This is a genomic window from Pseudomonas sp. URMO17WK12:I6 (assembly GCF_003253625.1).
Taxonomy (GTDB): Bacteria; Pseudomonadota; Gammaproteobacteria; order Pseudomonadales; family Pseudomonadaceae; genus Aquipseudomonas.
Genome location: NZ_QKYZ01000006.1, coordinates 1 through 57,671 on the forward strand (window position 1 = coordinate 1; position 57,671 = coordinate 57,671).

Below are 57,671 nucleotides of genomic sequence, written 5' to 3' on the forward strand. Positions count from 1 at the left end.
AACTTATAAAAAATATACACACATATGGAGATCACTCTTGGCATCTGCATGGAAATACCCCACCCCGGCGAGCTTCCAGATCAGAAAGCATGTCCGGCCCGGCCATTGGCTTGCCCGCAATTGGTGCGGTGCTAGCGGGCGAAAGTAAGCCATCAAAGTCAGGGTGTAAAAATGACCGACGGAAGCGAACACTTATTTATCGGAAGGCTGGCAATCCTGCCATTTGCCTTTGTTCAGTGGGGCGTTTTGCTTTGGTATCTGAGTTCATTGCGGCGATTACGTGACAATTTTCTGAAAAGATTAATAGGAGGAGCCGTATCTATTGCGACCATTTTCGCAGTGACATTCGGACAAATGGAAGCTTACACAATAATCACTTCTATGCCGCACCCAATGACTGACAACTTCTTCTTTATTGCATTCTCCATCGAGCACGCTGCGTCCATCTTCTTTATCTTCTACACTGTAATTAAAAGACGAAACCACCGAAGGAGAGGGATATACCGATAGCGGCTCACAAGATCAATCTGTAATCAGAGGCAATCTGGCGATACAAAATCTGGGAGGTGAGAGAATGAATGCACTTAAACGCGTCGCGGGAGTACTGGCCTTAGGCTTTTGGTTTTCTTCATTTTTTGCCTGGAAATACTTTGATGCTCACGGACTGAGAACACCGAATCTTCAAAGTGGAAAAACCTACCCGCTGGATACGCACGGTTCGGTTGTATACCTAACGTCCCATGAGCATTACTTTTTGTACGGTTTGATCATCGCTGGCACAGTGTTTTTCCTGCTCAGCGCTGTTTTTTATTTTGTCGGGAGCAAGTGACCATAGTTTGTTGCCAGTGGACACAATGAAGAAGCACCATGGCGCTAACCAGCAAAATTTCACTCTACGACAGTCGATGGCCCACGCTCTTCCTTAGCGCCACGGTTTATGGGGGTCAGTCTCGACATCCGCTCGCAGTGACCACGTAGAGCCTGGACCAATCGGCTAGTCAGCGTGGCAATGCCGAGCGCCCTCCCTCAGCCCTCCTCGGCAAATGCCTCCTTGATAAACGCCTCCAGCTCTTTCTCTTCAAGCAACTCAATAGAAAAATGCCCGAAGCGTTTCGGTAACCAGAGTATGCGTGTCCCACTTGGCGTCTGGAGGTTATCGCGAGACAGCGGTTTGCCGTTCTCATCTTCCGGCTGGACGCCTGCGTCGATCAATTCGTCATAGGCTACCTCGATATCCGGTGTGGAATAGCAGTGCCGGTAGATGGTGCCTTCGCCGTTGGCGTCCATCAGAGCCTTGAGATTTCCGGTAAACGGTTGCACCAGCATAAGGCGCTCCGTTCCGAACATAACGATCGCATAGCGCACGTGCAAACCGTCGCGCTGCCAATCAAGTGTCTTTGAAATTCTGGCGCTGAAGACACGGGCGTAATACTTGCACGCTTCCTCGAGGTCTTTGACGAGAACATCGACGTGGCTGAACTTTAATTTCAATGGCCTCACCTTTTTCAGACATGCGATTTGATACCGAGATCTCTCCTTATGTATCACAGTGTGTCTGATTAGCCTCTCGATACATGGCTTTTCACTTGGCCTGCGATTCGACACAGGCCAGATACGTCGCCGCGTTCAAATGCAAACAAGGTTTCAAGGGCTCAGCCAGATCCCCTGGCCAACGACTTGCAACGGAGACATCACATGAAGATGGCACTGCAGAACAAAACCGGCAAAACCCGCCACCGCCTGGTCGCCTCGTCGATCCTCGCGTTTACCCTGTTCAGCGCTCTCGGTGCGGCCCACGCACAAACGACCACCGCGGCGCAGCCAACCTCGGTCAATGCTGGCGCCACTCATGCAACACCCTCCCCGTTCGGCCCGCTCAAGCATGTCAACGCCGGCCTGCTGGACGTGGCATACGCCGAAACAGGCCCGGCTAATGGGCCAGTGGTGATTCTTCTGCACGGCTGGCCGTACGACATTCACAGCTATGACGAGGTCGCCCCGTTGCTTGCCGCGAAGGGCTATCGAGTGCTGATGCCGTATGCGCGTGGCTATGGCGATACGCATTTTCTGTCCGATAAAACCGTTCGCAATGGCCAACCGGCTGCGCTGGCCAGTGACGTCATCGACTTCATGGATGCGCTGAAGATCAAACAAGCCGTGCTCGGTGGTTACGATTGGGGCGCACGCTCGGCCGACATCGTCTCGGCGCTGTGGCCAGAACGGGTCAAGGCGCTGGTCTCGGTCAGCGGGTATCTGATCGGCAATCAGGCGGCCGGCAAGAACCCGCTGCCACCCAAGGCTGAATTGCAGTGGTGGTATCAGTTTTACTTCGCCACCGATCGCGGTCGCGCCGGGTACGAGAAAAACACCCACGACTTCGCCAAGTTGATATGGCAACTGGCTTCGCCGAAATGGGCGTTCGACGACGCCACTTTCGACCGCAGCGCCAAGGCGCTGGACAACCCCGACCATGTCGACATCACCGTATTCAACTACCGCTGGCGCCTGGGCCTGGTCCAGGGCGAGAGCCGATACGAAGCGCTGGAGCAGAAACTGGCCACGGCGCCTTCCATCAGCGTGCCGACCATCACCCTTGAAGGCGATGCCAACGGTGCGCCGCACCCGGCCCCCGAGGATTACGCCAAGCGCTTCACCGGCAAATACGAGTTCCGGCTGATCAGCGGCGGCATCGGCCACAACCTGCCGCAGGAAGATCCGCAGGCGTTCGCCAAGGCTGTGATTGATGCGGATCACCTTTGAGGTGATCTGACATCCATGCACTTGCCCCGCTGAACACCTTCACAACAACGGCTCGTTTATTTAACGAGCCGTTTTAACCAAGGCAGGCGTAACACCGTCTAATCTGAATAGAACACGACCACAAACACGCCTCCAACCTCTTGATACAGGGGAAACGGGATGATCGGCAAAACAGCACGCCAATGTTCGTCATGGATCCTCCCTTCCCTGCTCGTCATCAACCTGGCCCTGACCGCGGGCTGTGCGGGCAAAACTTCCACGGCCCGCTACTCGGCCTCAAGCACAGACTCAAGCGCAGGCTCAAGTTGCTATGCAAAAGCGCTACCCACTGCCGGCGAGGGCGGCCTGGCCTGGGGCTCCACCCTGGACAAGGCTCGCCAAAAGTCCATGGATAACTGCATACGCTATGCCGGCCAATCCGGTGGCACGCCGACGACCTGTCATGTGGTGATGGCGGAGTGCAAAAACTGATAGCAAGGTGTATCGGTGACGCAGCAGATCCAGCCGTTGCTCAAGGAGATCGAAGCGAAACTGCCGTCACTTATGCTGCAACTGCAGAACTTCTCTCGCATGTGGATGGTGGTGCTGACCGCGCTGCCGGGCTTGATCGGTGTTGTGATGGGTAGCATTGCGATCTTGACCGACCGCTCTGCTACCCATCGAACGCCTGCGTTCAGTATGCAAAACTGAACACTCATCCTCTTCTCAATAGTGTCAGGCGGCACCAGGGACATTCGTTCCCATGCCCGCCGGCAGGAACGGTCGAATTTCATCGATTTCCGCAGCGCTGAGGCGCAACTCCAGGGCTGCAATCAGCCCGTCTACTTGCGCACGATGGCGGGCTCCGACAATGGCGCCCGTCACGACCGGTTTGCGAAGTACCCAGGCGATGGCGACCGCCGCAGCGCTCACCCCGTGCCTTTCTCCAATACGTGCCATGACGTCAACCAATGCCAGGTTCGCACTCAAACGGGGCTCCTGGAAATCAGCACTTCGAGCCTTGCGCCAATCGTCTTCGGGCAGTTGCGAGATGCGTTCGCGCGTCATGCTGCCGGAAAGCAGCCCTGATTGAAGCGTGGAATAGGCAAGGACACCCATCCCGGCCTGCTCGCAGAATGGCAAAACGTCCTGCTCAATGTCCCGCATCAAGGCCGAGTACGGCGGCTGGAGCGAAACGATCTCCGTCACCGCCTGCGCCCGCTTGAGTTGAGCGACATCGAAATTCGATACACCGATCGCGCGAATCTTTCCTTGATCGCGCGCGGCAGCCAAAGCCGAAAGCGCCATTTCAATGCCTTCACTGCTGGCATCAGCAGGAAAAGCAGGCCAGTGGATCTGATAAAGATCGATGGTCTCGACTTGAAGCCGGCGCAAGCTTGCGTCGATCTCGGCGAGCAAGGATTGAGGGGCCAGCGAATGCGAAATCTTCTTCGTGACCGGGTCCCAGACCAAACTGCCTTTGGTGAACACCAAAGGACGCCGTGACGCCGGCACCCGCCGCAGCAATTGCCCCACCAATTGCTCTGCATGGCCCAAGCCATAAACCGCAGCGGTGTCAATCCAGTTCACGCCGCGTTCGACGGCATATTCAAGTGCGCCCAGGCTGTCCTTGTCATCCTGCGCTCCCCAACTGTACTCCCAGCCGGTGCCGGCGATTGCCCAGGTTCCCAGGCCAATCGGTGAAATCAGAAAATCCGATGATCCAAGACGATTGTTTTGCATAGCCACCTCTCCACGAATGATGGAGGAAGTATCCGGCAGAGGTCTCATGACGATAAGATAGGTAATCGTATTTGAACTACTGAACAAAACTCATGAGTCATCTCCCCGATCTCTCTGAACTCGACGCCTTTGCCGCCGTCGCTCGCCATCGCAGCTTTCGCAAGGCCGCCGACGAACGTGGCGTTTCGGCTTCCGCGTTGAGTCACGCAATGCGAGCGCTGGAAGCACGTTTGGGCATCAGACTGCTGAACCGAACCACTCGTAGCGTGACCCCGACCGAGGCCGGCCAGCAGCTATTGGCGACGCTGGTCCCGAGCCTGCACCAGGTTAACGATGCATTGGCGCAATTGACCTCGATGCAGGAAGTGCCCACTGGCAAACTTCGCCTCAACGTGGCGCGTCCGGCGGCTCGCATCGTGTTTGCGAAAGTGCTGGCGCCCTTCGTGGCCAGGTATCCACGTATTCAGTTGGACCTGATCACCGATGATGGATTGACCGATATCGTCAATGAGGGATTTGACGCTGGAGTCCGCTTTGGTGAAAGCCTGGCCGGTGACATGATCGCAGTCCCTGTCGGCGCACCTCAATCGTTCGTGACCGTTGCCGCGGATGCTTATCTGGCCGCGAAGGGAACCGCGCACGTCCCCCGCGACTTGCTCGACCATGCGTGCATTGCCAGGCGTTTTCCCAGTGGCAAACTTTACGCCTGGGAGTATCAAGCCGACGGTCAACCGATACGGTTGTCCGTCACCGGCCCGCTGATTCTGGAAGACGATGCGCTGATGATCCAGGCAGCGAAAGACGGCGCTGGTATTGCCTATGTCTACGAGGAGCTGGTGCGCGACGATCTCCGGAACGGGCATCTCAGAGAAATACTCCAGGAGTGGAAAGCACCGCCCAGCCGGTTCTTTCTTTACTACTCAAGCCGGCGGCATGTGCCACCCGCCTTGAAAGCGCTCATCGAATTTATCAGTGCTCGCGAGGCTGCGTAGCCGTCGTAAAATCGGCACTTGAATCCCACGATTTTTTCAACAAACGGAGTCACCTACATGGAAGTCATCAATCAGTTGCAGCCCGCAGAGTGTGCAGGCATGGAAGATATCCGACGCGAAATCGACGCCCTGGACCAGGCCGTTATCAAACTGTTGGGCAAGCGTTTTCACTACGTGCTGGCCGCCTCGAAGTTCAAGACCTCGGTGACTTCGGTGCGCGCTCCGGAGCGTTTCAAGGCCATGCTGGCAACACGACGCGAATGGGCCGAAGCCGAGGGCCTGAGCCCGGATGCCATCGAGAAGATGTACAGCGACCTGGTGAACCACTTCATTGCCGAAGAGATGAAACACTGGGCGGCTCATCGATCCGAAACCTGACGCTAGTGTCCTGACTGTCCGCCAAGGTCTATTTTGGTCAGCGATGACAGGCTGCGATAGGCCTGGAGCGGACTTGCGCTCGACTCACAGAAATCGCTGATGGCAAAGGAACTGCTATCGGCTGATTCTGTTGAAACACAGGCCAATTACACTGACGAACACATTCTTTAAACATCAACTCCTATTAATACGTCATTTACCCTTTCACAAAAACTTATTACCCTACTGCATCACGACAATATTCAGGCGTCATTTAAGTGACCACCACAACCACCATTCTTCAGAGAAACAGACCCTTAACAGCGCCGACGCGACCGTTACAACCCATGAATAATTCATACGCACTGACGAACGGAGTAAAAATATAAAATAGCCATACAAATCAACAATATAAAACCTCAACAACACTTAAATAAAAACCTCATAAAATCATTAAAAACCATAAGTGACCGACCACGAATATAAAAGTTTCAAACTTTATAATTAAATAAAAACCCACACATAACGCTTTAAAATATTCACCTTTGATGCTAATAATCCGGCAGCTTCCGGGTTTCCAGGCGACGTCCCCTCTCACATGAAGTGAACATCAGCGCTCACGCTGACTATCCCGGCCTTTACTAAACTCAAATAACGCTAGCGTGGCTCAAGTTTCAATATAACTTGGGGCAGCTTTTGTGTTGCGCACTAGAACTGCGCGAGGAAGGCATCATCGTCCGCCATCATTCAAGGCTTAACGTCCTTTCGATCTTCGGTACCCGTCCTGAAGCCATCAAGATGGCGCCTTTAGTCAAAGCCCTCGCTGCGGAACCTGGCATTCATTCGCAGATATGCATCACCGGCCAACATCAAAGCATGCTTAAACAGGTGCTGGACCTGTTCAACCTCAAGGCCGATTACACCCTCGATGTGATGACGCCGCGCCAGACGCTCAATTCGCTGACTGCGGCGCTTTACGAAGCGATTGATCCGGTGCTGGAAGTGGCCCAGCCGGATCGGGTGCTGGTACATGGCGATACCACCTCGGCCATGGTGGCCGCGATGGCTGCGTTCCATCGACGCATTCCGGTCGGCCATGTGGAAGCCGGCCTGCGCACCGGTGACATCTACAGCCCGTGGCCGGAAGAAATGAATCGTCGCTGCATCGACCTGGGTGCGGACATGCTGTTTGCGCCGACCCACGAGTCGCAAAAAAACCTGCTCGACGAGCGTTTGCAGGGGCGCTCTTTCGTGACCGGCAACACGGTGATCGACGCTTTGCAGATGACCGCGCAGCGCATCGAACAGGACGCTGACCTGCGTGCAGGCCTGGATGAGCAATTCTCGTTCCTGCAACCCGGCCGCAAGGTATTGCTGGTCACCGGGCATCGTCGGGAAAACTTCGGCGAAGGCTTCCTCGACATCTGCAAGGCCCTGAGCCATTTGGCCCGGCGTGCCGACATCCAGATCGTCTATCCGGTGCACTTGAACCCCAATGTCATGGGCCCGGTCACCGAGCAGTTGGGCGACCTGCCCAATGTGCACCTGATCAAGCCACTGGACTACCTGGCTTTCGTGCGACTGATGCAACGGGCACACGTGATCCTCACCGACTCCGGTGGCGTGCAGGAAGAAGCCCCCTCACTGGGTAAACCCGTGCTGGTCATGCGTGACGTTACCGAGCGCCCCGAAGCGGTCGCGGCGGGCACTGTGCGCCTGGTCGGGACCTCGCCGGACTCGATCATCGCGGGTGTCAACGCGTTGTTCGATGACGAGTTGCTGTGGCGTCGATGCTCCCAGGCGGCCAACCCATACGGCGATGGCTGCGCCAGTGCGCGCATCGTCGACGCGCTGATGGGTCGTCCGGTCGATGAGTTCGTCGTCGCTCGGCAGTCATTGCCCAAGTTCCTGCATTACCCGACAGCGGTGCCTGTGCCCGAGGAAAATTACCCGGCTTTCACCTCTCTCTAAACCGAACCGCTCCTCCCCTTATCAGCTCGAGATCTACCTGAATGAAGCCTTCCGTTGCCATCCATACGGGGGCGCTCAGCGCCCTTGCCTGTGGCGTGAGCCTGCTCGCGCTCATGCCGACCTTCGCCTTGGCCGCGGACAGCCCGCTCACCCAGGCGATCAACCGACTCAACGCCGACACTCGGCAGGAGCGTGAGATCCGCTTGAGCGATCTGGGGATCGACGCCCCCATCATCCTGGGTTCCACCGATGCCCGGCGCGAATTGTATTTACCCGTGCCGGCGGGCGTACCACTGACCGATGCCACGCTGAATTTCGACGCCAGCTACCTCAACGGCGAAGGCGGCCGCAACACGTTGCTGCTGTCGCTGGACGGTTATCCGGTGCGCGCCGAAGGGCTCAGCGAAGCTCAAGGTGACGCCAGCGCCACGCTGGGCGTGGACAAGACCGCGCGTGACAGCGGTTCGGTGCGCCTGGGTATTGCCTGGTCGTCGATCGTGTCCCGCGTGTTGTGCGAAGACGAACGCGCCATCGGCAACGTATTGCGTATCGAACCGGACACCCGCCTCAACTACAGCTACGACGCCAGCCAGTTACAGGACGTTGGTGCGGCCTGGACGGCACTGCCCGGCAAACCGGGGATCATGGTCGCGCCGGGCATCTTATCCGCCGAAAGCTACGACGCCGCCTGGCGTCTGGGCGTGGCACTGGAACGGATCGGCAAGCACAGCCACATCCTGCCCTATCCTGCCGTACAGGACAGCGTTGACCTGACTGGCCTGCGTATCCCGGCCGAGCTGCAAACTATTCCAGCGTTCGCCAGCCTCAGCGGCAAAGGCCCGCACGTCCTGGAGAACCCGGCGCAAATCGGCGCGCTGCTGATGTTGGGGCAAACCCCGAACGTCCAGGCGGATCTGGCCATCAACGACCCGCAACTGCTCAAGGCCGTCAATGAGTCTCTGGATGCGCTGCAAAGTCAGATTCAAGGTCTCGACGCCACCGCAGCCAGCGCCTTCTTGCAATGGCGTGTACGGCATATCAATGCAGGCCTGGCCGCCACCGGCACGGACAATGTGCGCCTGGCATTGCTGGGGACACGCCCGGTGCTGACGATCGCACCGCAAGCGACCGGCAAGGCCTTGGCCTTGTTCAGCTCCGCCTGGAACACACTGGCACGCAGCCGCCAATTGACCGTCAGCGAAGCACAGTTGCCATTGAGCGCCGACGGCCGTATGGCCTTGTCGCGCCTGGGCGGCAAAACCGGCGCGATCGACGTGCTGGCCAAATCCGACTGGAGCACCTCGTTCCCTCTGGGCAGCGTGGCCTACGACGGACGTCTGCCGGTGAAGGCGGTGATCGATGTGTCCGCCGCACCCGGCGCCTCGGACACCGCGCCGGTGGCCTCGCTGTTTCTCAACGATTATCTGATTGGCGCACAACAGCTCGTGGCCAACGGAGAAAAGCAACGCATTGAAGCGCGGATCCCACGTTACGCCGTGGGCTCGACCAACGTGCTGCGTGTGTCGTTCCAGCGCCAGCCGGTCAGTGATCGCTGCCTCGAAACGCCACAAGCCTTCCCGGTCTCGGTGCTACCGACCAGCCATATCGTGTTGGAAAAGACTGCGCTGGATGATGACTTTTCCGGCATGGCTGCACGCTTTGCCGTGAACGCGCAGATCCTCGTGCCGCAGGCCTACCTCGAACACCCGGCAAGCAGTTTGCCGCAGGTGATTTCGGTGGCTGATGCCGCCGGTGTTTCGCCGCTGCGTGCGCAATTGAAGGTCAGCGCCGACCCGAAAGTCTCAGTCACGCCAGACAAAGCCTTCCTGGCCTTCGAGTTGCCGATCAAGGACAGTAAAGAGTCGGTGCAGGTCGACGAGCAGGGCCGTCTGCGTATCAATCACAAGGATCAGGTGTTGCTCGACGTGCATCCCCTCAACCACCTGGCTTCGTTGCAAGCCGTGGAAAGCGGCGGCCAGCACGGTCTGGTCTATCGCACACTGGGCACCGACGCCCCCCGCTTCGCCAGGCAGGTTCTGCTGAGTCGCGGCGACGTCGCCATCCTCGGTGACAACGGTACGCTGACCACCTTCGACACCCAGGACCCCAGTGGCAGCCAATTGATCGACCACGAAGAACCCAAGGGGCTGGACGCCTGGCGCACACCGTCGCTGTTGTGGCTGATTCCCGGTGGCATCCTGTTGGTCCTCATCCTGTTGCTGGCCGGCCGTAACGCCCGTCGCAATCGCCAGTAACGGTAACCCTCGATGACGTCGCTTTATTGGCCCTATTGGCTGGCCCACTACTACAGCTTCCTGGAGACCTCGACCATCGTGGTCGCGGTGCTGATTCTGATTTCCAGCCTGGACGATCTGTTCATTGACCTGTGGTACTGGTCTCGTCGCCTGTTCCGCAAATTTACCGTGGGTCGCAAGTACCGGCCGCTGACCGCCGAGCAACTGATGGCCCGGGATGAACAACCGCTGGCAATCATGGTTCCGGCCTGGCTGGAATACGACGTCATCGCGCCGATGATCGAGAACATGGTGTCGACCCTGGACTACCAGAACTATGTGGTCTTTGTCGGCACCTACATCAACGACCAACGCACCATCGATGAAGTGGAGCGCATGCGTCGGCGCTACAAGCAGCTGCATCGCGTGGAAGTCCCGCATGCCGGACCGACCTGCAAGGCCGACTGCCTGAACTGGGTGATCCAGGCGATTTTCCTGCACGAGAAAACCCACGGCATGACCTTCGCCGGCGTCGTGCTGCACGACAGCGAAGACGTGCTGCACCCGCTGGAATTGCGCCTGTTCAACTACTTGCTGCCGCGCAAGGACATGATCCAGTTGCCCGTGGTTTCGCTGGAGCGCAACTGGTACGAATGGGTGGCCGGCACCTACATGGACGAATTCGCCGAATGGCATGGCAAGGATCTGGTGGTGCGAGAAAGCATGACCGATACCGTGCCATCTGCCGGGGTCGGCACCTGTTTTTCACATCGTGCCTTGCAAGTGTTGGCCGGGGAAACCCAGAACCAGCCATTCAACACCGACAGCCTCACCGAGGACTACGACGTCGGCGCACGCCTGGCCAAGGTCGGTATGAATGCGATCTTCGTGCGCTTCCCGGTGCAGTTTCGCGTGCTGCGCAAATCATGGTTTCGCAAGCCTTACGAATCGACCCTGAAGATGCCGTTGTGCGTGCGCGAATTCTTTCCCGACACCTTCCGCACCGCGTTCCGCCAGAAGGCCCGCTGGACATTGGGCATCGGGCTGCAAGGCTGGGAACAAATGGGCTGGAGCGGCTCGCTGGCCAACCGTTATCTACTGTTTCGCGACCGCAAAGGCGTAGTGACGGCGTTCGTCAGCATCATCGCCTACGTGATTCTGGTGCAGTTGCTGGGCCTGATTGTTTTGCGCCAGAGCGGACTGTGGGACGTGAGTTTCCCGACGCCGTTTGAAACCAACGGCTTTATCCAATACCTGCTGCTGGCCAACGGTATCGCGCTGGCCTGGCGCATCGCGCATCGCTGCTATTTCACCACCGTGCTGTACGGCTGGCAGCATGGTTTGCTGTCGATCCCGCGCATGGTGGTGGGCAACTTCGTCAACTTCATGGCCGCGTCACGGGCCTGGCGCATGTTCCTGGTTGGCAAGGCGCTGAACCGCAAACTGGTGTGGGACAAGACCATGCACGACTTCCCGTCCACCGACCTGGTCGCTGCCGCACCGCGCAAACTGGGCAGCGTGTTGCTGTCCTGGCAGGCGATCAACGAAACCGACCTGCAAAATGCTCTCGTCGAACAGAAAACCCGGCACATGCCATTGGGGCGGATTTTGCTCAGCAACGGCTGGCTGGACGACGAAACGCTCGCGGAAGCCATCGCCTTTCAGAACGACTTGCCGCGGGTGTTCGATGTGGCCGCTAAGGCGCGGGATTCGAACCAGACGCTGGACGATGAATTCGCCCTGCGCTGGCGCGTGGTGCCGCTTGGCTTGAATGCCGACGGCCGTGCGCAAGTCGCCGTGGCCAGCCCACTGCCGGCCGAAGGCCTGCAACAGGTCAGCGACGAACTGGGCAGCGAACCGGTGCAGCTGATTGCCCGGGAGAGCGAAATCGTCGCGCAATTGCGTCAACTGAACGTGCGCGAAGGCCAATCCGTGCCGGATGCCCGAGCGCCATTGCTGGGCGACCTGTTGATCGAAATGGGCCTGCTGGATCGCGATGTGTTCAGCCGCGCGATGTTGCAGTACCGCCCGCAGCATCATGGCCGCATTGGCGACTATCTGGTCGACAGCGGCGTGCTGCCTCGCACCACCATCGAAAAAGCCGTGGCACGTCAGCACAGCCACTACCCTGCGGAGCTTCCTGCATGAATCGCCCCTTACTGACCCTCATGGCCACGGGGCTGAGCCTGATACCTGCGTTTGCTCATGCCCAGACGCTGCCATTGCCATTGACCGGTCCGGCCTATGTCACCGCCAACGAGGCGTACAGCGCTTACGAGCGCAAAGACTATGACCTGGCCATCGCCAAGGCTCGCGAAGCGCTACGTCAGCGCGCCGACATCCAGCGTTTGAACACGCTGATTGTGCTGGCTCAACGCGACAAGGACCTGCGCGATCATCCCAGGCGCTACCCGCAATCACGTCAGGCTCCGGGCTTCAGTGCTGCTGCCCAGGCCTTCAAGGCCTATGACCGCGATGACTTCGGCGCTGCGGCCCAGGCCGCACGCAAGGCCATTGCTCAGGCGCCCAAACGCATGGACTATCGACTGCTGCTGATCGAGTCCCTGCAGCGCCAACCGCATCTGCAGGAAGCGGATCAAGCCACCACCCAGGCGCTTGCGATGTTCCCGGACGACGCCGCATTGCTGACGCGTCGCGCAGCGATTCGTCGTCAACTGGCGGTGCCGCTGGCGGTTCAGGGCTATCGCGCCCTGCAGCAAGGCCATGTGCCGCTGGCCGTGGATCAGGCCAGAAAAGCCGTCGCCTGGGCCCCGGAAATCGGCGCCAACCAGCAACTGCTGATCAGCGCCCTGCTCGCCGCCAACGATTACCCTGGGGCCGAGCAAGCCGCGTCCGCTGCATTGGCACAGGATGACGGGGAAATCGCACCGTGGATTCTGCGCAGCTACGCCCTTGATCGGCAGGGTAAGACTCAAGCCGCTCAAACTGACCTGAAGCAGGCCCTCGCCATCGATGGCCTGCCGCAAGCGCAAGTCCGCAACATTCGCTTCTTCGCCGCCGACGCCGCACTGGCCCATGGCGAGCCTCAGCAGGCGCTCGATGATTTGCAGCCACTGTTCGACGATGAAGGTGGCGAAATAGCCCGCCGACGCAGCGCCGCACGAGTGGCGCTGTGGCAGAAAAACAATGGAGGTCTGAACACTGCCGCTCACGTCCCTGCTCCAGCCCTGAACTGTCAGGAAACGGCCTTCGGCCTGGTGTGTGATATCTGGCCTGGCAACCAACGCGACGACGGAACCGACCTCGCCGCCCAGGCCTATGCGGCCCTGGCCCGCAAGGACTTCGAAACGGCGGTTGCCCAAGCGAACCAAGCCGTCGGCCGCGCGCCGCACAACCCGGCGTATCGACGCCTGTTGGTCGGAGCCCTGACCGACCAGAAGCATGTGCCCGAAGCCATCGCGGCGGCCAGCGATGGCCTCAAGGTCAATGGCGATGACGCCCGGCTGCTGAGCCAGCGCGGCTTCTTGCGTCAACAATCGGGGGACGATACCGGGGCACGCCAGGATTTTACCCAGGCCTTGGCCCTGGGCAGCTTGCCGGCTTACGAAGAGGCCAGTCTGTATGCCGCCATCGGCCAGAGAAGAACTGCGCGCGAACGGCTGCAACAGGCGCGGGACACCGGCGAACTGGAAGCGATGAGCGACCTGCAGATCGCCTACTTGTCGGTCCAGGCAGGCGACGATGACCGCGCCAGTGAATCGTTTCGCAAGGCCGATGCTGGCAGCCGACTCTCACCGACGGCAACGCAGGATGCCGCCTACAACGCCATGCGGGTCAATGACGATGAGCAAGCCGTCACCTATTTCAAGCGAGTCATCGACGCAAAAAATGCCGGTGAACTCGACATGTCCCCGCAGCAGCTCTTCGACACCCGTCGCGCGGTGGCCGATGTGTCGCGTACCTGGGGCTTGATCAGCACTACCAGTTATCGCGGCAACAGTTCCAGCAGCGGTCTGAGTTCAGCGCCGAGCAGCGGCAGTAACAGCAACGACAGCCTGCAAAACAGCACCGAACTGTCCTGGCGCCCGTTGGGCTATCGCAATGCACGCTTTGTCGAACTCTACGGCCGCGTCACCGACACGCTATGGAGCAAGAACAGCGATTCGGCTAGCGGTATCGATGCCCTGCAAGGCGCTGTTGGTGTGCGGGTCAAGCCGTTCACGGCGCTGAACGTGATGGCCGCCATTGAGCGCACGTTCCCCTTGGGGTCGTCAGACGTCAACGGTGACTGGCTGGTGCGCCTGGGCTATAGCTCAAGTATCGGGACCGATTTGCGGGTCGATACCTCCAGCTGGTGGACCTCGCAGTTGTTCGCTGAAGGCGGTCATTACATCAATGACTCGCGTGACTATTTCAACAGCGAATGGCAGGTCGGCCGCAGTTACGCCATCGGCGGCGCAGGTTCACACTGGGTGAGCTTCCCCCATGTCGTAGCCGCATTCGACTATGACTCAAAGATGAACAGCGAGACCGATACCGACGGCAGCACGAGCTCATCATCCGGTAAGGCCGCAGGCATCGGCGTCGGCAACAACGTCCGTTACTGGTTCCGCGAAGATGCCTACAACGCCCCACGCTCCTATGTGGATTTTTCTCTGCAGTACCGCGTGAAGGTGCTGGGCGATGACCGCGCTCAAGGCGTGTTCGCTCGCCTGACCTATTCCTATTGAGGACTGGTATGAACGTTCGAGTTTATTTGTGCCTGGGGTTTAACCTGCCCTCGACGTGGGCATATCCCCCGCCCCTGAAAAAGGCAGCCCTGTGAAAATCTTTGGCTATACCGCCAGTCGCGCGACCGTTGTCGCCCTGTTGCTTATCGCTACCCTCGGCGCAGGTTCCGGCATGCTCTACGTGACACACACCAAGGCTCTTGACCCGGGGATTGTCGGCATCGTCTGGCAGCCGGACAACAAGACCGTCGGCATCAACGGCCACTGGGAAAAACTCGGCGCCCATGAGCTGCTGGTGCAATGGACCGTCGTCGACGATCAGGCATTCGTTCCCGGTAGCGGCCTGCCCACCGTGCCGGTGTTGCCTGACTGGCCCCGTATCGCCAAGGCGCCCTGGGCGCAGGATGTCATTCTCGGGCTGGCCGGTTACTTCAGCGAGAACCGCTCACGGGACAACATCGAGCAACTGGCCGCTGTCTCGGAACGCATCGCCAAATTGCCTACGCCGCTACACGTCACCGGCTGGTATTTCCCGGCCGAAGTCGACCCCAGCTGGACCCGCGCCAAAGAATTGCCCGCCCTGCTGGCCAAGCTGCCGCGACCGTTATGGATCAGTGTTTACGACGGCGCCAACATCGGCCCCGCCGCCACCGCCGATTGGCTCAAGCAATGGCTGCCGGATGACATCGGCGTGTTCTTCCAGGATGGCGTCGGCGTCTACGCCCGCACCGCACCGGTGGCCCGAACCTACGCCGACGCCATGCGCCAGCGCCTGGGCAAGGACCGTGTGCGAATCATCGTCGAAGCCTTTCGCCCCAACTTCGGCGGCGGATTCCGCTCCGCGACCGCGGCCGAACTCAAACCGCAACTCGCGGCCTATGACGGTTATCCGCTCTACCTGTTCGACGGACCGCACTACGTGACGCCTGAGTTGCTGGAGCAACTGGTGCGGTGAATCGCAAAGCAGCCATTTATAACGTCGTGGCTAACCGACGCCTAAAAGATATGAAGCCGACTGAACCCCCCCCGGTTGAGCCGCAGCGAAGCAGGTAGTCTGGAATCGTAATCAGGTAGGTGCCGAATTAGTCCCTGCATTCGGGATCGCCGACTCCCGAGATCGAACCGCATACAATGCCGTAAAGATATCGCGGATATATTTCGGGCGTTCGGAGGCGGGAATTACCGGAAGAAAATCCAGCATGTCGATAATTGATTCATAGGCAAAACGCATTTCACGGTGATAACGCCAACGGGCACCGAATCCGAGGGCTCGCTCCATTGCGACGAACAACCCGGCGAGCGCAGAACACAAAGGTGCCACCCAAGTAAAGTTTGTAGCGGGTAACAGCGTCGCCAGTGTCGTCAACAGCAACACCAGGATAGTGCCGCCGTTAAACATGATCGGATCGGCCAAGACATCATGCAACTTGGCCGCGTCTGTCAATCGCACCTTCAACTGTTGAATCATTTCCGGGGGCAAGTCCGTTACACCGCTTACATCGGGCGCGACGGGCGCTTCAAAATTGGCGTCATCTGGCATACGAAACTCTCCTGAAGGAAGAGATCAATCCGCCCAACGGCAAACTTCTAGGCATGAGGAATACAACTGACGAGCGAGTATAGATCATGGCATGCCGAATGCAGCTGAGTGAGTCTCCATCGGCTCCGGATCTTCTCATGCTGATTGTCTGCGCCAAGTGCCGGGTGACGTGCCGAACTGGCGTTTGAATGCGCCGGCACAGAGTCGGGTAACGCCGCCCGTAGCAGGATATCGTCAAGTGGCCGATCCAAGCGATGTGGCGCGTGCGGTACTTGCAGCCAGCACTTGGTCGGTGCTGGCCTGAAAAAGCTGTGGGCTGTGAAGGCAACAAACGGTGGCCGCAACGGTCCAACGCGCGGTTGAACACCAGGTGCGAGCTACCAGAAGCATCACCTGCCGACCGCCACTACCTCTGGGAGAACCAATTGTCAGCTGTCTTTTTACGTCAAGCTTTCCGGCTATCGGCACTGCTCTTTTCCGTTGGCACTTCGTTTTCTGTTTACGCCTGCCCAGCAGGGCAGTACGAAGCCTGCGTGGTCACTTGTTTTTGTGCTCCAGGCTCCAAAGAGGAAATGGGGCCGATCTTTGAAAGCATGAACAAAATGGCTTCCACTGGATTACAGAGTTGGATTGTGCAATCGCGCAACACCGCGGCAAATGGCGATATTCAGACAATCCCGCTGAACATCCGAGCCCAGCTCGAACCCTACTATGACATTCAAGTGCTTGATTCGGCTCGCTACAAGGTAGGCGATGATGAGGAGCTGAACGCCGCAAACACCATGTTGCAGAATCCCGATGTCACTGCGGTCACCCTGATAGACATCATCGTCTTTCGCAGTGCCGATGATGCCCTTAACAATGTCGCGCTGTGGGCCCATGAATTGAAGCACGTGCAGCAGTACCAGCAATGGGGAGTTCGGGAGTTTTCCACTCGCTATACCCGTGATTACACAGCCGTCGAGGCGCCTGCTTACGAGATTCAAGCCAAGGTAGCCAGAGCGCTGAGAGCCAGCGTGGCCCAGTCAGAACCTCCTCGACATCCTTGAGTTCAAAGGGCCAGGCAATCCTGCCGTCTGCTGCTCTCCATCACAGACCCCGAGAGTCTCGACGCTGGACCAAAAACAGCCGGTGGACGAAGCGATAGTTAATGAGTAGCTATGCTTAGTCTGTTGTGCAAACTGATTGTGCAGACGGGAATTGCAGACACCCGTGTCGATCGCCGCCCCATTGGTCCTCCATAGGCAGCCGCGAAATATGACGTCCTTGGTCTCATCGATCATCGAGTTACTCACGGCGCACCCGCATATCGTGTATCTGGCCGTGTTTCTCCTGGCACTTTCCGAGTCAATCCCGATCATCGGTGTCGTCGTTCCCGGCACCGCCGTGATTCTTGCGCTCAGCACCCTGGTGCCGAGCGGCGTGTTATTGCTCTGGCCGTTGCTGATCGCCGCCACGTCAGGCGCCATTGCGGGGGATGGTCTTTCGTTCTGGCTCGGGCACCGATACCGCCGCGAGATTCTTGGCCTCTGGCCACTGAACCGGCATCCTGAGCTGATTCAGCGCAGCGAAGCCTTTTTCAACCGTCATCGCGATAAAAGTATCTTTTTCGCGCGCTTCACACCGGGCGTCCGCGCCTTCGTTCCGCTCCTCGCCGGCACGCTGGGAATGGCGGTCAGTCGGTTCTATGCCGTCAATGTCGTGTCGGCGCTCGCCTGGGCTCCGTCGCATATCCTGCCCGGCGTGCTCGTCGGCGCGACGTTCAGCATTCTCGGTGCAGCTGCAAAGCCGCTCGCGATCCTGCTGACCGTTCTAGTCGCGGTGGGCTGGGTGGTCCTGCATATCGTGCGCTGGGCGCTGCATCGCGGCATCCCCTACTTCATCGTCGCAGTGCAGCGGTTGCGGGGCTGGACCGGCGCCCACGACACCTGGCTGAGCCGCAGCTTCACTCACTTCCTCGATCCTTCACGGCCCGAAGCACGGGCTCTCGCACTGTCGACGGTCCTGCTCGTCGGTGCCGCGTGGCTTTTCTTCGGTGTCCTTGAGGACATCATCAACGGTGACCCGTTGCTGCTTGCAGATAGCGCGATATACCGCGCGCTCCAGGATCTTCGCACTGCACCGGGCGATGCGGTGATGATCGCCATCACGGAACTCGGCGACACCAAGGTCGTGCTGGCGGTCACGATTGTTGTCTTGCTGTGGCTCATGTGGAAACGCGCCTGGCGTACGGCTGCCTATTGGCTGATTGCAATCGCCGGCGCTTCGGGGCTCACCATAGTCATCAAGGTAGCGCTGTATCGAGCTCTCCCTGCGGAACCTCTCTATTCCGGGTGGAGTGCCTTTTCCTTCCCCAGCGGCCACAGCACGATCAATGTCGTGCTATACGGTTTTCTCGCCTTCCTTATCGCGCGTGATACCCGCCCGGCACGGCGCCTCGTGGTCGCTCCTGGCGCAGCCACCCTGATATTTCTGATTGCATTCTCGCACCTCTACCTCGGGGCACATTGGCTTTCCGACGTGCTCGGGGGGCTGGCATTCGGATCCGCTTGGCTGGCGCTACTCAGCCTCTTCTACCTGCGGCGGCAGGCCGAGCACATTGGCTCAGCGGGGCTGCTCGCCCTCGGATGTGTGACACTTCTGCTCGCCGGCGGCTTCAATATCTATCGTAACCATACGACGGACAGCAGTCGTTATTCCGTCAAGGTGGGAACGTTGACCTTAGCTGCCACCGATTGGTGGACGTCGGATTGGCAGCAACTGCCGGTGCGGCGTATCGACCTCACTGGCGAGACGAATGAGCCACTGACGTTTCAGTGGGCCGGTGGTCTGCCGGAGTTGCAAGATGTCCTGCAGCGCAACGGATGGCGCACCTCAGCGGCATGGACACTGTTGAATTCCCTGAACTGGTTTACCGTCCAGGCTGACCCTGCCGATCTTCCGGTCATCCCTCTTTTCGCCAGTGGTCGCCTTCCCAGTCTGACGCTCATTCGAACGTATAACGATGATGGATCTGCCGGTTCGCGCCTGGTGCTTCGATTGTGGATCGTCGATATCGAGCTCACAAACGGGCGAACTATGCCGCTGTGGATTGGCTCGGTTGTCGAGGAGCGTTTCTATCATCCCCTGGCCCTCGTCACGTTAACGTCAACACAACCCGATGCGAATACACCGCGCAGAATGCTAGCGGCCGTTCTTGAGGGTGGGCGGCTCGTTTCCCGGACCGAAGGAATGGCGGATGCGTATTGGGATGGGCAGGTCCTGTTAGCTCGCACGGTGAAAAACAAAAATGAATGACCGTTCAGGGTCGTTTGCCGCCCTACTTCTGAAGGAGCGCTTCCCCATGGCCTGAATCAGGAATAAAGTAGCAAGACCTACATAAATCGTAGAAAACGCTACATGAAAAATTGGCTAGCTTTGATATTAGGTCTGCCGACCGCCAATGCCACCGAACGCATGCGTGCCTGGCGCGCACTAAAAGCCTCCGGAGCGGCGGTCTTACGCGATGGCGCCTACCTTTTACCGGATACCGCTGCCTGTCGAGAAGCGCTAACGTCTGTCGAGCGCGACATCCTGGCCATCAATGGCACCGCCTACGTCCTGCCTGTCGTTGATCCTGACGGTGAACGCTTTATTGAGCTGTTCGACCGTAGCGATGATTACAGCAAGCTAGGCGCCGAGATCGAAGCATGCCGGGCACAGCTCAATGCCGAGAATGCGCTGGTCACCACCAAGCAAATTCGCAAACTGCGTAAAGCCTACGATCAGCTGACCAGCATCGACTACTTTTCAGGCAAGCCGAAGCAGCAGGTCGACTTGGCGTTGCAGGAGCTTGAGACAGCGGTCAGCAGAGCGCTGTCTGCGGATGAGCCGCATAGCCACGACCAGCCAATCACGGCGCTGAGCCTTGGCGATTATCAATGTCGTGTCTGGGCAACGCGTAAACGCCCATGGATCGACCGCCTGGCTTGCGCCTGGTTGATTCGACGCTTCATTGATCCGCAAGCTCAGATCCTTTGGCTGAACACTCCACAGGAGTGCCCAGCCGATGCATTGGGTTTCGACTTCGATGACGCAACTTTCAGTCATGTCGGCAATCGCGTGACCTTTGAAACCCTGCAAGCCAGCTTTGAACTTCAAGAGCCGGGCCTGAGCCGCATCGCCGCACTGGTGCATTACCTCGATATCGGTGGCATTCAGCCGGTGGAGGCTGCCGGCATCGAACGGGTGCTGGCAGGGCTACGCGAAACCATTGCCCATGACGACCACTTGTTGGCTGCTGCCAGCGCCATCTTTGACGGCCTGCTCGCCGAGTTCGTGAAAGAGGAACATCCCAATGATTAAGGCTTCCCCATCAGCTGTAGAAGAGGATCTGTCGAGGCCTGAACCGATCAGTTTGCGTGAGGCGTTCTGGTTCTGGCTGAAGTTGGGATTCATTAGCTTTGGCGGGCCCGCAGGACAGATCTCGATCATGCACCAGGAGTTGGTAGAGCGGCGGCGTTGGATTTCCGAGCGGCGGTTTCTGCATGCCCTCAACTATTGCATGCTGTTGCCAGGGCCGGAGGCTCAGCAGCTAGCAACCTATATCGGTTGGTTGATGCATCGAACCTGGGGTGGGGTGATCGCCGGGGGGCTGTTTGTGTTGCCCTCACTGTTCATCCTGATCGCGCTGTCCTGGATGTATATCGCCTTCGGCGAAGTCCCGGTGGTGGCCGGGCTTTTCTATGGCATCAAGCCCGCCGTGACGGCCATCGTCGTGCAGGCGGCCCATCGAATCGGCTCGCGCGCGCTGAAGAACAACTGGCTGTGGGCTATGGCGGCGGCGTCATTTACCGCGATCTTCGCGTTCAATGTGCCGTTCCCGCTGATCGTGCTGGGAGCCGCGTTAATCGGTTATGCAGGAGGCCGCCTGGCGCCCGAGAAATTCAGGACCGGGGGCCATAGCGCCGCCAAAAAGTCCTTCGGCCCAGCATTGATCGATGACGACACCCCGTCCCCTGAGCATGCCCGGTTCAGCTGGTTGAAACTGGCGCTGCTGGCACTCATCGGCGCAGCGTTGTGGGCGTTGCCGATGGGGGTCTTGACCGTGCTCTTTGGCTGGGAAGGCACCTTGACTCAGATGGGCTGGTTCTTTACCAAGGCCGCATTGCTGACCTTTGGCGGCGCCTATGCAGTGCTTCCCTACGTCTACCAAGGCGCGGTCGGTCATTATGGCTGGCTGACACCGACACAAATGATCGACGGATTGGCGCTGGGGGAAACCACACCGGGGCCGCTGATCATGGTGGTGGCTTTCGTCGGCTTTGTCGGCGCCTATGTCTCGCAGGTGTTCGGCGCCGATCAGGTGTTTCTGGCCGGAGCCGTCGCGGCCACGCTGGTGACCTGGTTCACCTTCCTGCCTTCGTTCCTGTTCATCCTCGCAGGTGGCCCGCTGGTGGAGTCGACTCACAATGAACTCAAGTTCACCGCACCGCTTACCGGGATTACTGCCGCTGTGGTTGGGGTGATTCTCAATCTGGCGTGTTTCTTCGGCTATCACGTTCTTTGGCCCAAAGGGTTCAGCGGCAACCTGGACTGGCCTTCCGCGCTGATCGCGATTGCGGCGGCGATTGCCTTGTTCCGCTTCAAGCGCGGCGTGATTCAAGTATTGATGGCCTGCGCACTCGTTGGTTTGACTGTGCACTTACTGCGCTAGAGCGCGCAATGATCAACTATTTTCTGGCGGGCACCGGGCCTGCCAGATTACCCAGCCTACTGAGTTAGGCAGGAGGTGTTCCATGAGGTGGATTACCCGTGAACGACCCAAAATTGATCGCATTGCCTGTCCCTGGCTGATCACCCGTTTTATCGACCCTGAGGCCGAGTTCTTGTACGTGCCCAGCAGAGAGGTTTTGCCGGTGGCCGCAGAGAAAGACGCAACGCCTTATGACATTCCGGGTGTTGAGCTTACCCACGAAGGAGAGCTGTGCAGCTTTGATGCGTTTCTGAAGAAGTACCACCTCAGTGATCCTGCCTTGCAGCAGTTGGCCAAAATCGTGCGCGGAGCAGATACCTCCCGCCTGGATCTGACACCGCAATCGGCTGGGCTCTATGCGATTTCGCTGGGACTATCGCATAGTTATGCCGATGACCACGAAATGCTGGCACATGGTTTGATCCTGTATGACGCCCTGTATGCCTGGTGCAAGGAATGTCAGGGCGAGTCGCATAATTGGCCTCCTCAGATGTGAGAGGCGTCCACACGGCGGTCCAGCCCGGAACTGGGCTCATGATCAGTGAAACACTGCTCATTCTGATCTGCGCATTGCTGAGACTTGGGCGAGGCGGTTGAACCCGCCTTGTCCGAGCAGAAGAAGACCTCATGAACATACGAGACAATCGACGTTTCACTCTGCCAGTCTTCGCGATCCTGCTGACTGCGCTAGCCGTCATGGACTTCGCAAGCCTTCGCTACTGTCAGGCCGCCGACGAGTTGCCGGCTAACGACCTGCCTCTGAAGCACGTCGCCGACATTCCATTGCCCGGTGGCGCCACTCGGCTCGACTACGAGAGCTACGATCCAGAGCGCAACCTGATGTTCATCGCTCATCTTGGTGACGGTGAAGTTATCGCCTTTGACATGCGCGAGTCCCGCGTTGTCGGGCGCATTGCGAACGTCTCGTCGGTACACGGCGTGCTCGTTATTCCTGAGTTGTCACGCGTCTACGCTTCGGCGACGGGTACGAACGAAATCGTTGCGATAGACGAAGCGACCCTGGCAATTGTCAGTCGCATACCGGGCGGCATCTATCCAGACGGCATGGCTTATGTGCCTGACCTTCACAAGCTTTACGTATCGAACGAAAACGGCGAGACCGAAACGGTGATCGACGTGGACACGAACACTCGTGTTGCGACAATTCCACTGGGAGGTGAAGTCGGCAATACACAATATGACCCCATATCACGACACGTCTTCGTCAATATCCAGACTCGTCGGCAACTTATCGAAATCGATCCCGTGACCGACCACATCGTGGCGCGCATTGATCTGCCGGGGGCACGTGGCAACCATGGCCTGTTGATCAATCCGCGTGACCGGCTTGCCTTTATCGCGTGCGAAGGTAATGACAAGCTCCTCGTACTGGACATGCACACCATGCGGGTTATCCAGGCGTTCGATACCGGGGGAGCCCCCGATGTGCTTGCGTTCGATCCAGTGCTGAACACACTTTATGTCGCTGGAGAGGCTGGCATTGTGTCGATGTTCCACGTCAAGGGAGCAGTGGTCACGAAAATCGGCAATGGCAGCGTAGGCCCGCGTGCGCATGTCGTTGCCGTGGATGCCGCGACACACCGCTCGTATTTTCCGCTCAAGGATATCGACGGGCACCCGGTACTACGGATTATGGAGCCCCGTTAGCGGATTGAATCGACTCTAGTTCCGACCGTGCTGGGTGTCTGACCTGAACTTACTCCTGCCTGACAATATCGACCGAGATCTCCACCGCAGCGATCGTGCCCCGGTTCTCAAGCCAGTGCGTGGTGTTCCTGTCCTCGGGCCAACCCACGCCCGGCCCATAGTCCGTGGCGACGCCATTTCGATGGTCGGTGATGGTTCCTTGCAGTATGTAAACGGTGCCGGGTCTGTCTTTATGGTTGTGAACCGGCCCGAAGACGCCTCCAGGCTCGATGGTCACCATGCGCATTCTAAGTTGGCGCCCTGCCATGCCTTCGATCTCGGGGCCAAGGTCAACCGTTGCCAGTAACTTCACCGTAACACCTTGCGTTTCGGGTGCCGCCTGTTCGTTGCTCATTGTGCTCTCCTCTCTGTACATACAGGGCCTGACTAGAAGTAAAGCCCCTAAGAACCGACAGAGAGGTAAATCCGCCCAACGACGGTCGCCCATCCGGTCAAATTTCGCCGATGGTCGTTACATTTCGCTTGTCACCGACGTTTGGCTAAGCTGAATAAATCGGGGGTGAACTGATATCGGAGTGATGGCGGCCATCAGCGGGTCTGGATTGGCATCAAGACGGTACTCCCGAAGGAGACGACTATGTATGCAGTTATAAGAACCTACCTGGGTGCTGGCGCAAAGGAGCTTTTCGAGTTTCTGGAAAAGCGCAATGCCGATGTCGAAGCGGCCCTGCGGACAGTGCCTGGCATCGAAAGCTACACACTGCTCAACACGGGTGATGGCGGCACGGCAGTGACGGTTTGCAAAGACAAGACCGGCACCGATGCAAGCTTGAAAGTGGCGCGCGAATGGATTCAGAAAAATGCTTCGCATATTCAAGTGAAACCGCCGATCGTGACGGAAGGTCCGGTGATTGTGCAGATAAAATAGATTCAACCGGTCGATGCAACACACTAGACACTGTGTAAACAGGCGGCGTGTTGCATCGACGGAAAACACCACTCTCAACGCCACAACAACCCCATGGGCAAACCCGATCATAGCGCTCTATGATTGAACCCCATGACGACCTCTCTTCCGATCCGCCAACCCTGCCCTCCCGGTGCTTGCATCTGCGAACGTGAGCAGCTGTTGGAAACCCCCGGCACGGACCTGCGCATCCTGAGCCTGACCCAGTCGGAAGAGAAACGCCTGATCGAACGCCTGGAAAACCTCCAGAGCCTGAGCGACCTGGAACGTCTGCAACGGCGAATGTATGAGCAGTTGGGTCTGCGCGTGGAGATCGCTCCGGGCGTCAATGAAGTGCGCACCATGCGCGGTATCAATATCACCTTGGGCGAACTGCCGGGCCTGTGCCGCAAAACCCGTCAGTCGATCCCGGCGGCCATTCGCCGAGGGCTGGAGAAGCATCCGGAAGTTGCCTACGAGCTGCTCAATGCCAACGACTTGTTGCGTGATGCCTGATGGCTTGCACCGTTATCCCGATACGTTCGTTCGAATGCCCTGAAACAGGATCAGCGGTCGTACACGCGACACGGTCCGCTGCTATGCCTTCTCATGGGAGAACAGGTTTCAGGCCAGCCAGGACGCAGCTGGAAACTCAGGCGTGACCGTGGCCCCGGCGCCAGCCAGGAACGCGAAGATCAAAGGTGCCAGTCCGTAGCAGGAGGTGGCAGATGTTATTCATGGTCCGTTGGTCCATCAGTCCGCAGCAACGTAACAGCGCGATCGAACGTTTTCTCAAGACCGGTGGCGCCCCACCCGCAGGCGTCAAAATGCTGGGGCGCTGGCATGCCGTCGGCGGCTCCAGCGGCGTGGGCATTGCCGAGGCCAGTGATCCAGTGGCGATTCAGAAGTGGGTGCTGGAATGGAGCGACCTCATGAACATGGAAGTCCACGCCGCATTGACCGATGAACAGGTGGCGCCGCTGCTCGCTGCCGCAGTGGGCAAGCAATAGTTGTCGAGGCGGCGGGTGCCCCTCGCCGCCCAATGCAAGCTTTTCGTAGGAGCCAGGCTTGCCGGCGAAGGCGCTCTTAAGGACGCCTTCGCCGGCAAGCCTGGCTCCTACATCCCGATCCGTCGCCGCATCTCGGCGGTAATCGTCTGCCGGGTTTTCTTCAGGTCGGCCCAGGGTTCATCGCCCACCTCGGCCAGGCGCTCATGCACGGTATGCAGGTTCCATTGATTGGCGCCCTTGAGCTCAGCCACTTCTTCGCGAAAGATCGGTACCGACACTGGCAACCCTTCGCGGCTGCGTACGGCATAAGCGCAGATCGTGGTGGCGCCGAGACCGTTGCGCAGGTAATCGATGAAGATGCGCCCAACCCGGTTTTTCGGCCCCGACACTGCGGAAAATCGTTCCGGCAGCAGCTTGGCCATGTGACTGACAATCGCATGGCTGAAGTCCTTGACCTCGTCCCAACCGTGTTTGCGGGTCAGCGGTACGACCAGGTGAATCCCCTTGCCGCCGCTGGTCTTGAGAAACGCCTTGAGCCCCAGCTCATCCAGCACCGTGAGGATCAGCCGGGTCGCTTCGACCATGCTCCTCCAGGGCAACGCCGGATCCGGGTCGAGGTCGAGGACGAAGCGGTCGGGCTTGTGCAGATCGACCGACGTGGCGTTCCAGGTGTGCAGCTCCACGGTGCTCATCTGCACTGCGCCAATCAGGGCTTCGGCATTGTTGATGACCATCATCGGTTGGCCGGTCAGTGCCTTGTCCAGAGTGACAATGCCGGGTATGGCCAGATTCTCGGCGTTCTTCTGAAAAAACAGTTCGCCGGCGATGCCGTCCGGTGCGCGCACCAGCGCCACCGGCCGGTCCTTGAGTTGCGGCAGAATCCACTCGGCGACACTGGCGTAATACTCCGCCAATTGCATCTTGGTGGTGCCGCTGCGGGCATCGATCACCCGATCCGGATGCGTGATGCGCACCTTGCCCTGCTCCAGGCCGACTTGTGACGGTGCCGCTTGGGAGGTTTCAGTTTTAGTGCTTGAGGTTTTCACGGTTGTCGGACGCTCCTCGGTGATGTCGGCGGCAGGCTTGTCCTCGCGCAGCCCATGGAACACGGCCTGGCGCACCGAGCCGTCCTTGGTCATCTCGGCGAAGGCCACTTCCGCCAGCAAAACGGGTTTGAGCCAATGCACACCCTTGGCTTCAACACCGGTGGGCGGGTTGACCACCGAGGGCTTTTTCGCCTGCAGCGGTTTCAGTTGTTCGTAAAGACGCTTGAGGCTCGCCTCGCTGAATCCGGTGCCGACCTTGCCCGCATAGCGCAATTCCCCGCTGTCACGGTCGTGCAGCCCCAGCAGCAACGCGCCAAAGGCACTGCGCGAGCCTTTGGGATCGGTGAAGCCGACCACGATGAATTCCTGCCGATGCTTGCACTTTAGTTTGATCCAGTCACTGCTGCGCCGGGACACGTAAGGCGAGCCCAGGCGTTTGCCAATCAACCCTTCCATGTGCATTTTGCAGACGCTGTCGAGTAACGCCTCCGGGGACTCGTTGAACGTGTCGGAGAACCGCAACAGAGGGTTTTCATTGGGCTTGAGCACAGTCGCCAGCGCCGCCCTGCGCGCTTCGACAGGAACTTCGCGCAGGTCCACGCCGTTGAGGTAAGGCAAATCGAACAGGTAGTAAACGATGCTGGCACTACGACCGGCATCGAAGGCGTTCTGCAGCGCCTGAAAGTCCGGAACACCCTGCTCGTCCGCCACCACCATTTCGCCGTCGAGCCAGGCCGATTCCAAGCCCAACGCCGCTAGCGCTGCAGCCTGCTCCGGCAATTTGTGAGTCCAGTCGTGACCGTTGCGGGTGAAGAGTTTGACCTCATCGTGGTCGATGCGCGCCATGACCCGGTAGCCGTCGAACTTGATCTCATAGCTCCATTCGCCGTCCGGCGCGGACTCCACCAGTGTCGCCAATTCGGGTTTGAGCAGCTCCGGCAGTCTGGCTTTACGAGCGCCTTTCAGCTGTGATGAACGCTCTCTGCGCGCCCTCGCCGCTGGCTTTTTTACGGGACTGGGTTTCGATTTGGCGACAATGGTGCGATCGCTGAGTACGCTGTCGGGCTCGGCGGCGACCACGTCGTAATCGCTTTCGGGCCTGGCCGCGCCGTCCTGATGCTTGATCAGAAACCATTGCTCCTGCTTGCCCGGCATGTGCGTGCGCACGAGGTTCCACAGGCCGCCGAGCTTCTCCCCTTGCAACTCGAATTTCAGCCGGCCCTTGGCGTACGCCTTGGCCGGGTCGTCCTGGGGAATCCACACCCCACGGTCCCAAACGATCACCTCGCCGGCGCCGTAATGCCCTTCGGGAATGGTGCCCTCGAACGTGGCGTAATCGAGCGGATGGTCTTCGACGTGGATTGCCAGGCGCTTGACCTTGGGGTCCAGCGACGGGCCTTTCGGCACGGCCCAACTTTTCAGCGCGCCATCGAGCTCCAGGCGAAAGTCATAGTGCAGGTGCGAGGCGTCATGTTTCTGAATGCAGAATTGCAGCGCATGATCCTTCACCGCTTTTTTGCCCGAACGCTTGGCGGCGGCCGGTTCCGGAGTCGCCACAAAGTCACGCATGCGGTTGTAATCGTCCAGGGTCTTGTTCATGGCTTACCGGGTGCTCGCTGGCGGACGTTGAATCGGCACGTCTCTACATCAGCAGAGCGACAGGTCCGGAAAAAAATTCCATCGCCACTGGAATTGCCCGGACAGACGGCTGGGTCTATCGGGATGATCGCTCATAGCCTTGATGCGCAACTTCTTGCGCAGTTATTCGTCCCAAATACACCTCAACATCGCTGAACGCCAGGTGGATCAAGCCCTCCAGCCGAGTGCGCAACTTCTTGCGCACCACTGCGCAAGAAGTTGCGCACTTTTTCAGGTGATCGCTGCCGAACAACCTCTCCACGTTTGAAAAATACCCTCAACTACCTGATTTATATGACAAAAAACATTTATGGCACGCTCCTTGATAACAGTCAGGCACCCACCGGGCGATACCGCCTCCCGGGCACCCTAACTTTTAGCAAGGAGCACATCCATGGCTACACCAGCGTACATGTCCGTTACCGGCGAAAAACAAGGCCTGATCACTGCCGGCGCCTTCACCGCCGACTCCGTTGGCAACACCTACCAGGAAGGCCACGAAGACCAGGTCATGGTTCAGGCTTTCAGCCACGACGTGATCATCCCGCGTGACCCACAGTCCGGCCAACCGACCGGTCAGCGTGTACACAAGCCAGTCGTGATCACCAAGGTCTACGACAAGTCTTCGCCACTGCTGCAAGCCGCCCTGACTTCCGGCGAGCGCATGAGCGAAATCGTTATCCAGTGGTACCGCACTTCGGCTCAAGGTACCCAAGAGCACTACTACACCACCAAACTGGAAGACGCGATCATCGTTGCCATCAACAACAAAATGCACAACTGCCAGGATCCGTCGAACTCGCACTTCACGCACCTGGAAGAAGTGCAGTTCACCTACCGCAAAATCACCTGGACCCACGAAGTATCCGGTACTTCGGGTTCCGATGACTGGCGTGTTCCAGTCGCTTAATCGCGGCTGACGGTTCCAAACATCGGCCAGCTCTGCTGGTCGATGTCATTTGCGCCTTCCAGGAATTTTCGCGTCCGTTGATCCGGCTCTCGGGTGTCAACGCGCGCCGCAGCACTGCACGAGGAACAAGGGATGTTCGCGCCGGCCAATCAGACTCACTTTGCCCTGACTGTCGAAGGTCTGGAAAACGATCTCCAGGTCCTTGCCCTGCAAGGTCGGGAAGCCATCAGCCAACCTTTTGTGTTTGAGGTGGAGCTGGTCAGTGAGCAGCCATCCCTGGACCTCGAAACGCTATTGCACAAACCGGCCTTCTTGCAGCTCTCGCCTGACGGCAGCGGCATTCATGGCCAGATCTACCGCGCCGCCCAGGGCGATTCGGGCAAACGCCTGACCCGCTACGCTGTGACCCTGCGCCCGCAGCTGTCCTACCTGGCGCACCGCATCAACCAACGCATCTTCCAGAACCTCACCGTGCCGAAAATCATCGGCATGGTCCTCGAAGAGCACGGCATCCAAGGCAATGCCTACGAATTCAAAGTCGGGGCGATTTATCCCGAGCGCATTTACTGCGTTCAATACGATGAATCGGACCTGCAATTCATTCAGCGCCTGTGCGAGGAAGAAGGTATCCATTACCACTTCCAGCACAGCGCCACGGCCCACAAGCTGGTGTTCGGCGATGACCAGACGGTGTTCCCGAAACTCGCGCCCGTGGCCTATCAGCAAGACTCCGGCATGGTCGCCAACGACCCGGTGATCAAGCGCTTCGACCTGCGCCTGGAAACCCGCACCAGCCGCACCACCCGCCGCGATTACGACTTCGAAAAACCGCGCCTGAAACTGGAAAGCGAGAACCGTGGCGACGCCCTGCCCGACCTCGAAGACTACGACTACCCCGGTCGCTTCATCGACCGCGAACGCGGCAAGCACCTGGCCAAACGCGCCCTCGAACGTCACCGCAGCGACTTCCAGTTGGCCGAAGGCCGAAGCGATCAGCCGTTGCTGGTCAGCGGCCACTTCCTGGCCCTGACCCAACACCCCAAGGCCAAGTGGAACGACCTGTGGCTGCTGACCGAAATCCTCCACGAAGGCAAACAGCCGCAAGTGCTCGAAGAGTCGGTGACCAGCAGCACCACCGACCTCAAAGACGATTTCCACCAGGGCTACCGCAACCGCTTCCAGGCTACCCCGTGGGACGTGCCGAACCGCCCGCCGCTGAACCACCCCAAGCCACGGATCCTCGGCAGTCAGAGCGCCGTGGTTACCGGCCCCAAGGGTGAAGAGATCCACTGTGACCAATACGGTCGCGTCAAAGTGCAATTCCATTGGGACCGCGAAGGTCAGGCCGACGACAAGACCAGCTGCTGGCTGCGCGTCTCCTCCGCCTGGGCCGGCGCCCATTACGGCGGCATCGCCATTCCACGCATTGGCATGGAAGTGCTGGTCAGCTTCCTCGAAGGCGACCCCGACCAACCGCTGATCAGCGGCTGCCTGTTCCACAAGGAAAACGTCGTCCCGTACGCCCTGCCGGCGAACAAGACCCGCAGCACCTTCAAAACCCTGAGCTCTCCGGGCGGCGGCGGATTTAACGAGCTGCGCATCGAAGACAAAAAGGGCCAGGAACAGATCTTCCTGCACGCCCAGCGCGACTGGGACGAAAACGTCGAGCACGACCAGAAAATCCGCGTCGGCAACGAACGCCACGACACCGTTGAGCAAAACAGCTACAGCGAATTCAAGGCCGAAGAACACCACACCGTCTATGCCGATCGCAAAGTCGAAGCCCGCGCCAACGACCACCTCACCGTGGGCGTCAACCAGCACATCAAGGTCGGCACCGGCCAATTCATCGAAGCCGGCCAGGAAATCCACCTGAGCAGCGGCATGAAAGTCGTGCTCGAAGCCGGCAGCGAACTCACCCTCAAGGGCGGCGGCAGCTTCATCAAGATCGACGCCAGCGGCGTGACGCTGAGCGGCCCGGTGATCAACATGAACTCCGGCGGCAGCCCCGGCAGCGGAACCGGGGCGGCACCGCTGATGCCCGGCGCACTGAAACAGGCTGATGCGGACAAGGCTGGCGCGGTACTGACGCCGGCGCAGATTAATACGCTGAAGCGCAATGCGCCGTTCTGTGAAGAGTGCGAGAGGTGTAAGGCGGGTGTATGCGACATAGAAAAGACCACCCATGATTTGGTTTTCATCGTAAATGATGAAACCACTGGTAAACCGAAGCCGAATATTCCCTACCAAATAAAGCTTGAATCTGGACGTATTGTTAAGGGCGTTACTGACAGCAAAGGAATGACCCAAAAGGTTGCATCCAACAAACCAGAAAAAGCCACTCTCGAGGCCCCCTATTATGGCGACAGTACAAGCGACACTCACTCCGACTGCGGATCAGACGCCTGTGGCTGTTAGTGTTTCAGCGGATGAACCCAGTGGTGCTCAATGGGTAGCAAGATTCCCAGGCAGCGCGAATCTCACCTCACTTAACTCGCCCTTTCGCGAGGCAGTGACAAAGTTCCTTGATGTAGTAAAGGCTGCCGGCGCGACTGTGCATATTTCCGCGACATACCGACCACCGGAAAGAGCTTACTTAATGCACTGGTCGTGGAAAATAGTTAAGACAGGGTTCGACCCGCAACAGGTTCCCAGCTATCCAGGTGACGTTATAAAAATCCAATGGGCCCATACTTCCGAGTCTGGCGCGTTTGATCAACAGGCCTCTGTACAAGCAGCCAGGGCCATGGTGAATGGCTACGGAATCAGCGGACTGAACGTCGCCCCGGCGCTTAACTCACGGCACACCCAAAAACTCGCGATCGACATGAATATCAGCTGGACCGGGACCTTAACGATAAATAATGCCTCAGGGACAGCGGTCGCTATAAGCTCAGATCCCAAAACCGGGATGAACAGTGAGCTTCATACCGTAGGGGCCACTTATGGCGTGATCAAATTTGTTGGGGGCAATAGTGACAAACCTCACTGGTCAAATGATGGGCATTAAAATGTACACAATCACACGTTATTTCTTGCTTATCGCGCTGGCCCTCCCGCTGCTTTCTTGTGCAGCCGAAAGCAATGGCACAGTGCCCGCCGACGTCTCCGACTACATAAAAAGTAGAGACAACTGTGATTCTCTGCGCGGAGATATTCCTGAGCCGGACCCCGCAGATCCGGACAACCTCAATCGTCTCATCAGCGACATCAATAAATACTGCAAGGGCACAGATCAAAAACTGAAGCAGCTGAAAGAAAAATACTCCGGAAACGAAAGCATTATGAAATCGCTCTCGACTTACGAAGAAAATATTGAAGCTGATATGAGTTTTTAGATTCACTCATCAAGGACGGCTGTTGTGACATCTGAAAACACCAATCCACAGGTCTGGTTATCCGAAACCCCGCTACTGCCGGGTGAACGCCTCTACCTGATCATCAGCGCCGCCAGTGATGCCGAAGCGCTCAAGTCGCTTTACCAAAACGAACCCACAACCCAGGCGACCCCGATTTGGGGCGGCACACCTTACGCGGCTTGGCAGCCGGTGATGCCCTACCTCATCGAGCTGAAACCCAACTCAAGTTTTCTGCCGTGGATTGCCGAAACCGATGCTCAAGACTGGGGCTGGCTGGCGGTATCCACCAGTGCGCCGGATGTGGTGTTCGAACATCTGCGCAGCCTGACTCAAGTGCGCATGCCGAATGGGACCGAAGTGTTTTTCCGGTTCTGGGATGGGCGGCATATCTACCCGATTCTGGAAGGCCTCGGCGATGCCGCCGGTGAGGTGCTGCCGGTGTTTGATCGGTATCTGATTAATGGGAAGAGCCTGGAGGTGGGGCCGAGGGTGGTGCCGCCGGCGAAAGACTGGCCGTGGTGGGAGGTGCCGCAGAAACTGCTCGACAGCTTGGCGAAGCAAAACCCGTCGACCCTGATCGGCAACCTGATGCAATGGCTGGAAGAGGAACGTCCAGACATCTACGCCGCTTACCCCGAGAGCAATCTGAAGCTGAAAATCGCACGTTTCGTGCGCCGGCCCGATGCTCCGAAAAACCTGAATGAAGCACTGTTAAACCACCTGATTCTGGAGCAAGGCTGATGGATCGCGTTGCCTACGTTGACAACCAACTGAGCACGTTCAAGGACAGCTTGAAGCTGTATCAAGAACAGACCAAAACCTGGTACGCGAAAGCCGCCGACAAAGGCAGTCGAGCCGCAGACCTGCCCTCCCTGCTGGGCATGGAGCGCGTGATAAAGGTCGGTAACACCAGCAAATCGGTGAGCATGACCGATGGCGACTTCGCCTCGAACGTTGCCCAGTGCCCGCTCAAGGGGCCACTGCTGATCGAGAGCAAATTCGAATCGGTGTATGACATCCCATTGGGTGACATCGAAGTTGAAATCGTTGCGGTGGAAGGCGGCGCAGTCAGCAAAGTCAAACTCGACGCCCAGGGCAAAGCCAGCTGGACGGAGGGTGTTCCCGGCAAGTTCTACAAGATCCGTGTTCACCACGAAGTGACGCCGGCTCAGATCGATACCTTGTTCAAATCCTATGAAGGCCTGACCGGTCAACTGGAAGGTTTCCTGCGCAAGGAATGGGCCGGTTTCAAACCGCAATGGTCGAACATATCCGCCTTGGGAACGGCCTCGGCAATTGGCAACGGCATCCTTGAAGGCGGTTGGGAAGCGATCAAAGGGGTTTGGGACGGTATCAGCCTGGTGCTCGATATCCTGCAAGACCCGAGCAAGTTTGCCAAAGACCTCGGTGCCGGAACCCAAAAACTGATAGCACTGGCAAAAGAAACGCCAGACGTCATGAAGAAGGCCATGTTGCTGGCCAGCGACGAGGCCGCTCTGTTCCTGATGGTACGCAGTGCCGTGATCTGGCTGGCCGGTTTGCCACCGATGAAGATGGCCGGTGACGCCGCAAAAATGACCACGGCAGCGGTAGTCGGCATCGCGATCGACATCGTGATTTCGATCGTGCTGACCGTTGCTGCCGAGGGTACCGGTGTCATCTACCTCGCCGCGCGCTTGAAAAAGTACGGCGAAATCGTCATCAAGGCCGTGACCGGCTTTGTGGAGTCGGTGTTCAAGATCATCAAAGGCTTCATGGAATACGTCGCGAAGTACACCGCGGTAGCGGCTCGTGGTGTGACGGCTCAGGTGAAGAAAGGGATTGCACAGGTTCGTTTTGACGGGAAGCGAGTGACTACCGTAGAAACGCCGAAAGTCCACCACGATGCACCCGCTCAGTCCAAGACTCCCGACGAAAAAAGTGCTAACTGCGCCAAAAGCACCTGCACCAATGGCTGTCCGGTTTCGATGGTGACGGGTGAAGAACTGTTGACCCTGACCGATGGTGAACTCGGAGGGCTACTGCCATTCAGTTGGACCCGCCTCTATCGCACCAGCGCCGCGGAAGTCGATTGCGGCCTCGGCTACGGATGGAGTCACGCACTGGCGCAAAGGGTGGACATCAACGGCGACGAGGTAGTCTGGACTGACCACGAAAACCGCATTACGACCTTCCCATTGCCGAGTATTCAACGACCGGCGATTACCAACAGTTTGTCCGAAGCGGCGATTTTCCTCGGTGAGAATCCTTCCGAGCTGATCCTCACTCAAGCTGGCGACCGTTCCCAGTTCTATCATTTTCGCTACAACAGCAAAGGCGCGACGCTGATCGCCATTAGCGACACCTACAACAACCACCTGCACATCACCCGCGACATTCACGGCCGGATCAAACGTGTCGACAATGGCGCCGGTCGCGCCCTGCTCCTGCGTTATGACCGCAAACACATCGTCGCCGTCGATTACCAGCAGTTCAGTCCGGCAGACAATCTGGAAGATGCCTGGGGCACCGTCCAGACCCTGGTCACCTATAGCTATGACACTCAACACCGCCTGATCGAAGCCAAAAACCCGGCGGGCGAAGCCGAGCGCTACACCTACGACGAGCAGAACGTCATTCTTGAGCGCCAACTGGCCGGTGGCGCCAGTTTCTACTGGGAATGGGAAAAAGAAGGCAAATCGGCACGCTGCATCCATCACTGGGCAAGCTTCTCGCAGATGGACGCGCACTACGCCTGGGATGACAAGGGTAGCGTTACTGTCACCAATGCGGACGGCAGCGAAGAGATCTACACCCACGACGATCAGGCTCGACTGATCGCCAAAATTGACCCGGATGGTGCTGAGCACCTCAAGGCCTACGATGACAAGGGTCGCTTGATTGCAGAACAGGATCCGCTTGGCGCAATCACGGAGTATCACTACAACGAAACCGGTCACATGGTGGCGGTTGTTCCACCGGAAGACCAACCTACCGGCTACGAATACAGCAATGGATTCGTAAGCAAAGTAAGTCGCGGCAAGGCGACCTGGAAGTATCAACGCAACGATCAGGGCGATATCACTCAGCAGATCGACCCGGATGGCAACTCCACACATTACAGCTATGACCGCCAGGGTCGCCTGCTGGAGATCCGCCATCCGGACGGCAGTCGCCACAAGCTGGGCTGGAACAACCTCGGCCAATTGCTTGAAGAGCAACTGCCCGACGGCGGTCAGCGCAAGTACCGCTACGACGCCTTAGGCCGCCAGATCACCCGTCAGGAAGAAAACGGCGCCATCACCCAGTACCAGTGGGACGCCGCCAACCGCCTCGCACAAATTACCCTGCCCGGCGGCGCAACCCGTGCGTTCACCTACAACCCTTATGGCCGCGTCACAGCAGAGCGCGATGAACTGGGCCGCATCACCCGATACGAATACGCCGATGGTCTGCATCTGGTTAGCCGTCGTATCAACCCTGATGGCAGCCAACTTCGCTACCGCTACGACAACTCGCGTCTGCTGCTCAGCGACATCGAAAACGAACGTGGCGAGCACTACCACCTCGATTACTACCCCAACGGCCTGATCCAGCAGGAAATAGGGTTCGACGGTCGCCGGACTGCCTACGAATACGACCTCAACAGCCAACTGCTGAAGAAAACCGAATTCGGCGAAGACGGCAGTGAGTTGGTCACCGAATACCAGCGCGATGCCGCCGGCCGCTTGCTGGTGAAAACCCTGGCCGATGGCGAGGAAATTCACTACAGCTATGACGCCCTAGGCCGCCTCGTCAACGTCGACGACGGCCACTGGCCCCTCGCCTACGAATACGACCTGCAGGATCGCCTGATCACCGAACACCAAGGCTGGGGCACTTTACGTTACGAGTACGACAACCTGGGCCAGTTGAGTCATTGCCGCCTTCCCGACGGCAGTAAACTCGACTACCGCTACCAACCCGGCGGACGCCTGAGCAGCATCGACCTCAACGGCTCGCGCCTCACCACCCACCAGTTCAGCGCCGGTCGCGAACAACAGCGCCAACAAGGCCTGCTGCTCAGCCAATACCAGTACGACGAACAAGGCCGACTGCAAGCCCACACCGTCAGTCAGCAAGACCGCAACCTGTTCCGTCGCCGCTACGCCTACGATGCCAACGGCAACCTCGCGGGTATCGATGACAGCCGCAAAGGCAACCGCAGCTACCATTACGATCCGCTCGATCGCCTGATCAACGTCCGTGGCACCACACCGGAAAGCTTCGCCCACGACCCGGCGGGCAACCTCCTGGGCCAAGGCGACCAACCGACCGCGAACCTCGCCAACGTCAAAGGCAACCGCCTGCTGATGCAAGGCGACCGCCATTATGACTACGACGCCCACGGCAACCTGATCCGCGAACGTCGTGGCGCCGGGCAGAAACTCGTCACCGAGTATCGCTACGACTGCCAACATCGCCTGATCGGCGTCAGCCTGCCCGGCGGCAGCATCGCAAACTACAAGTACGACGCCTTCGGCCGACGCATCGCCAAAACCGTCGATGGTCAAACCACCGAATTCTTGTGGCAAGGCGAACGCCTCATCGCTGAAAGCGCCGACAATCGCTATCGCACTTACATTTATGAACCCGGCAGCTTCCGCCCATTGGCGATGCTCGATGGCGAAGGCCCGCTGAACGCTACACCTTTCTATTACCAACTCGATCATCTCGGCACGCCACAGGAACTCACCGACTACAGCGGCGAGATTATGTGGTCGGCGAAATACCGGGCCTACGGCAACCTCGCCACCCTCGACGTTGCAGAAGTCGACAACCCGCTGCGCTTCCAGGGTCAGTACTTCGACGCGGAGACAGGCTTACATTACAACCGGCATCGCTACTACAATCCGGGGACTGGACGGTTTTTGACGCCGGATCCGATCAAGCTTGCGGGCGGGTTGAACAACTACCAGTACGTGCCTAACCCTACGGGGTGGGTGGATCCGTTGGGGTTGAATAGCGAATGTCCGGGGGGAGCGAGTTGCAAGCCTGGAACGGTTGAAGATCCGGCGAGTAAGGCCAAGGTAAATGAGGGGACATCAGGAGCACCTGATGTTCAATGGACGAATCACGGTAACAAGCACGTAGCCCCCAAGGCCCCCTGGCCAAATGTTGTTAAATCAACGGCAAATGGAGGCGCGGCAAGGTATTTACCTGGGACAGACATCGAAGCACTCGAGCGGCATGCATTTAAAAATGGCCAAGATGTTAACAACGGAAAGCCTTGGAAAGTTATTGATATGGGCAAGACTATTGGCGCCAACGATGGTAAAGAAACACGCTTCATGAGGGTTGAACTAAGCGCAAACACTATCCACGGCCACCCTATTTCCGAAGAAGCATTTAAAAAACTCACAAAAGCGAAGAAAAACTGAATGGACACTAAAAAAATTATAGAACTTGGCGGAACAATCACATTTGATGACATCTCCCACCTCAACCAGCTTATTGACACTTCGATGATCGTTGATGACTTAAAGGAGGATCTATTCCAAGCCGTCTTCCCACATGATCAACTTATTGACATAGGTTGGTACCCTGAATTCTGTGAGAACGGCACATTTAGAGTTTCTTTAATTAAAGCCTATGACTGGGAGCACCCAGCTTTCAGCGAAAAAGCAAAAAGCTGGACAGAATTAAACAAGGCAATTTCCAATGCTTTAAACAAACTAGAAAAATGATCGCCCGAGCGCTCAAAAAAAAAACACCTCATTTTGGCCTTTCAGAAGAAAATGCTAGACGCAAATAAAAGAATCATAATCCCCGGAGAGTCGAGAGAAAAGGGGACAGATTTATTTTTCATGCCATAAAATAAATTTGTCCCCTTTTTGCTCCGACGTTGCAGAAATCGACAACCCGTTGCGCTTCCAGAGTCAGTATTTCGATGCGGAAACGGGCTTACACTACAACCGGCATCGCTACTACAATCCGGGGGCTGGGCGGTTTTTGACGCCGGATCCGATCAAGCTTGCGGGTGGGTTGAACAACTACCAGTACGCGCCTAACCCTACGGGGTGGGTGGATCCTTTGGGACTGAATAACTGCCCCCCTGGGACCACTGACCATAAGGGAGTACCCATCAGCAACAATGCAAAGCATCACCTCGAAAAAGCTGATGGATATGACAAAACGAAGGGTATCAAAGGAGCACATAGCAGAGATGAGTTTTTGCAAGCAGTATCAGACAAGAACCTGCATGTAATTTCTGAAACTCAGAGTCCGACCACCCCAGGAATATCTCAGATAAAGTATGGACGCAATACGCTCGACAATGCAGGGAACATTACCGGAACGAAGGAGTTCCGCTCACCTAAGACGGTATACGATAGTAGCGTCATATCTACCGAGAGAATGTATAACGCAGGCAAGGAAGCTGCTGCCAGCGGGTATAACACAGCAAGAGCAAACAATCAGCGAATCTACGAAGCCACACATGATGGAATACCGTTCGTCATATACTTAGACGACACACTAACAACGGTAACCAACTTCCACCCAATGTAGAGCCTATTAAAATGACAACAGTCACTGAAAAACAACTGAAGACAATAAATTATTGCCTAACAGATTTCCGGGATCGAAAAACATATGAAATCACAAGTTTTCTCCCTGCACTTTTGGATGACTTGCTGATCCCTACAAGTATCGGAATGGAAATGTCTGCCGTCTACATTGACTGTGACGTGGATCAGGATGGGCTACCAGACAATTTGAAAAATACCAAAGGCATTACTTTTGAGTTTATGGACGATTTTGTCACACTCCCAACTGAGGAAGGTATCAACTACATCTCAGACTGGTGCGAAAAAAACGTTCTAGAGAACCGAGAAGAAGTACTTCAAAAAGCAAGAAAGCTTAAGGAAAAATATCTTAAAAAGTAAACTACAAAAGGGGACAAATTTATTTCCTAAGCGCTCATGAAGATAAATTCATCCCTTTTTGATGTAAACCATCGAGCTAAGAGCTCCCCAGCGCTTTAAAAAGCGTCATATGATCCCATGAGCCGCAAAAACTGAGTGAACAAGAATGGATTTTTTTATAGACATAAAAAACACTCAGGATTTTTCATATCCAAAAAAATTTATAAACACTATAAGCCTGTCCCCTCCTATTGACATTGAACCTTGGTGGTTCATTACATTTGAGAAAGGTGATGTAAATAGCTGGTATCACACCCTAAAAAAACTCTACCCAAAAAGAGAGCTAATACCATTTGCAAAATTTAACGCCAATGATGACGTAGCCTGCTTCGATGGAAATGATAAGTCTGGCAATCCGAAAGTGTTGATCATCCACGCATATGCGTCAGAGGGCTGGGAATATCACGGAAGTTACAATGACTTTAACGAATGGCTAAACAAAGCAATTAAAACCCACCAAGAATGGGAGGAGGATGAAGCAGGAAATTAAAAAGTTTTATTTTCTAAGCGCTCATAAAGATATATCCATCCCATTCTGCTACCCAGTAGCACAGATGCACAACGTCCGAAGCTACACGTGACTGCCGATAAGGACATTGCACCAAAGCACTACATTGCTCCGACCCAAAAATTGCTTAACAGTCATGAAAAAATCAAAAAATATACCTCTGCGGTATACACGAATAAGCCTGACAAGAGCGTCGGACATTTCCTGCAAACCACAGCGATTTTACGAACTTGCGCGCACCCACCCTTACCGATAACCTTCGTCCGTCGTTGCAACCTCAGCGACCGGTTTTGACAGACCGAACACGATCAAGGCATGTAAATGCCGCTTTGCGGCTCCGTTGATTTAGGAGCTTCACGATGAAAAAGTTTCCACCCGAGTCTCTCGATCCCATTGAACTCAGCCAAGCAACCCAACGCGCCGTCAGCGCCCGCCTCCGCACCCCCAAAAATCCCGACCCCATCAGCCACGCTTTCACCCTTCTCCCCAACATCCGCACCGAAACCCTGCTAAGCCATGCCTGCGAAACCCTCGCTTCGCTCAACGTCCTGAACACCGACCTTGCCTGTGAACTCGAAGGCTCGCACCGCAGCCTGGCGCTATCGATTCAGCAATTGGCTGTACCGGGTAAGTTGTTGGTAAACCGGGTGCTGGACAACCTCGACCCACCCGGTGGGGCGTCCGACGCTCGGGAGGTTCAACCATGACTCGATACATGTCGATTACCGGCATCGACTGCACGATCCCTTCCCTCCCGATCGACACCGCAGCGCCTGTCGATGTGCTGCAGGACACGGCCGCATATCGCATTCGTTGTGTCACTCAACTGTTGGAAGAGAGCTGTCTCCGGGCGACGTGCTGGATGTGGTCGGGCGACGGTTACGGGCCCAGCCTTAATTCAGCCAATAAAAATGGGCGACTCCAGGGTCGCCCATTTTTATATCCGACGTTTAATATCATCCCTCAATTTTATACACAGAGCATTTGGCAAGAGGCTGCTAAAATTTCGCCCGCAAATTTCTTGATATAGGAGCAAAATTCTTCCAACTTCCACTATGGTGGGCTCTTCCGCAAAATCGCGACCTTCCCAAAAACCCAGAAAAACTGGCTACTCGGTCAAGTAACTTCCTCACTGATAAACAATGGTTTTCAACCAGTCTTCAATCTATGCTTGGGCTGACAGTATGGAGGCTGTGATGAATGTTCAAACTCAGACGGAAAACATGGGCTTTACTTTTGGTCTACATCGTAGGTGTCAGTGGCTATATCTACTACCTCTACGTCGAGACTCAGGGAATTCTCACTGACAACATTAATAACAAGCTGCTGCATGCCGCGCTGGGCGCGTCAGCCATCCTCGGCGACCGCTACCATGACAATCTGATCGACAAACAGTCGAAAACGGAAGCGCAAGACTGGGATACCATTCAGCGGCTTTCCAGATTCAACGAGTCCATGGGCACCGCCTTTGTCTACAGCGTGGTCAAACGCGATGGGGAAGCCTATCTGATCAGCTCCAGCGCCTCGAAAAAAGAGATTCAAGAGCAGAATTACGTACGCTTTTTCGATCCTTATCCAGATGCCAGTCAGGCCCTGCTCGACAGTTTTGAGCGCACCGAGCCCACCTGGATCGATTACTCGGATCACTGGGGAGACTTTCGCGCCGTCTTCGTCCCAATGAAATCCCAGGACGGGACGGTTTATGTGGCAGGTGCGGAGATGACGTTGGCGAACTACAACCAACAACTTAATCAGGACTCTCTGCACCATATCATCCTTGCCATTCTGGTATTTCTCGCCTTCAGTCTTTTGTTCGTGATCGACTTATTGCGCATGCGTGCTCATCTTCAGCAACTGCAAATAAACGAACAGGTATTGAGTCAGGCAAAAGATGCCGCCGAAGACGCGGATCGTTCCAAGACCCGTTTTTTAGCCACCATGAGTCATGAAATCCGCACCCCCATGTACGGTGTCATCGGTGCGACCGAGTTACTGGCCGGCGCCACCCTGAATCCCGAGCAAAGCGCTCTGGTCAATACGATTCATACCAGCGGACGAACCCTGCTGTCGCTTATCGACAACATTCTCGACCTGGCAAAGATCGAAGCGGGCAAACTTGAATTGAGGCCTCGTGTATTCGAAGTGAGAGCATTGGTTTCATCCAGTATTGAAATGATCCGGCAAAACACTCAGGGCAAACCAATCATCATTGAGGCTCAGGTATCACCGGATGTACCGCACTGGGTCAAAACCGATACCGATTGCCTTCGCCAGATACTGATCAACTTGTTGGGTAATGCGGTCAAGTTCACCGAAACCGGAACAGTATCGCTCGTGGTCAAAACGAGCGGTGACAGCCCTCGAGCCCGACTCGAGTTCTCCATACGCGATACCGGCATAGGTATCCCTTTGGCGCGGCAAGACAGCCTGTTCAAGCCCTTTGTTCAGTTCAAAGGGCCAGCCAGTCAACGCTTTACCGGAAGTGGGCTAGGTCTTTCAATTTGCAAGAATCTGGTCGAGGCGCAACAGGGGACTTTATCCTTTACCAGTCAGCCTGGTATCGGATCGACGTTTTCCTTCTCACTCCCCATGGAGCCTTTTTCCGTCTCGGAAATCCCCCTCGGGGACGATCATGCAACGGTTGGTTTCGACTCATCTTTTGCCGGGGATTACCCGCTCGATATCCTGTTGGTGGAGAACCATCCCATTAGTCAGAAAGTTGCCTTGGCGATGTTACAGGCGTTGGGTTATACACCCGCCCTTGCGTCAGATGGTCTGGAGGCGATCAACGAGTGCATGACGTCGATTCCAGATATCATTTTCATGGATATCAATATGCCTGTTATGGATGGGCTAGCGGCCATCCATAACATCCGCGAACTACCACTGGGCGATACGTGCTACATCGTTGCGTTCACCGCGAGCGCTTTTTCGAGCGAGATAGAACGTTTCAGGGCCGCCGGTGCCAATGACATTTTGACCAAACCGGCAAACTTCCAGGCCTTGACCCAAGTACTTCAGCGTGCAGCCAACTACCGGCGACAGCTCCAGGCCAGTACTCCGGTAGTGGATGCAATTTCAAGTTGAAATGGGCTCAGGGTACAAACGCCATTACGGAAACAGGAGAACCCGACCCCTCTTTGAGTCGAAGCACGCCAATGACCAGTGTCGTGCCTTTCGCAGGTAGCTGATCGAGATTAGTCAGGCACTCCAGGACAATGCCATCTTTGGCCAGAATCTGGCTGTTGGTGGCATAAACCGTATCCTGACCTGGATCAGCGCCATGTGTATCGATACCGACACCGGCGATTTGGCGTTCTTCAAGCAGAAACTGGGTCGTAGCAGCGCCCACACCGGGAAAGTGTGGGCCTTTCGCGTCTTCATTGATAAAGCGCTTGGGATCGTTCCACAAGGCTTGCCATCCCGTATAAAACAGCACAACAGAGCCTTGGGCGATGCGCCCATTAGCCTGTTCCCATTTTTCGATGTCCTGGACGCCAATCACATAATCCGGGTTATCCCGAGCCTGGGTTCGTATATCAATCACAACGGCCGGGCGCACCAGGGACTCTGGTTTATAGGCATCAATCCCGATGGCATTGGGGTGAAAACTATTGGGCGCGTTCATATGGGTAGCGCTGTGCTCGCCGATGCTGAAACGCCGCAGGTAATAACCGTCTTTTTCCTGTGAAGCCACCACGTCGAATGTCACTGGAGGGTCGTTAGGCCACAGTGGAATCGTCGTGCTAATGACATGGCTGAGGTCAATGACCTTTCGAAACTGAATACTCTGCATTCCTTTGACTTCCTTATCCTCTGCGAAACTTTTAGCGACGCCGACCGACAGCAAAGCGGCCAGTACGCCGATGGATACCCGTTTAAAACAGCTCTTGTTTTGCTTTGATCTCGCCATAACGATTGGCTCCCCTTTGATCATTAAGGACTCCTACCCTCGAGCCCAGCTGTGGCTCCAGCCATTCTCTACTCCCTGTTCGTTGATCCTGAAGAGGTTTGTGTATTGGAGAGTATCAATATTGATCGTTTCAATGCATCACCGTAACCGTCCAGGCGCCCCACTATGCATCGACTCGCGGCACTTTACGCGGGTTGGCCATCCCGGTGCAGGACGGTTGCGATTTGATGGATGTGGTCGGACAGCGCTTGCGGAAGCAGCTTTAGATCTTCCAATAAAAATGGGCGACCCCAAGGTCGCCCATTTTTATATCCGAAACTTTTAAACAGCACCTCCCAAAGAAGGTGTTCGCCCAGTGTAATGGCCTTGGCAATCCATGCACCGGTAAAGAGCCCTGACACCGGGCGAACGGGAAGGATTTTAATAGAATTTGGCAGATATGTCCTCGTATACAAACATGAAATTTATGCACGTAATATTTCGTAAGGCCCCGCTTACACAACGTCTACAAACTTCTTAAAATCACCAGTTCGACCATTAAAATTGATTGTTCTTATACAGCTATCCGCACAAGAACAATCAATACGTACAAGTAATGATCAGCTTGGGTGCCGGCTGGTCACTTTCAGCACATCGTTACAGGTCAGCACAACGCTCTGCCCTGCTTTCAGATCTTTCAATTTCACCGAATAGTGTCGCGCCGAGAACTCCAACTCAATACCCGGTCATCTCCAGATACCCCTGCCCGCCATGACTGCCGCTCAGCCGCACCGGCCCTTCCCAATAAGGAATGCGCAAGTCCATCCAGGCCTTGGGATTAAGGGCATCGATGGTGATTTCGAGGTGCTTGCCCGGGATGTTGATCGACCAGCGCACAGGCATCGAACGCCCGGCGACCTTGGCGGTGTCTTGCGGTGTGAGGCTGATATCGTCGGCGTGCAGCAACTGCGTCTGCCCCTGAGCGTCGATCCAGGTACCGGTGAGGTATGGCGCGCCGTCCTTTTGCCGCATGCGGTAGAGCATCACTTGCTCACCGCTGTCCAGGTGCAGGGAGAACCAGTCCCAACCGGTCTGGTTGGCGGTCAGCGGTTGGCTGCTCCACTCGCGGTCGAGCCAGGCCGGGCCGTTGACCGTGTAGGTTTTGCCGTCGATTTCGAGGGTGCCGCTGGCCTGGAAAAACGGTTGGCTGTAGTAGTACGACGCCTGGCCTTGTTCGGATTTCTGGCTGAAGCCTTTGTCTCCCTGAAGTACCAATGGCCGGGTTGACGTCAGTCGAAGCTGGTAGCTGAACGACTTGTCGCGGGCGCTGAGTTGCAGGTCTGCCAGCGGGTTTTCGTCGGTGGCCTGACTGCTGAAACGCCAGTCATCGATCCATGCGTTGAACGGCTTAAGGGTCACTCCGGCCTGGCCGACACCGCCTCGGGCATAGCGTTCGGCGGCATGATGTGCGGTGGCGGATGTCACGGCCGCGTGGCCCAGCCAGATAGTCTGACTGGCCCAGCCAGGTTGCTCGGGCGTCGCTTTCAAGGCGCTGCGAAACAGCGTCCATTGCGCGCCGAACTCGCGCCCCTGATCGTCCTTGAGGTTGGCGGTGACGTACCACCATTCGATGCGAAAGCCATCGTGGGCGCCGTGGTCCGCCGGGAAACTGAATTCTCGCCCGGGCACCACCGGGGTAAATGCGGTGGCCTGATGGCCGAGGCCGGCGAAGCCTTTTTCCGGCGCAGGCGTGTTGTCGCAGCCGCTCAGCAACGCCAACAGCAACACGCAGATCTTAATCTTCATGAGCAAACGTCCTCAGCAGATCCGCCGGTTGCGTGCGATACAGCGAGTACAACGGCCACGCCGACGCGAGCAACGTGGCGAGCAAGGCCAGGCCCATCAACTGCAACAGTTGCAGCGGAAACACCCGTAGCGGCAAGCGCCAGCCGAAGGCCTGCACGTTGATCACCGTGTCCAGGCACCACGCCAATGCGATGCCCAACGGCAATGCCAGCACCAACGTCAGCACCGCGAGTAACCAGGTCTGCCCGAGGTTGAGCAGCATCAACTGTCGCCGCGTCACGCCCAGCGCCCACAACGGTGCGAGTTGTCCGAGGCGACTCTGGCTCTGGGTCAGCAGGCTGATGAACAGCGCCACGCCCGCGACGCAAAGCGTCAGGCTGTTGAGTGCGGCGGTGGCGGCGAAGGTGCGCTCGAACACTTGTGTGGACCACCCCTTGAGCCGGGCCTGATCGACGATGCGGCTGTCGTCCAGGGCGAAGCGCGCTTGCAGCGCGGCCAGGAACGCGGGAATCGACGCGGGCTCGATGCGCAGGTTGAAACGGCTGGGTGTCAGCTGCGGCCAGCCGCGCAGCAGGTGATTGATGTTGACCAGTAGATGGCCCTTGGGATTGCCGTAGTCGGCGTAGATCCCGACGATCCGTGGCGACCATGGACCGTTAGGTGTGGCAATGGTCATGTGATCACCCAGGCGCACCTTCAACCGCCGGGCCAGTTGTTCGCTGAGCATCAGCGCGTCGTCCTTGGCCAGTCGTTCCCAAGGGTCGTCGCCCAAGGCTTCCAGCAACGGCCAGTGCTGGCGATAGGTCGGGTGATCGATCACGCCGAAGACATCCGCCGGCCAGCCCTGTAACTGAATCGACACTTGCCAGTTGGGTAGCACCGCGCTGACTTGGGGTTGTTGTTTGAGCCATGTGTAAAGCTCTCGGGCCTGGGCCGGATTTTGCGGATTGACATACAACTCGGCGGTCAGGCGTTGTTCGAGCCAGTTGTTGAAGGTCTGGCGGAAACCGGCGGTCATGCTGCCGGCACCGATGTTCGCCGCCAGCGCCAATAACAGCGCCATCAAGGCCAGGCTCAGGGCCGGCAACTGCTGACGGCAGTCGGCGACAAACCATTGGCCGAGCACCGAGCGACTGCGCCGCAGCACCCGGTTGAGCACACTGTTCAACACCACCGGCAAGGCCAGTGCGGCGCCGATCAACAACGCGGCCATCAGCACGAAACCACTGCTCAGGCTGTCGCCGAACATCAACGCCAACACCGCGATCAGCGCAGCCAACGCCGCGACCCAACCCTGGCGCCGCAACCAGCGCGCGTGGGCCTGATGCCAGGCTTGCGGATCGGCCAGCGCCAGTAACGGCAAACGCGCCGCTCGCAGCAAACTGTTGGCACCGGCCAGCAACGCGCCGAGCAGGCTCAGACCGATGCCGCTGAACCACCATAGCGGGCTGAGGCTCAACTGTCCCGGCACTTCGGCGCCGTACAAGCCGCGCAAACTGGCGGCGACGTCCGGCAACAGCACGCCGGCCAGCAGGTAGCCGCTGACCACGCCAGCGACACCACCGATCAACGCCAGACCACCCAGCTCGACGGCGAGGCCGGCAATCAACATTCGCGCACTGACGCCACAGGCGCGCAGGGTTCTGAGCAAACCTCGACGTTGCTCCAGCGCCAGGCCGATCGCCGCGTGCACGATGAACAGGCCAACCACGAACGACAGAAAGCCCAAGGCATCGAGGTTCAGATGGAAGCTCTCAGTCAGACGCGCAAGATTGTTTTCTTCGCCGCTGCTGATGAGCTGGAGTTGGCCCTTGAACTGATCAGGCAGGGTCGCGGTGAAATCCTTGGGCAGCAGCAGGCGCGACAGTTGATCGGGCAATTGCAGAATCTGCTGGGCGAAGCCGATGTCCACCAGCAACACACCGGGGGCCATGTCGGGTTGGGCACGCAGTGGCGGCAAGGCGATGCCGCTCTCGGCCGTCGGTGTTTCACCTTCGTGCAAGCCCAACGCCTGCAAGGTCTGCGGCGAAATCCAGGTGCTGCCCGGCACCGTGAAGAACTCGACGACCTGCTCGATCGGCAACGACCGGCCGGCCACTGCGGAACCGGCCGGCAGCGACACCGGTTCAATGCCCATCAACTGCAAGCGCTGGTCTTCATGGCCCTTGAGCGTCACCCGGCCTCGCAACACGGGCGATACCGGCCAACCTGCGCGACGCAGGTCGATAAACAATTGCTGAGGGAACACCCCGCCGCCGGGTGCGCTCAGGCTGGCTTGAGGTTCGCCACCGATCAACTGACTGGCCCGTGCGTAGCTTTCCCGTGCCTGACTGTTCAGCGCTTGCACGCCGGTCAGCAGGCTGGTGGCGAGCCAGAGCCCGGTCAGCACACTGAAAAATTGCACCGGATGTTGCCGCCAATGGCTGAGCAGTGCCCGCAATGTCTCGCGAAAAACCCGCACTTCAGCGCTCGTCCGCGCCAGCCAGACGGCCATTGTGCAGCACCACTTTTTCCGCCAGCCGCGCGGCGACCCTTGGGCTGTGGGTGACCATCAACAACGTCGTCGGGCTGTCGTCTAGCAGCTCCAGCAGCAACTTCAACACCTCATCGCTGGTGGCTTCATCGAGGCTGCCGGTGGGTTCGTCGGCCAGCAGCAGTTTCGGTTGCGAGGCCAACGCCCTGCCAAGCGCAACTCGTTGCTGTTGCCCGCCAGACAGTTGTTCCGGATAGCGCTGCAACAGATCCACCAACCCAAGACGCTGCACCAGATGCGCTTGCCAGCGCGGGTCGTGGCGCCCGGCCAGACGCGCCTGAAACGCCAGATTGTCCTCGACCCGCAAACTGCCGATCAGGTTGAACTGCTGAAACACCAGGCCGATTTCGGTGCGCCGCCAGTGGGCCAATTGGCCTTCGTTCATCTGTTCCAGCCGATGCTCGCCACTGCGAATGCTGCCGCGATCGACCTTGTCCAGGCCGGCGATCAGGTGCAGCAAGGTACTTTTGCCACTGCCCGACTCGCCCATCAACGCCAGGCTGCTGCCGGGTTTCAACGTGAGGTCGACGCCTTGTAATACCGGCAATGGGCCTTGGGGGGTGGCGTAGCTTTTGAAGACGCCCTGGACCGAAAGCATGAGAGGAGGCTCGTTGAAGGTAGTGGGCCTAGGATAGCGGACGGCAGCAAGACCGCGTTATCGTTTATCGCGAGCCTGCTCGCGATAAGGCCAGGCCATTTCATCAAAATCTCACTGCCCCACCGCCACACTCGGCACCACCGGCCCCGGCGTCACAATGCTCTTCAGATCGATGTACTTCCACGCAGGCACAGCGCCGAGCCGCGCATTGAAGCGATAGTTGAAAGTGAAGTCATCCGCCGTCGACACGCTCAACGGTTTGCCATACATCGCCTCGATCCCTGCCAGGTCATAGCCCATCAACTGCAACAACGTCGGGAAGATGTTGTAGTGACTGGAGCGGTCCTTGTTGGCCGGCAACTGCGCCTGCCAGTCCATCGTCTTCAAATCGCTGCCCGAGATCACCACCAACGGCACCAACCCTTCTTCCTCCACCGGGTCACTGCCACAGTGGGTGTTGAGCCCCGGGTTACCGCGCTCATGCAGATCCTGCCCGTGGTCCGAGGTGTAGATCATCAGCGCATTACGCATATCCGCCTGGGCGAAAACCCGTGAGAAGAACTCGCCGACATTCCACAGCACCGTGTTTTTGTAGGCATTGCGGTACAACACCCAATCGTTCGGCTGCCCACTGAAACCCTCGCGCGTGCCCGTGTCCGCCACCTCGACAAACTGCCCCCGAGGCAAGGTCGGGCGATACGCCATAAACGCGTCCGGGTATTTGTCGTGTACCGGGAAATGCGCGCCGACCTTGTTGATCACCACCAGCTCCGGTATGCCGTCGTTGAGCAGGTCGATCAGCTTGGCGGCCGCGGCCATGTCGCGGTCACGCACGCTGGTCTGGTCGAATTGCACGAACTCGTCGATGTCCTGCTTCTCGGCATTGTTCATCAGGTTCTGCAAGTTGCCACCGGTGCGCTGGGCATCGATGTAAACCGTGCGCAGCCCGGCTTTTTTCGCGTACTGCCAGATCGACGGCAGTGTGGTGTTGATCCGCATGTAATCGCCACGGGTGCCGCCATAGCGCAACGTGACGTTGGTGTCGGCGCTGCAATTGGCGATGGACGCGGCGTAGCCGTAATTGAAGATGTCCACGCCCGGGTGTGCTTCCTTGAGGTTGCTGTGCACACCGAATGGCGTGTTGATGTCCAGGTAATTACCGGAAATGCTCTCGTCGATGATCAGTACGATGTCGTAACCCACCGGCCGATCGATGCGCGCCAGGCTCACCGGCTCGCGCGGGCCGACGGTGTTGTGCAACGCTTCATAGGTAAACAGATTCAGATAGGCCAACGGCGTGTACATGATCGGCAAGCCACGGGCGCCCTCGCCGGCCCGCACGAACAGCACGACACTGAGCAGCAGCACGCCGAGCACCGGTGCCGCCGCCAACAACGCCCCCGGCAACGGCAACCGTCGACGCGGCTTGAGCCCGATACCCAACAGCAGCAACAAGCCACTGACCGTCGCACTGATGATCGCATCGCGGTACTGGTAAGCCGCTTCCTGAATGAACCCACCGGAATACACCAGCGACACAAAGCTGCTGTAGGTCAGGTAACTGGCGGTCACGTGCGTATACACGTCAAAGAAAATCGCCGAGCCAAACAGCGCCAACGCAAACAAATGACGGACCAGTGTCTGACGAATATAGGCGGTCATGAACAGCGCGATCGTCAGCACAACGAACATCCCGCCATACAGCAACATCGGCAAACCGATGCCCAATGCCTCGAGACGATCGAGGTAATAGTCGTAGCTTTTGAGTAAATACAGAACCAGCAACAGTTCCTTGAAGTATCGGATCATGGTGGATGCAGTACCTCCATGGCTGCCATTGGCAAATGGAAACCAATGATTATCAGCCATTTTCTGACACTAGCACCGAGCCATGAAAGCGCAAGAAATGCCGGTTTTTTGCCAAAAGCGTCAAAAAAACATTAACTCAAATCTGACGCTTCAAAACGCCTGTAACCCTTGTAATACAAGCCTTTCGACCGTTTATCGTTTTCTTGAAACCCCTCAAAACCGCGACAAATCCAGCAACGGCAAGCACTTGATACCAAATAGCCCATGAAATCAGGGTTTCCAGCCCGCGCTACCCGTCATTTTGCTGACACGCTTTCCCAAGGCTGGGCTATACCCCTTTTGACAGTCTCATTTCAGTTACATCCACCGTCTTACGAGGCACGCCAATATGGACGTGAACGTATTTGGTACGTGTTGCGTCGGCCTCATCCAAGCTGCGGCATTGGCAGCTCCAGAGGCGCCACGGTCATGAAGATACTCGTCACTGGAGCCGCCGGCTTCATTGGTGCCCATTGTGTGTTGCGGCTTTTGAGCGACGGGCATCAGGTGTGCGGGCTGGACAACTTCAATGACTACTACGACCCGCAACTCAAACATGACCGCGTGGATTGGGTACGCGAGCAGGTCGGCGATTTCCCCCTCGCGAAAGTCGACCTGGCCGATGCCGAGGCCCTCGACGCACTGTTTGAGTGTGAACAACCGCAAGTGGTGATTCACCTCGCGGCGCAGGCCGGGGTGCGTTACTCCCTGGAAAATCCTCGGGCCTACCTCGACAGCAATCTGTGCGGGTTCCTCAACATTCTCGAAAGCTGCCGTCACCACCCGGTCAGGCACTTGATCTATGCCTCGTCCAGTTCGGTGTACGGCGCCAACCAGCACACGCCATATTCAGTCAAAGACAACGTCGACCATCCGTTGTCGCTGTACGCCGCGACCAAAAAAGCCAACGAGTCGATGGCCCACAGCTACAGCCATCTGTTCGGCATTCCTTGCACCGGTTTGCGTTTTTTCACCGTGTACGGCCCCTGGGGCCGGCCCGACATGTCGCCGATCCAGTTCGCCCGGGCGATTGCCGAAGGGCAGCCGTTGAAGCTGTTCAACTACGGCCAGCACCAGCGGGATTTCACCTACATCGACGACATCATCGAGAGCATCGCCCGCCTGGTCGAACGCGCGCCGCAGCCGGCACCGGACTGGAGCCGCGAGCAACCGGACCCGGCCAGTAGCATGGCGCCATGGCGCATTTACAACATTGGCGGACAGCAGCCGGTAGCGCTCAAGGACTACCTGGCACTGCTGGAAAAGCACCTGGGGCAAAAGGCCCTCGTCGAGTTGCTGCCCCTGCAACCGGGCGACGTGCTCAACACCTGCGCCGATGCCAGCGATCTGGCACTGGCCACCGGTTTCCAGCCACGGATAGAGCTGGATGAAGGACTCGGACGATTCATCGCCTGGTTCCGTGACTACTACCCACTGCGTAGCGCCCACTCGCCATTCATGGCCGGGCTTTAGCGGAGGACTCTATGACTGGACATGAAAAAGGCATGTTGCTCGATCACATGCAGCATGATAATCGCCTGGATCCCGAGCACCGGATGCGCCTCGACAAGGCGATCCACGTGCAGGGTCACGGCTGGGTGACCGGCCGCAACGGCGGTCGGCCCTGGACCCTGTCGCGCACCAATCGGGTGCTCGCCTGCCTCGGTGCACTGGTGATCTTGCTGTTGATTTCCCCGGTACTGCTGGGGCTGGCACTGGCGATCAAGTTCAGCAGCCCGGGGCCGGTGATGTTCGTGCAACAACGCACCGGCTACCGCGGCCGCATGTTCGGCATGTACAAGTTCCGCACCATGGTGGCCAACGCCGAGGAGCTCAAGGAGTCCCTGCGGCATCTGAACAAGCACGGCGCCGACGCCATCGACTTCAAGATCGACAACGACCCGCGGATTACCCCCATCGGCAGCTTCCTGCGGCGCAGCAGCCTCGATGAATTACCCAACCTGATCAATGTGGTGAGCGGCGACATGCGCCTGGTAGGTCCACGACCCACCTCGTTCAATGCCCGTCGTTACAAGGACAGCCACCTTGCACGCCTGAGCATCTACCCCGGCATGACCGGTCTGTGGCAGATCTCCGGGCGCAGCAATATCGACTTCGACCAGCGCGTTGAGTTGGACCTCACGTACATCGCCGAGCAGAGCCTGTTGCTTGATCTGAAGATTCTGTTGAAAACCCCCTTCATCGTGTTCAACGGCCACGGAGCGAGTTAAATGGACGGTTCATCGAATAACAGCCTGACCATCGCCAGCCCGAGCGAGTCCAACCTGACCTCGACCGTGCTCGACCTGGATCTGCGGATCCTTTTTCTGACCGCTGCCAACGCAGGCACGGGCACCACCACCAGTGCCCTGGCGCTGGCCACCCAATTGGCGTCAATGAGCAGCGGCCAAGTGCTGCTGGTGGACGCCAGCCAGTCGGCGAGCAACCTCACGCATCAGCTGGGGTTGAGCAAAGAGCGCGGCTTTCGCGATCTGCTGTTCAACGACTCCCCGCCGCTGCTGCAGGACTGCCTGGTGACCGTCTCCAGCCTGCCCTTCCACATCCTGCCGAACGGGCGGCACATCCGCGGCACCGAGCACCTGACCCGCGAACAACTGAGCCCGTTGCTCGAGCAACTGGGCGATCGGTATCGCTTCGTAGTGATCGACGGCGATGCGGTGTATGAGGCCGTCGACACCCTGGTCATCAGCACTTTGGTGGACGGCGTGATCATGGTGGTGCGCGCGGAAGACACCCGCTGGGAAGTGGCCCAGGCCGCGGCCCAGCGCCTGACCCAGGCCGGCGCGAAACTGGTGGGCAGCGTCTTCAACCGGCGCAAGTACTACATGCCCAAATGGCTCTACAAAAACCTGTAAGCACCCACCTGAAGGATGAAGTCATGAATGCCAAAGTGCTTGTCCTGCTGTTGCTACCGCTTGCAGGTTGCTCCAGCACCAGTGAAACCCAGAACATGCCGGTGCAGATCCTCACGGCCGAGCCGGCCAACGCCCAGGCCACCGATATGCCCAAGGTCGAACAGACCTTGCGGCCCAAGGACGTGCTGGACGTGATCTTCCACGTCAGCACCAGTGGCTCGGAGGCTTACCGCATTCAGTCCGGCGACCAGGTCGCGCTGAACTTCACTGCGGCCAGCCAGCTCAACGGCACGCAACTGGTGCTGCCCGATGGCACCATCGAACTGCCGGGGGCCAACACCTCAGTGAAAATCGCCGGGATGACCTCGGTCCAGGCCCGGGAGGAAATCCAGCGCGCCTATAACCGCAAATCCCTGTTCCAGCCCAATCGCAACCAGTTGACCGTGCAGGTCACCAGCCCGCTGAGCAACGAGCAAAACCTCAAGAGCGCCTTGAACCACCCCGCTACCGGCATGAGCCGGGAGATCACCGTGGGCAACGACGGCTATGCGAGTTTTCCGGAAATCGGCTCCGTGCCGCTGCAAGGCATGACCGTCAACCAGCTCGAAACGTTCCTCAATCAACGCTACGCGCAATTGCCGGGACGGATGACAGTCGACGTCATGCTCAAATCCACGTCGGGCAACGAAATCTATGTGCTGGGTGAAGTCGGGCAGCCGGGCTCCTACCCGATTCGCCGCCCGGTCTCGGTGCTCGAAGCGTTGACCCTGGCCCGTGGCACCAGCATCAAGGCCCGGCTCGATTCGGTGGTGATCATGCGCCGCAACGGCAACCAGGTGCAGGCTGTGCACTACGACGTGGAGAAAGCCTTGTCCGGTGACGCGTCGCAGATTGCTTACCTGCAACCGGACGACATGCTCTACGTGCCCAAGACCAAACTGGCCAGCGCCGGTGAGCTCGCACGGCAACTGGCGGACGTGGTGCTGTTTCAGGGGGTGGGCTTCAGTTTCGCCTACCGCGTCGACAACAAAGGCAGCAACGGCAGTAACTAACTCTCAGGTGACCCATCATGAACCCAAAGGAAAACTACCTGCATGAGTTCTTCAGGATCTTCTTCGCCAACAAGCGGTTGGTGAAGCGAATCTTCCTGATCTTTGCAGTGATCGCCCTGCTCCTGCCGCTGGTGCTCAAACAGAGCTTCGATATCACCGCGCAGGTGCTCGTGCAGTCCAAAAAACTCTCTCAGGGCGACGCCACCACATCCCTGACCCAAGGCGACGCCTCTTTCATTCCGCCATCACTGGCGGATATGGAAACCGAGAGCAATATCCTGCGCTCGCCGGCCCTGATCCGTCAGACCATCAGTGACCTTCAGGCCAAAGGCGAATACACGCCCAACCCCGGGGCCTTCAACAAACTGGTGACCGTACCGATCCAGCGTTTCGTGACCAACCCCTTGCGTGAATACGTGATCAACCCGGTGCGCGGCGCGCTCGGGCTTGCAATCGATCCGGTGCGGGACACCTCCCTGGATACCTTCACCCAGGAGGCCATCGATAACCTGAAGATCGACACCCTGCCCGGCTCCAACGTGATCTCCATTATCTACAGCTCAAGCGATCCGGCCCAAGGCACCCGGTTTGTCGCAACGATGTTGCAAAACTACCTGGCCAGCCGTCAGGAACTGCAATCGATCGATCTGCCACAGAGCTTCTACGAAACCAAGAAGAAGCAGTATCAGGTGCGGCTCGATGGCCTGGAAGGCACTCGACTGGCGCTGCTCGAAAAGATCGGTGCGTCCGATCCGAAGGAAGAAATCACCTTCCGCCTCAACGCCATCAACACCGAGGAAGAGAACCTGAACCAGTATCAGGATCGCTTGCTGCAAAGCCAGCGCTGGCTCGACTACCTGAAAACCGCGCTGGCGGCGGCCAACAATACCTCTCGGCTCAACGACTACACCTTCCCCTTCACCTTCACCACCACGGTGGACAACATTGCCTTCGAAGACCGGGAGATCCGGCAGATCGGTGAGCAGCTGACGACTCAAGTCAGTCGCTACATGAATGACCTGGCGGTGTTCCAGCCGGGCAGCGAACCGATGCTGCTGGCCCGTGAGCAAATTACCCGCACCCGTCAGCAGTTCCTGAAAATCGTCAGCAACCGGATTCAGGAACGCACCAGCGACCTGGCGATTGTCACCTCGGTGATCAACCAGAAAACCGCGCGCATCGCCGAGTTCAAGAACCGTATCCACCAGTTGCAAGTGGCGCAGAGCAAGTTGCAGCAGATGGATACCGAGATCAATGCCTTGCACGCGGCGTTCTCCACCTACGCCCAGCGCTTTGCCGAAAGCAGCACCGCCCGCGCGCTGGACAGCGATTTGTCCAACGCCCGGGTGCTCAGCCCGCCGTTCGAACCGACCGAGGTGGCGTTTCCCAAACCGCTGCTGATCATTCCGTTCGGCATGCTGACCGGTCTGCTGCTGGCGATTGCCTTCGTCTACGTGCGTGAGTTCTTCGATCACAGCTTCAAACATCCAGCGCAAATCACCCATGAACTGGGCTTGCCGGTGCTGTTGGTGATCAACGATCAGGACGTCCTGCCGAACAACCCGCACAAGAACTGGACCGTGCCTAGCTTCATGTATTGGGTGCGCCATTGAACGGGCCGCTCAACGCCAGCGCGCTGCCGATCATGCATTTGATCAGCAGCGGCGGCTTTTATGGCGCTGAGCGGATGTTGCTGGACCATTGCCTGGCGACGCCAGGGCACCACCAGGTGCTGTTTCTGGATGCGCCGCCGGCCCTGATCGACCGGTTCCGCGAGGCCGGGGTCGATTGCCGTGCTTTCGCGGGACTGGGGCAATTGCTGGGTCATTTACGTTATCGGCGGGCTGAACATCCGCTGATCAATACGCACAATTTCAAAGGCCTGGTGTTTGGCTGGGTCGGCGCGACATTGTTCGACTTGCCTTTGGTGATTACCCAGCACGGTTTCACCCCGCGCAGTCGCAAGCAACGCTTCTACGGCTGGCTGAGCCTGCAACTGTGCCGCACCGCGTCGGTGAATCGGGTGGTGTGCGTGGCCGAAAGCATCGCAGCGCTGCACCGCAAGGCCAGTGTTCGGAAGGAGAAGCTGCAAGTGATTCCCAATGGTCTGCCAACCGCCAACGGCTTGCTGCCCCACAACGCCAGACACCCACGCTGGCTGGCGGGCTACGTCGGTCGGCTGACCCATGAAAAAGGCCCGGACCTGTTTCTCGATGCGCTGATTGCGCTGTGTCAGCGACATCCGCAACTGGACGCGGTGATGCTCGGCGATGGCCCGGAACGGGAAACCCTGCTGGCGCGAATTGCCGCCGCCGGCTTGCACAACCGCATCACCCTGCCGGGTTACCAGACCGACATGAACCGCTGGTGGCCGCAACTCGATGCGCTGGTGATCAGCTCGCGCACCGAGGGCACGCCGATGATTTTGCTCGAAGCAATGCAGGCCGGAGTGCCGGTGGTGGCGTTCAGCGTCGGCGGAATTCCCGATGTGCTGGAGGATCGGCACAACGGTCTGCTGGCGCCCCCCACCGACAGCGTCGCCCTTGCCCGGCAGCTCGACACGCTGCTGAGTGAGCCGGTACTGGCTCGCGAACTGATCGACAACGCAAGACGTACGCAACAGGACCGTTACGACCTGAAGGCCTTGGCCGAACGCTGGTCGCAGCTTTATATCCGTACTGCACGGGAGGCACGCGCGTGATCTTTCCGCTCTCGATCGTCAGTCTGCTCGCCCTGGTCTGCCTCGGTTTGCTGGCCAGCCCTTACCCCTATCTGGCGCCCGGCGCGGTGCTCGGCATGGTCGCTGTCGGTGTGCTCTACCGAAAACCCGCCTGGGGGTTATTGGGCATCGCGGCGCTGGTGCCGTTCGAAGGTTTCTTCAAGGGCAACGCGCTGTCAGGCACCAAATTCATCGGTGCGTCACTGGCACTGGTCCTGATGTTGCAACTGGCCATTCACCAGATTCCGTCCGAGCGCCTGCGCAGCAACATCTGGCGCTACCTGATCGGATTCATGGTGTTGTACGGGTTGAGTATG

At 57.9% G+C, this 57,671-nt stretch carries 47 protein-coding genes and 1 pseudogene (1 of these 48 running past the window's edge); 38 read left to right on the forward strand and 10 right to left on the reverse strand.

Annotated elements, in window-relative coordinates; translation table 11 throughout:
• Positions 1-574 precede the first annotated feature (574 nt).
• On the forward strand, positions 575-829 hold the full coding sequence (locus tag F475_RS12380) for a hypothetical protein (protein WP_111454015.1): 255 nt from the start codon (positions 575-577) through the stop codon (positions 827-829).
• A gap of 197 nt (positions 830-1,026) precedes the next feature.
• Here the strand turns inward: F475_RS12380 and F475_RS12385 are convergent, their stop codons facing one another.
• Complete coding sequence (locus F475_RS12385; protein ID WP_111454166.1) at positions 1,027-1,491, reverse strand: VOC family protein; 465 nt, start codon at positions 1,489-1,491, stop codon at positions 1,027-1,029.
• Between the two features lie 204 nt (positions 1,492-1,695).
• Here F475_RS12385 and F475_RS12390 point away from each other — a divergent pair, with 204 nt between their 5' ends.
• From F475_RS12390 to F475_RS12400, 3 genes are all read left to right on the forward strand, one after another.
• Positions 1,696-2,760 carry an alpha/beta fold hydrolase gene (locus F475_RS12390; protein WP_111454016.1) on the forward strand — a complete coding sequence of 355 codons (1,065 nt, stop codon included), beginning with the start codon at positions 1,696-1,698 and terminating at the stop codon, positions 2,758-2,760.
• 159 nt (positions 2,761-2,919) lie between these two features.
• Positions 2,920-3,231, forward strand: coding sequence for a hypothetical protein (locus F475_RS12395; protein WP_081626497.1), 312 nt, complete (start codon positions 2,920-2,922; stop codon positions 3,229-3,231).
• 15 nt (positions 3,232-3,246) lie between these two features.
• The gene (locus F475_RS12400) at positions 3,247-3,450 is read left to right on the forward strand and encodes a hypothetical protein (RefSeq protein ID WP_111454017.1); all 204 of its coding nucleotides are present in this window, start codon (positions 3,247-3,249) and stop codon (positions 3,448-3,450) included.
• Between the two features lie 24 nt (positions 3,451-3,474).
• On the opposite strand, the gene F475_RS12405 is transcribed toward F475_RS12400, so the two are convergent.
• The gene (locus F475_RS12405) at positions 3,475-4,482 is read right to left on the reverse strand and encodes an aldo/keto reductase (protein ID WP_086944943.1); all 1,008 of its coding nucleotides are present in this window, start codon (positions 4,480-4,482) and stop codon (positions 3,475-3,477) included.
• A gap of 92 nt (positions 4,483-4,574) precedes the next feature.
• Here F475_RS12405 and F475_RS12410 point away from each other — a divergent pair, with 92 nt between their 5' ends.
• From F475_RS12410 to F475_RS12440, 7 genes are all read left to right on the forward strand, one after another.
• Entirely contained in the window at positions 4,575-5,474 is a 900-nt protein-coding gene (locus tag F475_RS12410) for a LysR family transcriptional regulator (RefSeq protein ID WP_111454018.1), read from the forward strand.
• 57 nt (positions 5,475-5,531) lie between these two features.
• Positions 5,532-5,852, forward strand: coding sequence for an isochorismate lyase (locus F475_RS12415; RefSeq protein WP_111454019.1), 321 nt, complete (start codon positions 5,532-5,534; stop codon positions 5,850-5,852).
• 711 nt (positions 5,853-6,563) lie between these two features.
• Positions 6,564-7,802 carry a non-hydrolyzing UDP-N-acetylglucosamine 2-epimerase gene (gene wecB, locus F475_RS12420; protein ID WP_256597111.1) on the forward strand — a complete coding sequence of 413 codons (1,239 nt, stop codon included), beginning with the start codon at positions 6,564-6,566 and terminating at the stop codon, positions 7,800-7,802.
• 41 nt (positions 7,803-7,843) lie between these two features.
• Positions 7,844-10,057 carry a hypothetical protein gene (locus F475_RS12425; RefSeq protein ID WP_111454020.1) on the forward strand — a complete coding sequence of 738 codons (2,214 nt, stop codon included), beginning with the start codon at positions 7,844-7,846 and terminating at the stop codon, positions 10,055-10,057.
• 12 nt (positions 10,058-10,069) lie between these two features.
• Positions 10,070-12,184 (forward strand): glycosyl transferase family protein, encoded by a 2,115-nt coding sequence (locus F475_RS12430; protein WP_111454021.1) that lies wholly within the window; start codon positions 10,070-10,072, stop codon positions 12,182-12,184.
• Complete coding sequence (locus F475_RS12435) at positions 12,181-14,727, forward strand: bacteriophage N4 adsorption protein A (RefSeq protein WP_111454022.1); 2,547 nt, start codon at positions 12,181-12,183, stop codon at positions 14,725-14,727. Before F475_RS12430 ends, F475_RS12435 begins: the two co-directional genes overlap by 4 nt.
• Positions 14,728-14,818: 91 nt before the next feature.
• Positions 14,819-15,682, forward strand: a complete 864-nt coding sequence (locus F475_RS12440; RefSeq protein WP_111454023.1) for a hypothetical protein — start codon at positions 14,819-14,821, stop codon at positions 15,680-15,682.
• Between the two features lie 111 nt (positions 15,683-15,793).
• On the opposite strand, the gene F475_RS12445 is transcribed toward F475_RS12440, so the two are convergent.
• A complete protein-coding gene (locus F475_RS12445; RefSeq protein ID WP_018925608.1) occupies positions 15,794-16,267 on the reverse strand; it encodes a hypothetical protein in 474 nt (157 codons plus the stop codon).
• A 425-nt stretch (positions 16,268-16,692) separates the two neighbouring features.
• Here F475_RS12445 and F475_RS12450 point away from each other — a divergent pair, with 425 nt between their 5' ends.
• From F475_RS12450 to F475_RS12475, 6 genes are all read left to right on the forward strand, one after another.
• Positions 16,693-17,316: a DUF4157 domain-containing protein gene (locus tag F475_RS12450; protein ID WP_256597108.1), complete on the forward strand. Its 624-nt coding sequence runs from the start codon at positions 16,693-16,695 to the stop codon at positions 17,314-17,316.
• 208 nt (positions 17,317-17,524) lie between these two features.
• Entirely contained in the window at positions 17,525-19,564 is a 2,040-nt protein-coding gene (locus F475_RS12455) for a bifunctional DedA family/phosphatase PAP2 family protein (protein WP_111454024.1), read from the forward strand.
• A 102-nt stretch (positions 19,565-19,666) separates the two neighbouring features.
• Positions 19,667-20,611 (forward strand): chromate resistance protein ChrB domain-containing protein, encoded by a 945-nt coding sequence (locus F475_RS12460; protein ID WP_026286370.1) that lies wholly within the window; start codon positions 19,667-19,669, stop codon positions 20,609-20,611.
• Positions 20,604-21,962, forward strand: a complete 1,359-nt coding sequence (gene chrA, locus F475_RS12465) for a chromate efflux transporter (RefSeq protein WP_018925604.1) — start codon at positions 20,604-20,606, stop codon at positions 21,960-21,962. Before F475_RS12460 ends, chrA begins: the two co-directional genes overlap by 8 nt.
• Before the next feature lie 82 nt (positions 21,963-22,044).
• Positions 22,045-22,497 carry a chromate resistance protein ChrB domain-containing protein gene (locus F475_RS12470; RefSeq protein WP_111454025.1) on the forward strand — a complete coding sequence of 151 codons (453 nt, stop codon included), beginning with the start codon at positions 22,045-22,047 and terminating at the stop codon, positions 22,495-22,497.
• 131 nt (positions 22,498-22,628) lie between these two features.
• The gene (locus F475_RS12475) at positions 22,629-23,669 is read left to right on the forward strand and encodes a YncE family protein (RefSeq protein WP_064618711.1); all 1,041 of its coding nucleotides are present in this window, start codon (positions 22,629-22,631) and stop codon (positions 23,667-23,669) included.
• Between the two features lie 49 nt (positions 23,670-23,718).
• Here the strand turns inward: F475_RS12475 and F475_RS12480 are convergent, their stop codons facing one another.
• On the reverse strand, positions 23,719-24,063 hold the full coding sequence (locus F475_RS12480; RefSeq protein WP_064618713.1) for a cupin domain-containing protein: 345 nt from the start codon (positions 24,061-24,063) through the stop codon (positions 23,719-23,721).
• 243 nt (positions 24,064-24,306) lie between these two features.
• On the opposite strand from F475_RS12480, the gene F475_RS12485 reads away from it, so the two are divergent.
• The 3 genes from F475_RS12485 (at position 24,307) to F475_RS12495 (ending at position 25,625) form a co-directional block, all read left to right on the forward strand.
• Positions 24,307-24,597 carry a hypothetical protein gene (locus F475_RS12485; protein ID WP_111454026.1) on the forward strand — a complete coding sequence of 97 codons (291 nt, stop codon included), beginning with the start codon at positions 24,307-24,309 and terminating at the stop codon, positions 24,595-24,597.
• A 132-nt stretch (positions 24,598-24,729) separates the two neighbouring features.
• Entirely contained in the window at positions 24,730-25,131 is a 402-nt protein-coding gene (locus F475_RS12490; RefSeq protein WP_018925599.1) for a hypothetical protein, read from the forward strand.
• A 212-nt stretch (positions 25,132-25,343) separates the two neighbouring features.
• The gene (locus F475_RS12495; protein WP_018925598.1) at positions 25,344-25,625 is read left to right on the forward strand and encodes a DUF3303 domain-containing protein; all 282 of its coding nucleotides are present in this window, start codon (positions 25,344-25,346) and stop codon (positions 25,623-25,625) included.
• Between the two features lie 107 nt (positions 25,626-25,732).
• On the opposite strand, the gene ligD is transcribed toward F475_RS12495, so the two are convergent.
• Positions 25,733-28,270 (reverse strand): DNA ligase D, encoded by a 2,538-nt coding sequence (gene ligD / locus F475_RS12500; protein ID WP_111454027.1) that lies wholly within the window; start codon positions 28,268-28,270, stop codon positions 25,733-25,735.
• 433 nt (positions 28,271-28,703) lie between these two features.
• Here ligD and F475_RS12505 point away from each other — a divergent pair, with 433 nt between their 5' ends.
• The 11 genes and pseudogenes from F475_RS12505 (at position 28,704) to F475_RS12565 (ending at position 43,117) form a co-directional block, all read left to right on the forward strand.
• Entirely contained in the window at positions 28,704-29,219 is a 516-nt protein-coding gene (locus F475_RS12505) for an Hcp family type VI secretion system effector (RefSeq protein ID WP_007900657.1), read from the forward strand.
• Between the two features lie 132 nt (positions 29,220-29,351).
• On the forward strand, positions 29,352-31,637 hold the full coding sequence (gene tssI, locus F475_RS12510; protein ID WP_111454028.1) for a type VI secretion system tip protein TssI/VgrG: 2,286 nt from the start codon (positions 29,352-29,354) through the stop codon (positions 31,635-31,637).
• Positions 31,638-32,194: 557 nt separating this feature from the next.
• Positions 32,195-32,557: a hypothetical protein gene (locus F475_RS12520; protein ID WP_230139371.1), complete on the forward strand. Its 363-nt coding sequence runs from the start codon at positions 32,195-32,197 to the stop codon at positions 32,555-32,557.
• Between the two features lie 24 nt (positions 32,558-32,581).
• Positions 32,582-33,319 (forward strand): DUF4123 domain-containing protein, encoded by a 738-nt coding sequence (locus tag F475_RS12525; RefSeq protein ID WP_111454030.1) that lies wholly within the window; start codon positions 32,582-32,584, stop codon positions 33,317-33,319.
• Positions 33,319-37,977 carry an RHS repeat-associated core domain-containing protein gene (locus tag F475_RS12530; protein ID WP_111454031.1) on the forward strand — a complete coding sequence of 1,553 codons (4,659 nt, stop codon included), beginning with the start codon at positions 33,319-33,321 and terminating at the stop codon, positions 37,975-37,977. Before F475_RS12525 ends, F475_RS12530 begins: the two co-directional genes overlap by 1 nt.
• Positions 37,978-38,283 (forward strand): hypothetical protein, encoded by a 306-nt coding sequence (locus F475_RS12535; RefSeq protein WP_111454032.1) that lies wholly within the window; start codon positions 37,978-37,980, stop codon positions 38,281-38,283.
• 154 nt (positions 38,284-38,437) lie between these two features.
• Positions 38,438-39,106, forward strand: a pseudogene (locus F475_RS12540) (RHS repeat-associated core domain-containing protein); the annotation flags it as partial.
• Between the two features lie 11 nt (positions 39,107-39,117).
• Positions 39,118-39,483: a hypothetical protein gene (locus tag F475_RS12545; RefSeq protein ID WP_111454033.1), complete on the forward strand. Its 366-nt coding sequence runs from the start codon at positions 39,118-39,120 to the stop codon at positions 39,481-39,483.
• Between the two features lie 145 nt (positions 39,484-39,628).
• Entirely contained in the window at positions 39,629-40,012 is a 384-nt protein-coding gene (locus tag F475_RS12550) for an SMI1/KNR4 family protein (protein ID WP_111454034.1), read from the forward strand.
• A 377-nt stretch (positions 40,013-40,389) separates the two neighbouring features.
• Positions 40,390-40,737 (forward strand): DUF6124 family protein, encoded by a 348-nt coding sequence (locus F475_RS12555; RefSeq protein ID WP_111454035.1) that lies wholly within the window; start codon positions 40,390-40,392, stop codon positions 40,735-40,737.
• 493 nt (positions 40,738-41,230) lie between these two features.
• Entirely contained in the window at positions 41,231-43,117 is a 1,887-nt protein-coding gene (locus F475_RS12565) for an ATP-binding protein (RefSeq protein ID WP_111454036.1), read from the forward strand.
• A gap of 7 nt (positions 43,118-43,124) precedes the next feature.
• Here the strand turns inward: F475_RS12565 and F475_RS12570 are convergent, their stop codons facing one another.
• The 5 genes from F475_RS12570 to F475_RS12590 all read right to left on the reverse strand — a co-directional run bounded on the left by F475_RS12570 (position 43,125) and on the right by F475_RS12590 (position 50,668).
• Positions 43,125-43,967, reverse strand: coding sequence for a cyclase family protein (locus F475_RS12570; protein WP_225609293.1), 843 nt, complete (start codon positions 43,965-43,967; stop codon positions 43,125-43,127).
• 690 nt (positions 43,968-44,657) lie between these two features.
• Positions 44,658-45,728 (reverse strand): lipocalin-like domain-containing protein, encoded by a 1,071-nt coding sequence (locus tag F475_RS12575; RefSeq protein ID WP_111454037.1) that lies wholly within the window; start codon positions 45,726-45,728, stop codon positions 44,658-44,660.
• A complete protein-coding gene (locus tag F475_RS12580; RefSeq protein ID WP_111454169.1) occupies positions 45,718-48,189 on the reverse strand; it encodes an ABC transporter permease in 2,472 nt (823 codons plus the stop codon). The genes F475_RS12575 and F475_RS12580 overlap by 11 nt, the downstream gene beginning before the upstream one ends.
• A gap of 1 nt (position 48,190) precedes the next feature.
• The gene (locus F475_RS12585) at positions 48,191-48,859 is read right to left on the reverse strand and encodes an ABC transporter ATP-binding protein (RefSeq protein WP_018925581.1); all 669 of its coding nucleotides are present in this window, start codon (positions 48,857-48,859) and stop codon (positions 48,191-48,193) included.
• A 111-nt stretch (positions 48,860-48,970) separates the two neighbouring features.
• A complete protein-coding gene (locus F475_RS12590) occupies positions 48,971-50,668 on the reverse strand; it encodes a sulfatase-like hydrolase/transferase (protein ID WP_111454038.1) in 1,698 nt (565 codons plus the stop codon).
• Positions 50,669-51,136: 468 nt separating this feature from the next.
• On the opposite strand from F475_RS12590, the gene F475_RS12595 reads away from it, so the two are divergent.
• The 7 genes in view from F475_RS12595 to F475_RS12625 are tightly spaced (at most 32 nt apart) and all read left to right on the forward strand, a layout consistent with a single transcriptional unit that may run on beyond the window.
• Positions 51,137-52,180, forward strand: coding sequence for an NAD-dependent epimerase (locus tag F475_RS12595; RefSeq protein WP_111454039.1), 1,044 nt, complete (start codon positions 51,137-51,139; stop codon positions 52,178-52,180).
• A gap of 11 nt (positions 52,181-52,191) precedes the next feature.
• Positions 52,192-52,938, forward strand: coding sequence for a sugar transferase (locus F475_RS12600; RefSeq protein WP_018925578.1), 747 nt, complete (start codon positions 52,192-52,194; stop codon positions 52,936-52,938).
• Positions 52,939-53,583, forward strand: a complete 645-nt coding sequence (locus tag F475_RS12605; protein WP_064618731.1) for a CpsD/CapB family tyrosine-protein kinase — start codon at positions 52,939-52,941, stop codon at positions 53,581-53,583.
• Positions 53,584-53,606: 23 nt separating this feature from the next.
• A complete protein-coding gene (locus F475_RS12610) occupies positions 53,607-54,635 on the forward strand; it encodes a polysaccharide biosynthesis/export family protein (protein WP_018925576.1) in 1,029 nt (342 codons plus the stop codon).
• Positions 54,636-54,652: 17 nt separating this feature from the next.
• Positions 54,653-56,248, forward strand: a complete 1,596-nt coding sequence (locus F475_RS12615) for a Wzz/FepE/Etk N-terminal domain-containing protein (RefSeq protein ID WP_064618735.1) — start codon at positions 54,653-54,655, stop codon at positions 56,246-56,248.
• A 32-nt stretch (positions 56,249-56,280) separates the two neighbouring features.
• Complete coding sequence (locus tag F475_RS12620) at positions 56,281-57,336, forward strand: glycosyltransferase family 4 protein (protein ID WP_086945149.1); 1,056 nt, start codon at positions 56,281-56,283, stop codon at positions 57,334-57,336.
• Positions 57,333-57,671: the beginning of an O-antigen ligase gene (locus F475_RS12625; RefSeq protein WP_111454040.1), read on the forward strand. The gene runs 1,029 nt beyond the window's last position; only the first 339 of its 1,368 coding nucleotides appear in the window; the start codon lies at positions 57,333-57,335; the stop codon falls past the right edge of the window. Before F475_RS12620 ends, F475_RS12625 begins: the two co-directional genes overlap by 4 nt.

Bases quoted from the DNA above. Each gene is read 5' to 3' on its own strand.
- F475_RS12380 (WP_111454015.1), top strand. From the start codon at position 575: ATGAATGCACTTAAACGCGTCGCGGGAGTACTGGCCTTAGGCTTTTGG.
- F475_RS12390 (WP_111454016.1), top strand. From the start codon at position 1,696: ATGAAGATGGCACTGCAGAACAAAACCGGCAAAACCCGCCACCGCCTG.
- F475_RS12395 (WP_081626497.1), top strand. From the start codon at position 2,920: ATGATCGGCAAAACAGCACGCCAATGTTCGTCATGGATCCTCCCTTCC.
- F475_RS12405 (WP_086944943.1), bottom strand. From the start codon at position 4,482: ATGCAAAACAATCGTCTTGGATCATCGGATTTTCTGATTTCACCGATT.
- F475_RS12410 (WP_111454018.1), top strand. From the start codon at position 4,575: ATGAGTCATCTCCCCGATCTCTCTGAACTCGACGCCTTTGCCGCCGTC.
- F475_RS12415 (WP_111454019.1), top strand. From the start codon at position 5,532: ATGGAAGTCATCAATCAGTTGCAGCCCGCAGAGTGTGCAGGCATGGAA.
- F475_RS12425 (WP_111454020.1), top strand. From the start codon at position 7,844: ATGAAGCCTTCCGTTGCCATCCATACGGGGGCGCTCAGCGCCCTTGCC.
- F475_RS12430 (WP_111454021.1), top strand. From the start codon at position 10,070: ATGACGTCGCTTTATTGGCCCTATTGGCTGGCCCACTACTACAGCTTC.
- F475_RS12435 (WP_111454022.1), top strand. From the start codon at position 12,181: ATGAATCGCCCCTTACTGACCCTCATGGCCACGGGGCTGAGCCTGATA.
- F475_RS12445 (WP_018925608.1), bottom strand. From the start codon at position 16,267: ATGCCAGATGACGCCAATTTTGAAGCGCCCGTCGCGCCCGATGTAAGC.
- F475_RS12455 (WP_111454024.1), top strand. From the start codon at position 17,525: ATGACGTCCTTGGTCTCATCGATCATCGAGTTACTCACGGCGCACCCG.
- F475_RS12460 (WP_026286370.1), top strand. From the start codon at position 19,667: ATGAAAAATTGGCTAGCTTTGATATTAGGTCTGCCGACCGCCAATGCC.
- chrA (WP_018925604.1), top strand. From the start codon at position 20,604: ATGATTAAGGCTTCCCCATCAGCTGTAGAAGAGGATCTGTCGAGGCCT.
- F475_RS12470 (WP_111454025.1), top strand. From the start codon at position 22,045: ATGAGGTGGATTACCCGTGAACGACCCAAAATTGATCGCATTGCCTGT.
- F475_RS12475 (WP_064618711.1), top strand. From the start codon at position 22,629: ATGAACATACGAGACAATCGACGTTTCACTCTGCCAGTCTTCGCGATC.
- F475_RS12480 (WP_064618713.1), bottom strand. From the start codon at position 24,063: ATGAGCAACGAACAGGCGGCACCCGAAACGCAAGGTGTTACGGTGAAG.
- F475_RS12485 (WP_111454026.1), top strand. From the start codon at position 24,307: ATGTATGCAGTTATAAGAACCTACCTGGGTGCTGGCGCAAAGGAGCTT.
- F475_RS12490 (WP_018925599.1), top strand. From the start codon at position 24,730: ATGACGACCTCTCTTCCGATCCGCCAACCCTGCCCTCCCGGTGCTTGC.
- F475_RS12495 (WP_018925598.1), top strand. From the start codon at position 25,344: ATGTTATTCATGGTCCGTTGGTCCATCAGTCCGCAGCAACGTAACAGC.
- ligD (WP_111454027.1), bottom strand. From the start codon at position 28,270: ATGAACAAGACCCTGGACGATTACAACCGCATGCGTGACTTTGTGGCG.
- F475_RS12505 (WP_007900657.1), top strand. From the start codon at position 28,704: ATGGCTACACCAGCGTACATGTCCGTTACCGGCGAAAAACAAGGCCTG.
- tssI (WP_111454028.1), top strand. From the start codon at position 29,352: ATGTTCGCGCCGGCCAATCAGACTCACTTTGCCCTGACTGTCGAAGGT.
- F475_RS12530 (WP_111454031.1), top strand. From the start codon at position 33,319: ATGGATCGCGTTGCCTACGTTGACAACCAACTGAGCACGTTCAAGGAC.
- F475_RS12535 (WP_111454032.1), top strand. From the start codon at position 37,978: ATGGACACTAAAAAAATTATAGAACTTGGCGGAACAATCACATTTGAT.
- F475_RS12545 (WP_111454033.1), top strand. From the start codon at position 39,118: ATGACAACAGTCACTGAAAAACAACTGAAGACAATAAATTATTGCCTA.
- F475_RS12550 (WP_111454034.1), top strand. From the start codon at position 39,629: ATGGATTTTTTTATAGACATAAAAAACACTCAGGATTTTTCATATCCA.
- F475_RS12555 (WP_111454035.1), top strand. From the start codon at position 40,390: ATGAAAAAGTTTCCACCCGAGTCTCTCGATCCCATTGAACTCAGCCAA.
- F475_RS12565 (WP_111454036.1), top strand. From the start codon at position 41,231: ATGTTCAAACTCAGACGGAAAACATGGGCTTTACTTTTGGTCTACATC.
- F475_RS12570 (WP_225609293.1), bottom strand. From the start codon at position 43,967: ATGATCAAAGGGGAGCCAATCGTTATGGCGAGATCAAAGCAAAACAAG.
- F475_RS12575 (WP_111454037.1), bottom strand. From the start codon at position 45,728: ATGAAGATTAAGATCTGCGTGTTGCTGTTGGCGTTGCTGAGCGGCTGC.
- F475_RS12585 (WP_018925581.1), bottom strand. From the start codon at position 48,859: ATGCTTTCGGTCCAGGGCGTCTTCAAAAGCTACGCCACCCCCCAAGGC.
- F475_RS12590 (WP_111454038.1), bottom strand. From the start codon at position 50,668: ATGATCCGATACTTCAAGGAACTGTTGCTGGTTCTGTATTTACTCAAA.
- F475_RS12595 (WP_111454039.1), top strand. From the start codon at position 51,137: ATGAAGATACTCGTCACTGGAGCCGCCGGCTTCATTGGTGCCCATTGT.
- F475_RS12600 (WP_018925578.1), top strand. From the start codon at position 52,192: ATGACTGGACATGAAAAAGGCATGTTGCTCGATCACATGCAGCATGAT.
- F475_RS12605 (WP_064618731.1), top strand. From the start codon at position 52,939: ATGGACGGTTCATCGAATAACAGCCTGACCATCGCCAGCCCGAGCGAG.
- F475_RS12610 (WP_018925576.1), top strand. From the start codon at position 53,607: ATGAATGCCAAAGTGCTTGTCCTGCTGTTGCTACCGCTTGCAGGTTGC.
- F475_RS12615 (WP_064618735.1), top strand. From the start codon at position 54,653: ATGAACCCAAAGGAAAACTACCTGCATGAGTTCTTCAGGATCTTCTTC.
- F475_RS12620 (WP_086945149.1), top strand. From the start codon at position 56,281: ATGCATTTGATCAGCAGCGGCGGCTTTTATGGCGCTGAGCGGATGTTG.